General features: G+C 74.4%; 52 protein-coding genes and 2 pseudogenes (2 of these 54 only partly in view). 23 read left to right on the forward strand and 31 right to left on the reverse strand.

Annotation, left to right across the window (positions count from 1 at the left end):
• On the forward strand, positions 1–23 hold the 3' portion of the coding sequence (locus tag ABEA15_RS00485; RefSeq protein ID WP_345554958.1) for a class F sortase. Its footprint begins 181 nt before the window's first position; 23 of the gene's 204 nt are visible here — the last part of the coding sequence; the start codon falls outside the window, past its left edge; its stop codon occupies positions 21–23.
• A gap of 21 nt (positions 24–44) precedes the next feature.
• On the opposite strand, the gene ABEA15_RS00490 is transcribed toward ABEA15_RS00485, so the two are convergent.
• The 4 genes from ABEA15_RS00490 to ABEA15_RS00505 form a co-directional block, all read right to left on the reverse strand.
• Positions 45–773, reverse strand: coding sequence for a maleylpyruvate isomerase family mycothiol-dependent enzyme (locus ABEA15_RS00490; RefSeq protein ID WP_345554959.1), 729 nt, complete (start codon positions 771–773; stop codon positions 45–47).
• Between the two features lie 74 nt (positions 774–847).
• On the reverse strand, positions 848–1,597 hold the full coding sequence (locus tag ABEA15_RS00495) for a YqjF family protein (protein WP_345554960.1): 750 nt from the start codon (positions 1,595–1,597) through the stop codon (positions 848–850).
• A 94-nt stretch (positions 1,598–1,691) separates the two neighbouring features.
• Positions 1,692–1,964, reverse strand: coding sequence for a hypothetical protein (locus tag ABEA15_RS00500; RefSeq protein WP_345554961.1), 273 nt, complete (start codon positions 1,962–1,964; stop codon positions 1,692–1,694).
• A gap of 189 nt (positions 1,965–2,153) precedes the next feature.
• Positions 2,154–3,032 carry an NPP1 family protein gene (locus ABEA15_RS00505; RefSeq protein ID WP_345554962.1) on the reverse strand — a complete coding sequence of 293 codons (879 nt, stop codon included), beginning with the start codon at positions 3,030–3,032 and terminating at the stop codon, positions 2,154–2,156.
• Between the two features lie 559 nt (positions 3,033–3,591).
• Between ABEA15_RS00505 and fdhA the strand changes: the two genes are divergently transcribed.
• Both fdhA and ABEA15_RS00515 read left to right on the forward strand, forming a co-directional pair.
• On the forward strand, positions 3,592–4,812 hold the full coding sequence (fdhA, locus tag ABEA15_RS00510; protein WP_345554963.1) for a formaldehyde dehydrogenase, glutathione-independent: 1,221 nt from the start codon (positions 3,592–3,594) through the stop codon (positions 4,810–4,812).
• A 278-nt stretch (positions 4,813–5,090) separates the two neighbouring features.
• Complete coding sequence (locus ABEA15_RS00515) at positions 5,091–5,555, forward strand: pyridoxamine 5'-phosphate oxidase family protein (RefSeq protein ID WP_345554964.1); 465 nt, start codon at positions 5,091–5,093, stop codon at positions 5,553–5,555.
• A gap of 47 nt (positions 5,556–5,602) precedes the next feature.
• Here the strand turns inward: ABEA15_RS00515 and ABEA15_RS00520 are convergent, their stop codons facing one another.
• Complete coding sequence (locus ABEA15_RS00520) at positions 5,603–6,091, reverse strand: MaoC family dehydratase (RefSeq protein WP_344140226.1); 489 nt, start codon at positions 6,089–6,091, stop codon at positions 5,603–5,605.
• A 77-nt stretch (positions 6,092–6,168) separates the two neighbouring features.
• Positions 6,169–6,333 carry a hypothetical protein gene (locus ABEA15_RS00525; RefSeq protein WP_345555213.1) on the reverse strand — a complete coding sequence of 55 codons (165 nt, stop codon included), beginning with the start codon at positions 6,331–6,333 and terminating at the stop codon, positions 6,169–6,171.
• Positions 6,334–6,572: 239 nt separating this feature from the next.
• Here ABEA15_RS00525 and ABEA15_RS00530 point away from each other — a divergent pair, with 239 nt between their 5' ends.
• The gene (locus ABEA15_RS00530; RefSeq protein ID WP_344140222.1) at positions 6,573–7,160 is read left to right on the forward strand and encodes a DUF2752 domain-containing protein; all 588 of its coding nucleotides are present in this window, start codon (positions 6,573–6,575) and stop codon (positions 7,158–7,160) included.
• Positions 7,161–7,215: 55 nt separating this feature from the next.
• Here ABEA15_RS00530 and ABEA15_RS00535 read toward each other — a convergent pair whose 3' ends face one another.
• From ABEA15_RS00535 to ABEA15_RS00550, 4 genes are all read right to left on the reverse strand, one after another.
• Positions 7,216–7,671, reverse strand: coding sequence for a DUF4383 domain-containing protein (locus tag ABEA15_RS00535; RefSeq protein WP_344140220.1), 456 nt, complete (start codon positions 7,669–7,671; stop codon positions 7,216–7,218).
• 232 nt (positions 7,672–7,903) lie between these two features.
• Positions 7,904–9,409, reverse strand: coding sequence for a sodium/pantothenate symporter (gene panF / locus ABEA15_RS00540; RefSeq protein WP_345554965.1), 1,506 nt, complete (start codon positions 9,407–9,409; stop codon positions 7,904–7,906).
• A gap of 6 nt (positions 9,410–9,415) precedes the next feature.
• Positions 9,416–9,736: a DUF997 family protein gene (locus ABEA15_RS00545; protein WP_344140216.1), complete on the reverse strand. Its 321-nt coding sequence runs from the start codon at positions 9,734–9,736 to the stop codon at positions 9,416–9,418.
• Between the two features lie 5 nt (positions 9,737–9,741).
• Positions 9,742–10,917, reverse strand: a complete 1,176-nt coding sequence (locus ABEA15_RS00550; RefSeq protein ID WP_344140214.1) for a M20 family metallopeptidase — start codon at positions 10,915–10,917, stop codon at positions 9,742–9,744.
• A 72-nt stretch (positions 10,918–10,989) separates the two neighbouring features.
• Between ABEA15_RS00550 and ABEA15_RS00555 the strand changes: the two genes are divergently transcribed.
• From ABEA15_RS00555 to ABEA15_RS00575, 5 genes are all read left to right on the forward strand, one after another.
• A complete protein-coding gene (locus ABEA15_RS00555; protein ID WP_345554966.1) occupies positions 10,990–12,612 on the forward strand; it encodes a PucR family transcriptional regulator in 1,623 nt (540 codons plus the stop codon).
• A gap of 166 nt (positions 12,613–12,778) precedes the next feature.
• Entirely contained in the window at positions 12,779–14,143 is a 1,365-nt protein-coding gene (locus ABEA15_RS00560) for a M20/M25/M40 family metallo-hydrolase (protein ID WP_345554967.1), read from the forward strand.
• Positions 14,140–14,898 carry an SDR family NAD(P)-dependent oxidoreductase gene (locus ABEA15_RS00565; protein WP_345554968.1) on the forward strand — a complete coding sequence of 253 codons (759 nt, stop codon included), beginning with the start codon at positions 14,140–14,142 and terminating at the stop codon, positions 14,896–14,898. The genes ABEA15_RS00560 and ABEA15_RS00565 overlap by 4 nt, the downstream gene beginning before the upstream one ends.
• A 13-nt stretch (positions 14,899–14,911) precedes the next feature.
• On the forward strand, positions 14,912–15,772 hold the full coding sequence (locus ABEA15_RS00570) for a polysaccharide deacetylase family protein (RefSeq protein WP_344140206.1): 861 nt from the start codon (positions 14,912–14,914) through the stop codon (positions 15,770–15,772).
• Positions 15,773–15,996: 224 nt separating this feature from the next.
• Positions 15,997–16,719 (forward strand): polyamine aminopropyltransferase, encoded by a 723-nt coding sequence (locus ABEA15_RS00575; protein ID WP_344140204.1) that lies wholly within the window; start codon positions 15,997–15,999, stop codon positions 16,717–16,719.
• 12 nt (positions 16,720–16,731) lie between these two features.
• On the opposite strand, the gene ABEA15_RS00580 is transcribed toward ABEA15_RS00575, so the two are convergent.
• Together ABEA15_RS00580 and ABEA15_RS00585 are read right to left on the reverse strand one after the other, a co-directional pair.
• A complete protein-coding gene (locus ABEA15_RS00580) occupies positions 16,732–18,480 on the reverse strand; it encodes a gamma-glutamyltransferase family protein (RefSeq protein ID WP_425579348.1) in 1,749 nt (582 codons plus the stop codon).
• 687 nt (positions 18,481–19,167) lie between these two features.
• Positions 19,168–20,028 (reverse strand): aldo/keto reductase, encoded by an 861-nt coding sequence (locus tag ABEA15_RS00585; protein ID WP_344140200.1) that lies wholly within the window; start codon positions 20,026–20,028, stop codon positions 19,168–19,170.
• Positions 20,029–20,181: 153 nt separating this feature from the next.
• Here ABEA15_RS00585 and ABEA15_RS00590 point away from each other — a divergent pair, with 153 nt between their 5' ends.
• Complete coding sequence (locus ABEA15_RS00590) at positions 20,182–21,093, forward strand: LysR family transcriptional regulator (protein WP_344140198.1); 912 nt, start codon at positions 20,182–20,184, stop codon at positions 21,091–21,093.
• Between the two features lie 504 nt (positions 21,094–21,597).
• Positions 21,598–22,014 (forward strand): DoxX family protein, encoded by a 417-nt coding sequence (locus ABEA15_RS00595; RefSeq protein WP_345554970.1) that lies wholly within the window; start codon positions 21,598–21,600, stop codon positions 22,012–22,014.
• 637 nt (positions 22,015–22,651) lie between these two features.
• Here the strand turns inward: ABEA15_RS00595 and ABEA15_RS00600 are convergent.
• Together ABEA15_RS00600 and ABEA15_RS00605 are read right to left on the reverse strand one after the other, a co-directional pair.
• A complete protein-coding gene (locus ABEA15_RS00600) occupies positions 22,652–23,305 on the reverse strand; it encodes a response regulator (protein WP_345554971.1) in 654 nt (217 codons plus the stop codon).
• Entirely contained in the window at positions 23,302–24,795 is a 1,494-nt protein-coding gene (locus ABEA15_RS00605; RefSeq protein WP_345554972.1) for a sensor histidine kinase, read from the reverse strand. Before ABEA15_RS00605 ends, ABEA15_RS00600 begins: the two co-directional genes overlap by 4 nt.
• Before the next feature lie 207 nt (positions 24,796–25,002).
• Here ABEA15_RS00605 and ABEA15_RS00610 point away from each other — a divergent pair, with 207 nt between their 5' ends.
• Positions 25,003–26,541 (forward strand): serine hydrolase domain-containing protein, encoded by a 1,539-nt coding sequence (locus tag ABEA15_RS00610; protein WP_345554973.1) that lies wholly within the window; start codon positions 25,003–25,005, stop codon positions 26,539–26,541.
• Positions 26,542–26,646: 105 nt separating this feature from the next.
• On the opposite strand, the gene ABEA15_RS00615 is transcribed toward ABEA15_RS00610, so the two are convergent.
• Positions 26,647–27,327 carry a sulfotransferase family protein gene (locus tag ABEA15_RS00615; protein ID WP_345554974.1) on the reverse strand — a complete coding sequence of 227 codons (681 nt, stop codon included), beginning with the start codon at positions 27,325–27,327 and terminating at the stop codon, positions 26,647–26,649.
• 159 nt (positions 27,328–27,486) lie between these two features.
• Between ABEA15_RS00615 and ABEA15_RS00620 the strand changes: the two genes are divergently transcribed.
• Complete coding sequence (locus ABEA15_RS00620) at positions 27,487–28,122, forward strand: TetR/AcrR family transcriptional regulator (RefSeq protein WP_345554975.1); 636 nt, start codon at positions 27,487–27,489, stop codon at positions 28,120–28,122.
• A gap of 27 nt (positions 28,123–28,149) precedes the next feature.
• Here the strand turns inward: ABEA15_RS00620 and arsB are convergent, their stop codons facing one another.
• Positions 28,150–29,262, reverse strand: a complete 1,113-nt coding sequence (gene arsB / locus ABEA15_RS00625) for an ACR3 family arsenite efflux transporter (RefSeq protein ID WP_345554976.1) — start codon at positions 29,260–29,262, stop codon at positions 28,150–28,152.
• Between the two features lie 152 nt (positions 29,263–29,414).
• On the opposite strand from arsB, the gene ABEA15_RS00630 reads away from it, so the two are divergent.
• The gene (locus ABEA15_RS00630) at positions 29,415–29,828 is read left to right on the forward strand and encodes an arsenate reductase ArsC (RefSeq protein WP_344140179.1); all 414 of its coding nucleotides are present in this window, start codon (positions 29,415–29,417) and stop codon (positions 29,826–29,828) included.
• Positions 29,829–29,890: 62 nt separating this feature from the next.
• Here ABEA15_RS00630 and ABEA15_RS00635 read toward each other — a convergent pair whose 3' ends face one another.
• Positions 29,891–30,208, reverse strand: a complete 318-nt coding sequence (locus ABEA15_RS00635; protein ID WP_344140177.1) for an ArsR/SmtB family transcription factor — start codon at positions 30,206–30,208, stop codon at positions 29,891–29,893.
• A gap of 430 nt (positions 30,209–30,638) precedes the next feature.
• On the opposite strand from ABEA15_RS00635, the gene ABEA15_RS00640 reads away from it, so the two are divergent.
• Complete coding sequence (locus tag ABEA15_RS00640; RefSeq protein WP_345554977.1) at positions 30,639–31,001, forward strand: hypothetical protein; 363 nt, start codon at positions 30,639–30,641, stop codon at positions 30,999–31,001.
• Between the two features lie 49 nt (positions 31,002–31,050).
• Here the strand turns inward: ABEA15_RS00640 and ABEA15_RS00645 are convergent, their stop codons facing one another.
• The 4 genes and pseudogenes from ABEA15_RS00645 to ABEA15_RS00660 form a co-directional block, all read right to left on the reverse strand.
• A complete protein-coding gene (locus ABEA15_RS00645) occupies positions 31,051–32,016 on the reverse strand; it encodes a LysR family transcriptional regulator (protein WP_345554978.1) in 966 nt (321 codons plus the stop codon).
• Between the two features lie 785 nt (positions 32,017–32,801).
• A complete protein-coding gene (locus tag ABEA15_RS00650; RefSeq protein ID WP_345554979.1) occupies positions 32,802–33,977 on the reverse strand; it encodes a CaiB/BaiF CoA transferase family protein in 1,176 nt (391 codons plus the stop codon).
• Positions 33,978–34,047: 70 nt separating this feature from the next.
• Entirely contained in the window at positions 34,048–35,469 is a 1,422-nt protein-coding gene (locus ABEA15_RS00655; protein WP_345554980.1) for a GntP family permease, read from the reverse strand.
• 444 nt (positions 35,470–35,913) lie between these two features.
• A pseudogene (locus ABEA15_RS00660) lies at positions 35,914–36,149 on the reverse strand (30S ribosomal protein S14); the annotation flags it as partial.
• 176 nt (positions 36,150–36,325) lie between these two features.
• On the opposite strand from ABEA15_RS00660, the gene ABEA15_RS00665 reads away from it, so the two are divergent.
• The gene (locus tag ABEA15_RS00665) at positions 36,326–37,147 is read left to right on the forward strand and encodes an SAM-dependent methyltransferase (RefSeq protein ID WP_345554981.1); all 822 of its coding nucleotides are present in this window, start codon (positions 36,326–36,328) and stop codon (positions 37,145–37,147) included.
• A gap of 91 nt (positions 37,148–37,238) precedes the next feature.
• Here the strand turns inward: ABEA15_RS00665 and ABEA15_RS00670 are convergent, their stop codons facing one another.
• Entirely contained in the window at positions 37,239–38,684 is a 1,446-nt protein-coding gene (locus ABEA15_RS00670; RefSeq protein ID WP_345554982.1) for a sulfatase family protein, read from the reverse strand.
• Positions 38,685–38,754: 70 nt separating this feature from the next.
• Entirely contained in the window at positions 38,755–40,059 is a 1,305-nt protein-coding gene (locus ABEA15_RS00675) for an MFS transporter (RefSeq protein ID WP_345554983.1), read from the reverse strand.
• Between the two features lie 130 nt (positions 40,060–40,189).
• On the opposite strand from ABEA15_RS00675, the gene ABEA15_RS00680 reads away from it, so the two are divergent.
• Complete coding sequence (locus ABEA15_RS00680) at positions 40,190–41,182, forward strand: sugar-binding transcriptional regulator (RefSeq protein WP_345554984.1); 993 nt, start codon at positions 40,190–40,192, stop codon at positions 41,180–41,182.
• A 56-nt stretch (positions 41,183–41,238) separates the two neighbouring features.
• On the opposite strand, the gene ABEA15_RS00685 is transcribed toward ABEA15_RS00680, so the two are convergent.
• The 3 genes and pseudogenes from ABEA15_RS00685 to ABEA15_RS00690 all read right to left on the reverse strand — a co-directional run bounded on the left by ABEA15_RS00685 (position 41,239) and on the right by ABEA15_RS00690 (position 44,344).
• Entirely contained in the window at positions 41,239–42,732 is a 1,494-nt protein-coding gene (locus ABEA15_RS00685; RefSeq protein WP_345554985.1) for a SulP family inorganic anion transporter, read from the reverse strand.
• Between the two features lie 444 nt (positions 42,733–43,176).
• A pseudogene (locus ABEA15_RS25600) lies at positions 43,177–43,357 on the reverse strand (IS982 family transposase); the annotation flags it as partial.
• 87 nt (positions 43,358–43,444) lie between these two features.
• Entirely contained in the window at positions 43,445–44,344 is a 900-nt protein-coding gene (locus ABEA15_RS00690; RefSeq protein WP_345554986.1) for a siderophore-interacting protein, read from the reverse strand.
• Between the two features lie 176 nt (positions 44,345–44,520).
• Here ABEA15_RS00690 and ABEA15_RS00695 point away from each other — a divergent pair, with 176 nt between their 5' ends.
• A complete protein-coding gene (locus ABEA15_RS00695; protein WP_345554987.1) occupies positions 44,521–45,504 on the forward strand; it encodes an ABC transporter substrate-binding protein in 984 nt (327 codons plus the stop codon).
• Between the two features lie 68 nt (positions 45,505–45,572).
• On the opposite strand, the gene ABEA15_RS00700 is transcribed toward ABEA15_RS00695, so the two are convergent.
• Positions 45,573–45,956: a DoxX family protein gene (locus ABEA15_RS00700; protein ID WP_345554988.1), complete on the reverse strand. Its 384-nt coding sequence runs from the start codon at positions 45,954–45,956 to the stop codon at positions 45,573–45,575.
• Between the two features lie 153 nt (positions 45,957–46,109).
• Here ABEA15_RS00700 and ABEA15_RS00705 point away from each other — a divergent pair, with 153 nt between their 5' ends.
• Complete coding sequence (locus tag ABEA15_RS00705) at positions 46,110–47,033, forward strand: RNA polymerase sigma-70 factor (RefSeq protein ID WP_345554990.1); 924 nt, start codon at positions 46,110–46,112, stop codon at positions 47,031–47,033.
• A gap of 77 nt (positions 47,034–47,110) precedes the next feature.
• Here ABEA15_RS00705 and ABEA15_RS00710 read toward each other — a convergent pair whose 3' ends face one another.
• Both ABEA15_RS00710 and ABEA15_RS00715 read right to left on the reverse strand, forming a co-directional pair.
• Positions 47,111–47,695 (reverse strand): TetR/AcrR family transcriptional regulator, encoded by a 585-nt coding sequence (locus ABEA15_RS00710; protein WP_345554991.1) that lies wholly within the window; start codon positions 47,693–47,695, stop codon positions 47,111–47,113.
• A gap of 403 nt (positions 47,696–48,098) precedes the next feature.
• Entirely contained in the window at positions 48,099–49,106 is a 1,008-nt protein-coding gene (locus tag ABEA15_RS00715) for an Lrp/AsnC family transcriptional regulator (protein WP_345554992.1), read from the reverse strand.
• A gap of 130 nt (positions 49,107–49,236) precedes the next feature.
• Between ABEA15_RS00715 and ABEA15_RS00720 the strand changes: the two genes are divergently transcribed.
• The 4 genes from ABEA15_RS00720 (at position 49,237) to ABEA15_RS00735 (ending at position 54,398) form a co-directional block, all read left to right on the forward strand.
• Positions 49,237–50,559: a metal-dependent hydrolase family protein gene (locus ABEA15_RS00720; RefSeq protein ID WP_345554993.1), complete on the forward strand. Its 1,323-nt coding sequence runs from the start codon at positions 49,237–49,239 to the stop codon at positions 50,557–50,559.
• Positions 50,560–50,653: 94 nt separating this feature from the next.
• Positions 50,654–52,228: an FAD-dependent oxidoreductase gene (locus tag ABEA15_RS00725; protein WP_345554994.1), complete on the forward strand. Its 1,575-nt coding sequence runs from the start codon at positions 50,654–50,656 to the stop codon at positions 52,226–52,228.
• 92 nt (positions 52,229–52,320) lie between these two features.
• Positions 52,321–53,778, forward strand: coding sequence for an MFS transporter (locus ABEA15_RS00730; protein ID WP_344140143.1), 1,458 nt, complete (start codon positions 52,321–52,323; stop codon positions 53,776–53,778).
• A 218-nt stretch (positions 53,779–53,996) separates the two neighbouring features.
• The gene (locus tag ABEA15_RS00735; RefSeq protein WP_345554995.1) at positions 53,997–54,398 is read left to right on the forward strand and encodes a peptidase inhibitor family I36 protein; all 402 of its coding nucleotides are present in this window, start codon (positions 53,997–53,999) and stop codon (positions 54,396–54,398) included.
• Between the two features lie 82 nt (positions 54,399–54,480).
• On the opposite strand, the gene ABEA15_RS00740 is transcribed toward ABEA15_RS00735, so the two are convergent.
• The gene (locus ABEA15_RS00740) at positions 54,481–55,542 is read right to left on the reverse strand and encodes a type III polyketide synthase (protein WP_344140138.1); all 1,062 of its coding nucleotides are present in this window, start codon (positions 55,540–55,542) and stop codon (positions 54,481–54,483) included.
• A gap of 140 nt (positions 55,543–55,682) precedes the next feature.
• Positions 55,683–55,987, reverse strand: the end of a protein-coding gene (locus ABEA15_RS00745) for a PQQ-dependent sugar dehydrogenase (RefSeq protein WP_345554996.1). It continues 745 nt past the right edge of the window; only the last 305 of its 1,050 coding nucleotides appear in the window; its start codon lies beyond the right edge, outside the window; it ends in the stop codon at positions 55,683–55,685.

Consider the following 55,987-nt stretch of genomic DNA (forward strand, 5'->3'; position numbering starts at 1 on the left):
TATACGCCCGTCTCGTCGGCTGACTGCAGAGGTGGGGCGTGTGGTCAGTCGGCGGGGTCGGGGGGCCAGGGGGCCAGCAGGGGGAGCCGTGCGGCGGATGTGTCCAGGTCGCCGTCGGTGCTTCGGCCGGCCATCCACGCCGCGAGGTCGCGGAGGGTGCCCGCGACCTCGACCGGCGTGCCCGCGCCTGTGGTGCGGCTGAAGCCCGTGTCGGTCGCGCTGACGGTCAGGCGCAGTCCCGGCGGTGTCCGGGGGGCGAGGAAGTCCAGGGCATGCAGCGCGAACGGCAGCGGCCAGTGGCGGGGCCGGTAGCCGAGGTCGAGGTCGACCGCGTGGATCTCCGCCTCACGCCAGCGCGCCAGGGCGGTGTCCAGCACCGTGGCGTTGCGGAAGCGGACCGGGCGGTGCCAGTCGTCGGCGCTCAGCCCGGCCCACACCTCCTCCAGGTCCCGCTGGGCCGACTCGAGGTCGCCGCGGAGGAGCGGCAGTGGGCGGCGGGCGCCCTGTTCGACGGCGCGGTCGCGTCCCCGTTGACCGTCGTCGTACACGGCGACGAGCCGCCCCTGGAGCGCGTAGCGGGCCTGCCGTTCGAAGGCGCGTGCGTTGTCCGCCAGATGCTGGAGCACGTGCCCGCGGGACCACCCGGGCAGCTCCGTGGCCGCCGCTGCGGGGTCGTCGTCGCCCTTCCGCCGGTCGAGCAGCTGCAGTATGCGCGCGTGGGCCTGGGCTACTCGCCGGGTCAGCTCCGGGGGAGTCGTCGGTGATTCGGACACGGGGGCAGCCTACGTCTCGAGCGGTTCGCGCGGCACTCCGCCCGCGCGGCCGCAGGCGGGGGAGGATGCGGCGCCTATGCGCGGACGCGCTGGGGCGGGTGGAAGGCCGCGGTGGTACCGGGGGACCACAGGACCGAGGCCGGCGGCCCCGGCGGGTGGGGAATCCCGGCGGCGGGAAGGAGGTCGCCGCGGTAGGAGCGGAGCTCGGCGCGGTGGAGCGGCCAGGGCGGGTGGGAGACGGGGAGCCAGACGGTTCTTCCCAGGTGGGCGGTGTGCAGGCCCCAGCGGGCGGTGAGGAAGACCTCCAGGTCGGCGGGCTCGGGGATCCGGTCGCCGACGGCGACGTGCCAGCGGGCGGTCGCTGGCGGTCCTGGCAGGCGGCGGCGGACGGCGCCGGCCGCGCCTTCGGGGCCGGAGCGCAGCGACACGTCGGACCAGATGTAGGGAACCCCCGCCAGGGCGCGGGCGGCGAGGACGCTCGGCAGCGCGTCGGCGTCCATGGTCGCGAACACGACGCCGCGGCGCCCCTGCCGGTCGACGGAGTACAGCCGCACGTTGACCTCGTCGAACCCTCCGGTCGGCACCGTGCCCAGGGCACGCGGCGCGGCGACGCGGAACGCCACCAGACCGGCGTAGGTCCGCCCCGCCAGCGTGTCGGGGCGCGTGCCGAGCGGCAGGAGGTGGCGTACGGCGCCGGGATCGGCCTCCCAGTGGACGAACACCACGTCGCGCCAGTGCTGGGTCAGCAAAACGGGCACGGGCCGGGCCGACGCGCGGGCCGGAGGCGGCGCGTCGTCGGGATGTTCTCGCGGCCACTGCTGCACGTCCACCCTCCAGCGGACTGGGGCGCGTGCGGCGCCCGTCGGCCGGCCGCCTGCGCCGGCGGCCTCCGAAGCGGTGCGGCGCGGCGCCCCTCCGTCACCGCCGCGCCTCCGCCGGGACCTTCCGGGAGTGGCGGTCGAAGGTCCGGCGGCACTGCAGCATACCCACACCGACCGGCGAGTCGGCCGCGGTGCGGATGCGGAAGGCGGTGCGCAGCGACCCCGGAACGCCGGAGGCGGCGCCCACCGCGCGCGAACCCGTCGCGGGGTCCGGGGTGAGTAGGAAGCCCGGCGCCGTGAAGCCGGGTCCGCGCGAGTGGGCGCCCACGACGCCGGCGACCGAGGCCATGACGCGGGCGACCGAGGCCATGACGCGGGCGAGCGCCGGGGATGCCGGGGGGACGAGGAGCCCAAGCCAGCCTCGGTGTACCGCCCGTACCGCCCGTACTGTCCGCGCTGCCCGCACCCCACCGCACCGCCCGCACCCCCGAGAAAGCGGCGGGTCCCGCCCGGAACGGCGGGCGGGACCCTGGGGAGGCCGCAGACGAGGGCGGGCGGATCAGGCGTGGGGGTCGAACTCGATGCCGGAGGGCTCGGCCTTCTCCAGGTCGGCCTCGAAGTTGCCGTCCTTGAGTGCCAGCCGGGCGCTGCCGAAGTCGGCGGCCACGAGCTTCTCCCGGATGCCGGACGGGAAGTTGTTCCAGCTCACCAGGTCGGGGTACTGCCAGGTCCCGTCGTGGTTCTCCGGCGGGTCGTCGTGGTCGGCGGCGAAGCGGAAAGCGTGGGTGCTCGCGCCGTCCTTGTGGTAGACGATCTTGGCGTGGGTGCCCTCCCAGCGGATGTCGGAGGCGGCGCGGGTGTCGTAGTCGCCGTGGGCCGAGGCCGAGACGTAGCGGGCCTGGTCGTCCTTCACCCAGACGATCACGTGCTCCAGGTCGTGCCGGTGCCCGCAGCAGCCGTGCACGGTCTGGTCCTTCTCGAAGTAGAGCGCGTACATGTGGGCGCACCAGCCGCTGGGGTCGCACTTGGCGCGCGCGTAGGAGTTGGTGTTGTCCAGGTCCCAGCCGTCACGGCAGCTGCCGTTGAGCGCGCCGGAGGTCTTCAGTCCGGTGGCGACGGTGCCGTCGGCGCCGATGGCCGGGGTGGGGTAGCAGCCGTCGGTGTCGTAGTCGAAGGCGGGCTGCCACGTGCGGTCGGGCGCGGTCGCGTCGGCGGGGAGGGCTTCCGGCGGGTCGGCGAAGGCGGGGGAGGCGGGCAGCACGGCCAGCACCGCCGCGGCGGCGAGGGCGAGCCCGGCGCGCCGCCGCCCCGCGCGGGCGCGGCCGGGCGAGGGGGCGTGCGCGCCGGCCGCCTGCGGTGGCGCAGGGCGGCGGGTTTTTCGGACAGCCGAAGAAAAGGCGGAGAACACGCGTCCTCCGCCCATGGCGAGGATGTTCATTGAGCGGGGTATCCGATCTGCGCTGAGGGGTTCCGTCGCATTTCGTCGGGGCAGGGGCGGTAGTCGGGAATCGTCGACCGGAGTATCGAGGGACGTCGTCGGGGGCGGCCCCGGATTGCTGTTCGGCCGCGCTACGTCCGCCCGGCTGCGCGTCGCGCGGGCGAACGGCGCCGCGCGTAGGGAAACGGCGCCCGTGCGGAATCCGGTTCGCAATGGCGCGGCAAACGTAGCGGAGCCCCGACGGCTACTGCAAGGGGTCGCGCGGGTGCTCTGCGTGGCATTCTCCGAAGTGTCGGCGCGAATTCGCCGGCGTGCCGTTCTGTTCGCCGAAGCGGTGGGGAACAGCCGTGCCGCCGCGTGCGGCGTCCGCTCAGCTCAGGCCGTGTCCGCTCCGCCGGAGCCGGCGCGTCGGCTCCGGCCGACCGGCGTTTCGGGCACTCTCGGCGCTCGTTCGGTCGCCGAGCGGAGTCGGTGCGCTCCGCGTACATCGGCACAGCTCCACCCGGGTAGCACAGTTCACGACCGAAAACGTGATCCACATCATGCTCTTGGGGGAGCTATGGCTGAGAACAGGGGCGTCGCCTACGCGGGCCCCGGCCGCGTACAGCTCGTCGACATGGACTACCCCGAGTTCGTCCTCAAGGACGGCCCCGGCGTGAACCCGGCGAACGTGGGGCGGCCCGTGCCCCACGGCGCCATTCTCAAGGTCGTCGCCACCAACATCTGCGGCAGCGACCAGCACATGGTCCGCGGCCGCACGACCGCACCGGAAGGGCTGGTGCTGGGCCACGAGATCACCGGAGAGATCGTCGAGAAGGGGCCCGACGTCGAGTTCCTCGATGTCGGCGACCTCGTCTCGGTGCCCTTCAACATCGCCTGCGGCCGCTGCGCCAACTGCAAGGCGCGCCGCACCGGCATCTGCCTCAACGTCAACCCGGACCGGCCGGGCTCGGCCTACGGCTACGTCGACATGGGCGGCTGGGTCGGCGGCCAGGCCCGCTACGTCCTGGTGCCCTACGCCGACTGGAACGCGCTGCGCTTCCCGGACAAGCAGCAGGCCATGGACAAGATCCTCGACCTGACCATGCTCAGCGACATCTTCCCCACCGGCTACCACGGCTGCGTCACCGCGGGGGTGGGGGTGGGCTCCACGGTCTACATCGCCGGCGCCGGCCCGGTCGGGCTCGCCGCGGCGGCCTCGGCGCTGCTGCTCGGCGCCGCCGTCGTGATCGTCGGCGACCTGAACAAGGAGCGCCTGGAGCAGGCGCGCGCCATCGGGTGCGAGACCGTCGACGTCTCCGAGCAGGACCCGCGCGACCGGATCGAGCAGCTGCTGGGCGTTCCCGAGGTGGACGCCGGCGTCGACGCGGTGGGCTTCGAGGCCCGCGGTCACGGCGCGGACGCCGCACGCGAGGCGCCGGCGACGGTGCTCAACACGATGATGGAGGTCACCGCCGCCGGCGGGGCGCTCGGCATCCCCGGCCTGTACGTCACCGGCGACCCCGGTGCCGCGGACGAGGCCGCCCGGGAGGGCTCGCTGTCCATCCGCATCGGCCTGGGCTGGGCGAAGTCGCACGCGTTCTTCACCGGCCAGTGCCCGGTGATGAAGTACAACCGCCAGCTGATGCAGGCGATCCTGCACGACCGGGTGCAGATCGCCCGGGCGGTCAACGCCACGCCCATCCCGCTGGAGCAGGCCGACCGCGGCTATCAGGAGTTCGACAAGGGCGCCGCCCGCAAGTACGTCCTCGACCCGCACGGGCTGCTCGCCACCGGCTGAGCCTGATCCGGCGGCTGTCTCCCGCCGCGCGCCGACGGCGGGCGACGGGAGACCCGCGCCGCGGCGGCGGCGCAGGCCCCGCCGCGGCCCTGACGCGTGTTCCGGACGCGGGTCCGCCGATGATGCGCCGACCACCGGCGGCGGCGCGCGCCCGCGGGCGGCCCGCAGGGTGGCAAGCCTCATCGGAGGTGGAGAACCCGCCGCCCCGCGGTGTTTACTTCTGCGGCGGCCCCGTTCGCCCCGACCGCATCCCGATCCCGGCAAGGAGACCGTTCGCCATGACGACGCTCCCCGCGGCACCGCCGCGCCCGCGCTCCCAGCGCAAGCTCGACACGCTCGCCCGGCTGGAGTCCGACGTCGACGCCTGGGTGGCCACGGCCGGCGGCCCCGGCGGCACGCCCTACATGGTGCCGCTCTCCTTCCTGTGGGACGGCTCGGCGCTGCTGCTGGCCACCGCCGCGGCGAGCCCGACCGGGCGCAACCTGCGCCGTTCCGGGCGGGTCCGGATCGGCGTCGGCCCGACCCGCGACGTTGTGCTCGTCGAGGGCGAGGCCGAGGCCCTGGCGGCGGCGGAACTGACGCCGCAGACCCTCGACGCGTTCGCCGCCAAGACCGGTTTCGACCCCCGGGAGTCGGAGGGCAACCTCTACTTCCGCGTCCGGCCGCAGCTCGTCCAGGCCTGGCGCGAGGTCGACGAGCTGCCCGAGCGCGACCTGATGCGGGGCGGCCGCTGGCTGGTGTGACGGCGCATCGCGCGGGCTCCGCGGCGGCACCCCGCCGCGCCCGCTAGCTAGCGCGGCCGTGTGCGCAGCATGTTCAGGACGACGGCCGCGAAGACCTTGCTGCCGTGCTGGTTGAACAGCTCGACGCGGGTGCGCAGCAGGCCGCGGTCGGGCTTGGACGAGGACGGGCGGCTCTCCAGCACCTCGGCGCGCATGCTCAGCGTGTCGCCCGGCCGCACCGGCGCGGTCCAGCGCAGCTCGTCCACGCCCGGGCCGCCCAGGCTCGCCAGCGGCGAGAGGTAGGCGTCGACGTACAGGCGCATCATCAGCGCCGCGGTGTGCCATCCGCTGGCGATCAGGCCGCCGAAGGGGCCGTCCTCGGCGGCGGCCGGGTCGACGTGGAAGGGCTGCGGGTCGTAGCGGCTCGCGAACTCCACGACCTCGTCCTGGGCCACCGCGGTCCGGCCGCAGTCGACGACCTCGCCGACCGCGTAGTCCTCCAGGTAGCGCTCACGGAACGGTACGCCGGGCGCCTGGCCGTCGGTTCGCGTACTCACAGCCGGGTCTCCGCATCCTCTTCGGCAGGAACGTGCGCAACTCTAGCGCCCGGCGGCTCCCGCGCAGGCCGGCGCCCTCAGCGGGCCGCGGGCTCCTTGAATGTGGCGGAGGGAGGGCGCCCCGCGCCCTCGTCTTCGGCCCGCGGCCGGCGGGGCAGGCAGGCCGCGGTCGCCAGGGCCGCGAGCGCCGCGGCGGCGCCGATCGCCATCACGGTGCGGAACCCGTCCTGGGTGGGCACCATGGTTCCCCCGAGCGGCTGCCGGTCCGGGTGATCCGCGACCTGCTCGGCGTGCCCGGCAGCGACCGCGACCGGTGCTCGCGCTGGTCGGACGTGCTGCCCACCCTGACCCGCTGCCGCCGCGCGCCGCGGCGCGGCCGAAGGCCCCTAGCCGGGCCGCGGTCAAAACCGTGCGCGCGGAGGAGGCGTCGGAACCGGGCCGAGGTGGCGCGCCGGTGCCGGAAGCAAGAGACAATAGGGCGATGAGCGACAGCGAACGCGGCAACGGCGGCGTGCCCGCCTGGGCGCTGCCCGTCCGGATGCGGGTCGAGGCGCACGACGGCCACCGCTGGGTCCTGTACGTGGCGCTGGGCGGGCTCCTCGCGGGCGCGGCCATGGCGGTCTTCGGTCTGCCCCCGGTCGACCTGCACAGCCCGCTGCACTACATGGGCGTCATGATGCCCACCTGCGGCGCCACCCGCGCGGTGTGGGCCGCCATGAGCGGCGACCTGGCGATGTCCCTGCGCTACAACCCGCTGGGGATCGTGCTGGTGGCCGGTGCCTTCGCCACCCTGCTGCGCCTGGCCGCCGGGCTGGTGACCGGGCGCTGGGTCAACGTGCGCGTCGTCTCCTGGCCCTCCGCCGCCGTCGTCGCGACCGTGCTGGTGATCGCCCTGGAGGTGAACCAGCAGCTCAACCGGGACCTGCTGCAGACCTCCGCCGAGAACGCCACGCCGCTGGCCACGATGGCGGTCTACGCCGCCGGCGCGGTGCTGGCGGCGGTTGTCGCGGTGGTGAGCACGCGCTCCGGCCGCGCCGCCCGCCGCGCCGGGCGGGTGTCCGCGCGCTGAGCCGGCTCCCGGATCGGGCGGCGACGGCGGGCGCCCGAGAGCGCCCGCGCGGCCGTCACGGGACCTGCCCGCGCCCGCGCTTGACGACGAGCCCGAGCGCGACCATTCCGGTCCCCAGGAGCAGGTGCAGCCAGTTGTCGGGCGCGTTGACGGGCACGAAGTTGGCCGCGGACTCGGGGTCGACCACCATCCCGTAGACCCACAGCACCAGGTACACCGCGCCGCCGCCGATCAGGTACACCCGGGCCGCCGCCGGGAGGAGGGCCGCCGCCAGGCCGGCCGCCCCGAACACCAGGTGCACGACGTTGTGCAGCACGGACACCCGGAAGACGCCCAGCAGCATCGCGTGCGATCCGGGTCCCGCCCACTCCAGCGTGCCGTACTGGGCGGTCGCGAAGGGGACGAACCCCAGCACCCCCACCAGCAGGAAGACCGCTCCGACGATCCCGGCGACGACGCGGGCGGGGCCCCGCGTCGCGTCGGGCACCGTTTTCTGCGACGCCCGGCTCATGCTCGCCCTCCTTCACCTTCGCTGCGCCGGCGGGCCGCCCGGCCGCCGGGCGGCCCGCCCGCGGCGGTCGGCGCCCCGCTACCCGGCACCCCGCGGCCCAACCGGCGCGCAGCGGCCGGCCCCGAACGGAAATGCGGCGGCCGGGGCGCGAGAGGGAAGCCGCGCCCCGGCCGCCGCGTGAGGGGGCGTTCGGGTCTCGAGCGGGTCGGAAGGAGCCCCGACCGGGCCGGCCCTAGCGCAGCGGCCTGACGGGCTGGCCCAGCCGGTCGATCTCGGCCTGGGTGCCCCAGAACTTCACCAGCACCTCGCGCCGCGGGGGCGGGCCCAGGTAGCTGCCCAGCAGGAACAGCGCCAGGGCGACGGCCGAGGACGTCGCGATCGGGAACATGCCCAGGGCGAGTTCGGGAGCCCAGTTGTTGACGAGCGTGTACCAGACCATGCCGCCCGCCATCCCCAGGCCCGCGCCGAGGGCGTTGGCGCGCTTCCAGTACAGCCCCAGCACCAGCGGGAAGAAGAACGCCACCTCCAGTCCGCCGATGGCGTAGATGACCAGCAGCTCCAGGTAGTCCGGCGGATTCAGGGCCAGCACCAGCACGATCGCGGTGAGCCCCAGCGTGGTCGCCGAGGTGACCGCGGATATGCGGCCGTCGCTGATGCGCGGGTTGACGTAGGTCACATAGAGGTCGCGCACGATGGTGCCGCTGACCACCAGGATCATCGCGTCCACCGTCGACATCACCGCCGCCAGCGGCGCGGCGAACAGCACACCGGCGAGCCCCGCCGGCAGCACCTCAATGATCGTCGTCGGCAGCGCCAGGTCGCCGACCTCCATGTCCGGCTGGAAGTAGCGCGCGATCATGCCCATGGTCAGAAAGCCCAGGGTGATGACGGTCATCACCAGCGGGCCGACCTTCATCGCGGTGTGCACCGAACGGGAGTCGCGGTAGCTCATCGCCCGCACGGCCAGGTGCGGCAGCACGCCGAACATCAGGCCCAGCTGCAGCGAGTAGGAGGCGATCATCTGCGGCGTGAACCCGGCGGGACCGGGCAGCGTGAACAGCTCCGGTGCGGTGCTCATCACCTGCTCGTTGACCGGGCCCATGCCCCCGGCCGCGGTCAGCAGCGCCACCCACACGACCACCGCGCCCACCAGCATGATCACGCCCTGCAGCACGTCGCTCATCGCGTCGGCGAGGAAGCCCCCGAAGGCCGTGTAGAGCGCGATCAGCGCCGCCAGGCACACCAGCAGCACCCGGTAGTCGGCGCCGGTCGCCGCCTCCAGGAGCCTGGTGCCGCCGACGAACTGCGGCACCATGTAGGCGGTCAGGAACACGACGATGCCCAGCGAGCTGACGACCACCACGGCCGGGCTCTCGTAGCGGTGCCGCAGCATGTCCACGATCGACAGCGCGCCCAGCTTGCGCCCGACGATGGCGAACTTCTTGCCCAGCACCGCCAGCGCGATGAAGGCGGTGGGCACCTGGAAGACCGACACCAGGATCCAGCCGTAGCCCTGGCCGTAGACCAGGCCGGGGCCGCCGATGAACGTGCCGGCGCTGGCGCCGCTCGCCAGCAGCGTGAACATCAGCAGCAGCCAGCCCAGCGAGCGCCCGCCCATGTAGTAGTGCTCGGTCTTGTGGCCTTCGGCGACCGCCCGGCGCCGCTGGAAGCTCCACCAGGCGATCACCAGGAGCACAACGGCGTAGAGCAGGATCGGGATGATGACGCCCCAGCGCATGGTCGGCTACCTCTCGTCGGGCTCCCCGGCGTCGCCGCCGGCGGAGAGGGGGATGTCGGTGAAGAAGCGGTGCACGAGGATGAAGGCGACACCGGAGAAGAGCAGGCAGGTCACCGGTACCGACCAGAAGAACCAGGCGGGAAAGCCCAGGACGAAGGAGATCTCGTCGGCGGCCTTGCCGCCGCCCAGCAGCCAGGCCGTCGCGGTGACGGCGGCGGTGAACGCGACCCAGTAGGCCAGTGCGATGAAGAGCTCCCGTTTTGCGGTGCGGTAGCGCGGGTCCTCCTCGAAGTCGGAGTCGCCGGGCCGGGTCTCGGGTTGCGGCATGGTTCTCACATCCCTTCGGGCCCCGGCAGCGGGTGTGCGGCCAGGCCGTCCACCAGCGCCGTGACCAGTGGTATCCGGTGCAGGGTGGCGTCGACGTCCACCCATTCGTGTTCGGCGTGCGGCCCGCCCCCGACCGCGCCCAGGCCGTCGAGGACGGGGACTCCCAGCGCGGCCACGAGGTTGGCGTCGGAGATGCCGCCGACGGCGGCCGACTCCGGCGGCCGTGCGCCCAGCTCGCGGGCGTGCCGCGCCGCCCGCTCAAGCAGGGCGGCCGCCGCGCTCTCCTCCATCGGCGGGCGGTTGATCCCGCCCTCGACGCGCACCTCGACCCCGGTCGGCGCTTCGGCCAGGCGGCGGATGCTCTCGTCGGCGCTGCGCTGGTCGGCGGCGGTGCGGGCGCGCACGTCCAGGTGCAGCTCGGCGCGGTCGGGGACGGTGTTGACGGTCTGGCCCGCCCGCGCGAGCGTCGGGGTGACCGTCAGCCCGCGCTCGGGCGCGCCGAGCCGCCCCGACTCGGCGACCAGTTCGGCCATCCGCACGAGGGCGTTGCGCCCCTTGTGCGGTTCCAGACCGGCGTGGGCCGAGACCCCCCGGCAGTGCAGGGTGTAGATGGACCACCCCTTGCGGGCGCGCTTGAGCGCCCCGCCCTCGGCGGCCCCCTCCAACACGAGCACGGCCCCGCACGCCCGCGCCTCGGCCTCGATCAGCTCGCGGCTGGCGGCCGAGCCCACCTCCTCGTCGCCGGTCACCAGCAGCGTGACCGGCACGTGCGGCGCCAGCCGGGCCAAGGCGTGCAGGCCGACGAGCAGTCCTGCCTTCATGTCGAAGACGCCGGGGCCGCGGGCCCTGCCGTCCTCGACCGTGAACGGGCGCTCTGCCGCCGTGCCCAGCGGCCACACCGTGTCGCGGTGGCCCAGCAGCAGCACACGGCCGGGAGCCCGCGCGTCTCCGCGGCGCCAGACCAGCGCCGAGGGCCCGCCCGACAGCGCGAGGCGCTCCGGCGCTGCGCCGGTGACCGCCTCGCCGACTGCGGCCAGGCGGTCGCCGCACCGCTCGACCGCGGCGGTGTCGGCCGATGGCGACTCCTCGTCGACCAGCGAGCGCAGTGCCGCGGTGAACTCCTCGACCATGGACGTTGCCTCCTCGAAGACGCGTAGCCGACAGTTTCGGCGAGTGATCATCGCGCTGTAATGATCCGCTGGTATGAAGAACCGCACGGAACTTGTCGTCTGCGACAAGGAGGTGGGGGCCACGTGCACGGACCGATGCTGAACACGGTCGTCGACGCCATCGGGGCGAACCTGCTGTCGGTGTGGGCCGAACCGCCCGACCCCGCGGTGCGCTGCAACGGCGTCGTGATCCACGACTCCGCCGCGGAGTTCGCCGCCGAACCCGGCGACCTGCTGCTGGCCGTGGGCGTCGACGCCGCGGGCGCCCCCGATGTGCTGGAGGAGGCGGCCCGGCGCGGCGCGGCCGCGGTGGTCGTGCGCGGCTCCGCCGAAGCGCGCGAGCGGCTGGGCACACTCGCCCGGCACGCAGGTGTGGCGCTGCTCGCGCTGGAGTCGGGTACCGGCTGGGCGGAGTTCTCCGGCCAGCTGCGCGGCCTGCTCACCACCTCGGGCGCGGGCCTGGACGCAGAGGCCTCCGCCCCGCCCGTGCGCGAGCTCGCCGACTTCGCCAACGCGCTGTGCGAGTCGGTCGGGGGCTCGGTGATGATCTTCAACCCGCAGCAGGAGGTGCTCGCCTCCTCCCGGCTCGCCGACTCCGACGACGCGATGCGCCGGCAGGCGGCCCTCGACCAGCGCGGCCCCGCCTGGTACCGCTCCCGGCTGCGCGAGCAGGGCGTCTACCGGCGGCTGTGGCGCGACGGCGACGTCGTCGACATCCCCGCCGTCCCCGAGCACGGGATCAACCGCCGCATGGCCGTGGCGGTGCGCTCGGGCGACGAGATCCTCGGGTCGATCTGGGTGGCCGAGCGCGGCGGACCCCTGCCCGAGGACGCGCCCGTCGTGCTGCGCCGGGCCGCGGCGTCGGCCGGCCAGTACCTCTCGCGGATGGGCGTGCGCACCCAGACCCGCCGCCGCGCCGCCGAGTCGGCCGCCCGCAGGCTGCTGGACGGCACCGCCGAGGACGAGGCGCTGGAGTGGCTCGACGTCGACCGGGACCGGCCCGCGGCCGTCCTCAGCTGCGTCTTCGCCGACGGCCGGCCGCACGACACCCGCGCGTTCGCCGACCTGCTCAGCGTGCACCTGCCCGCTCTGGACCACCCGGCCGTCCCGGTGGCCTCGCGCGGACGCGTCGACGTGCTGCTGTGCGGGGTGGAGGGGCGCGGCGGCGCAGAGCTGGCCGGCGCCGTCCGCGAGGTCGTCGCGCGGGCGGCCGCCGCGGCCGGCTGCGCGGTGCTGGGCGCGCTGGGCACGGTCGTGGCCGACGCCGGGCGGGCCCCCGAGTCCCTCGCCGAGGCCGACCTGGTGCTGCGCGTGCTGCGCGGCCGGGGCGGCGCGCACACCTGCGTCGTGCATCCCGGCGAGGTGCGCGCCGCCGTCGGCGCACTCGTGCTGGCCGACCGGGTGGCCGAGGACGCGCGCTTCGCCGACGGGCCGGTGCCCGACCTGCTCGCCTACGACCGCCGGCACCACACCGACTACGCCGCCAGCCTGGCCGCCTACCTCGACGCGTTCGGCGACGTGATCGCGGCCTCCCGCGCGTTGCACGTCCATCCCAACACCCTGCGCTACCGGCTGCGCCGGATGGGTCAGATCTGCGGAATCGACCTCGACGATCCCGACGAGCGGCTGGTCGCGGCACTGTGCCTGCGCCGGTCGGGTTTGGACCTGCGCACAAGGGGGGCGGCCGAAGCTCAGAGCCGGGCATGAGGCCCGGGCCCGCCCTCCGCCGCCATACTGGCGCCGTGAGCAACCGACGCGAGCCCGGCGCGCCCAGGGCGCGTTCCGCGCAGGACCGCCGCGCCGCCCCGCCCCCGCGCGGAGCCGGACGCCGGCCCCGCCGCGGCCCCGCTGCGCGCACGGCCGCGGAGTGCGCGTGAGCACCGCCGCGGGCCTGAAGCGGGCGGCGTATGCGGCCGTGGAACGCCGCGCCGACGCGATCGCGTCCCTCAGCGACGAGCTGATGCGCACTCCCGAACCCGGCTACGCCGAGTACGCCACCGCGGCGCGCTTCGGCTCCTGGCTGGAGGACCTCGGGCTCACGCCGCGCACCGGGCTCGCCGGCACCGGGGTCGCGGCCGTGCTGCGCGGCCGCGACGACGGCCCGCGCATCGCGCTCGTCGGCGAGCTGGACGCCCTGGCCCTGCCCGAGCACCCGTTGGCCGACCCGGCGACCGGAGCGGCCCACGCCTGCGGCCACCACGCCCAGATCGCCGCTGTCGCCGGTGCCGCGCTCGGCCTGCGCGAGGTGATGGCCGAGCTGGACGGCTCGGTCGCGCTGATCGCCGCGCCCGCCGAGGAGCTGGGCGACGCCGACGCCCTCCTCGACGCCGCGGCCGGCGCCCCCGGCGGCGCGGACGGCCCCGATGGGGCGGAGCGGGCCGACCGCGCGGAGTTCCCCGTCGGCAAGGCCGAGCTGCTGCGCACGGGAGCGTTCGACGGCGTCGACATGGCCCTGCTCGCGCACACCGGGCGCGGCGGCGGTCCGCGCTTCTCCGTGGGCGACACGCTCAACGGGTCCTGCCTCGTGCGGGCCCGCTTCGGCGGCCGCTCCGCACACGCGGGGTCGACCCCCTGGCTGGGCGTCAACGCCCTCAAGGCCGCCACTCTGGCCGCCCACGCGATCGACGCCCAGCGCGAGGCCTTCCCCGAGGACGAGAGCGTGCGGGTCAACTACCTGGTCACCGGGGGAGGGAGCGCGCTGGGCTCGGTGCCCTCCTCCGCCGTGCTGCACGCGATGGTCCGCGCCGCCGGCGTCGACGCGCTGCGCCGCGCCGCCGAGACCGTGGCCCGCTGCGCGCGCGCCGGCGCGCTAGCCCTGGGCGCGCGGGTCGAGACCGACACGCTGCTCGCCTACCTGCCGCTGCATCCGGCCCCGGCGCTGGACGACGTCGTCGCCCGCAACGCCGGGCCCGTCGTGGGGGACGCGCCGACCGCCCGCGGCCGCCACTTGGGCGCCTGCACCGACATGGGCGACCTCGCCCACGTCATGCCGGTGTCCCACCCCTACTGCGGCGGCGCCGCCGGCGACCACCACAGCAGCGACTACCGCGTCGTCGACCACCGCGCCGCCGCCGTGGAGCCGGCGCTCTACCTCGCCGGCACCGTCGTCGACCTGCTCTGCGACGGAGCCGCGGAGGCCCGCCGGGTGCTGCGCGAAACACCGCCGCGCATGTCCGTACCGGAGTACCTGGACCTGCGCCGCAGCATCACCCGCCGCCGGACATGGGAGGAAACGTGAGCCGCACAGTGCTGGTCACCGGAGCGTCGGGAGGGATCGGAGCGGCCGTCGCCCGCCGGTTCCTGGCCGAGGGGGCCGCGGTCGTGCTCAGCGAGCGCGACGAGGAGCGGTGCGCGGCGGCGGCCGCGCGGCTCGCGGCGCCCGAGCGCGTCAGCACCGTCGCGGCCGACGTCGCCGACCCCGAAGCGGCCCGCGCCTGCGTCCGCACCGCCTGGGAGCGCGCCGGCGGGCTGGACGCGCTGGTGAACGCGGCCGGCGTCTACCCCAGCCGTCCCCTGCTGGAGATGACCGACGCCGAGTGGCGGGGCGTGCTCGCCGCCAACCTCGACGGACCCTTCGCCCTGTCGACCGAGTTCGCCCGGTCCCTGGTCGCGGCGGGACGTCCCGGCGACATCGTCAACATCACCTCCGGAGCGGGCGAGCGGGCGCGGCGGGGAGCGGCGCACTACTGCACGTCCAAGGCGGGGCTGACCATGCTCACCAAGGCGCTCGCCCTGGAGTTCGCCGAGCACCGCATCCGCGCCAACGCCGTCTCACCGGGGTTCATCGAGGTCGGCAGCGACGTCAACCCGCTCGCGCCCGACTACGTCCGCGCCGTGGAGGCCGGGCGGCCCTGGCCGCGGCCCGGCGTGCCCGACGACGTCGCCTCGGCCGTGGCCTACCTGTGCTCCGACGGCGCCGAGTGGATCACCGGCACGACCGTCACCGTCGACGGGGGAGTGGGGGCCGGCAACGCCGCGCTCCCGCAGGCCTGAGAGGAGGAGCGCGATGCCGCACGGATACGTCTGCCTCACCTTCGACTTCGACGCGCTGTCGGTCTGGGTCGACCGCGGCCAGCTCACGGCGACCCCGCGCTCGCGCGGGGAGTTCGCGGCGGTGGCGGTGCCCCGGCTGCTGGAGGTGCTGGCGCGGCGCGGGCTGGCGGCCACCTGGTTCGTTCCCGGCCACACCGCGCGCACCTATCCCGAGCTGTGCCGCCGTATCCGCGACGGCGGGCACGAGATCGCCCTGCACGGCTACGCCCACGAGAACGTCGCCGTCCTGGAGGAGGACGCCGAGCGGGCCGTGCTCGACCGCTCGGTCGAGGCGCTGCGGGAGGTCGCCGGCACCGAGCCCCGCGGGTTCCGGGCCCCGGCCTGGGACCTGTCGGAGAACACCGTGGCGCTGCTGAACGAGCGCGGGCTGCGCTACGACAGCTCCATGATGGGCCACGACTACGCGCCCTACCGGTGCCGCACCGGCGACCGGGTGGACGCCGAGGGCACGGTGTGGGGCGAGGAGACCCCGCTGGTGGAGGTGCCGGTCAGCTGGAGCCTCGACGACCTGCCGCACCTGGAGTTCCTCAGCTCGCCCGCGCGGACCCTGCCGGGCCTGGGCGACGCCGAGCGCATGTTCGCCGACTGGGAGCTGGACCTGCGCTACATGCTGCGCGAGACCGAGCAGGGGGTGCTCACCGTCACCTTCCACCCCCAGGTGATCGGCCGCGGCCACCGGCTGCTGCGTCTGGAGGAGTGGCTGGACCGCGTCGCGGGCCACGGCGTAGAGTTCGCCACCGTCGGCGCGGTCGCCGACCTGGCGGTCGGCGGCGCCCGGCTGGGCCGCCCCAAGGCGGCACCGCCGCGCGGTTGAGCCGGGTCCGCGCCCCCTGTGCCGGGCCGGGCGCTGCGCCGAGGACGCACATCCGCCGCCGGCGGAGCCGATGCGCCCCGACGGGGATAGTGTCGGGAGCCGCGGAGGCGTGCGCGTGCTCGCGGGAGGCGCCGTACCGCGGAGTGCCCGCTGCATTCGCCCGCTGATCCGCGGGGACCCGCGCCGGCGTGGCGCGGGCATGCGGAGCGTGAAGGGAGCGGGCCGTGGGCCGTCGTTTCGAGGAACTGGACTGGCGCCCGACACCGATGGGCGACCTCGTGCTGCGCCGCAGATGGGACCCCGTGTTCCGTGCCGACGTGCACGAGATCAAGCTCGGCGACGACTTCCTCATGTCGAGCCTGTTCACCGTCGCCGAGGAGGAGATGGCCCGGCTCGCCCTGGGCGAGCCGGAGGGGGGCCCGGTGGACGTGGCGGTCGGCGGCCTCGGTCTGGGGTTCACCGCCGAAGCGGTCCTCGACCAGCCGGAGGTGGCCTCGCTCGTGGTCGTCGAGGCGCTGGGCGAGGTGATCGAGTGGCACGAGCGCGGGCTGATCCCGGCGGGGGTCCGGCTGACGGGCGACCCCCGCTGCCGGTTCGTGCACGGCGACTTCTTCGCGATGAGCGGCTCGAAGGACGGTGTCGACCCCCAGGAGCCCGGGCGCCGCTTCCACGCGGTCCTCGTCGACATCGACCACTCGCCGAGCCACCTGCTCGACGAGAGCCACGCCGACTTCTACACGGTGGAGGGCCTGCGCCGCCTGTCCCTTCTGCTGCACCCCGGAGGCGTCTTCGCGCTGTGGTCCAACGACCCGCCCGAGGCGCGGTTCTCCGCCCTCCTCGGCGAGGTCTTCGCCGAGGTGCGCGCCGAGGTCGTCGCCTTCCCCAACCCGCTGCAGGAGCGCGACGCGGCCAACACGGTCTATCTCGCGACCACCCATTCGACCTGAACGGGCACCGCCTCAGCGGCCCGCCGCGTAGCCCTGCATGCCGCGCGGGTTGGCCGCCGCGGAGACGACCCCCGTCTCCGGGTCGCGTGCGACGGCGCACAGCCGGCCCTCCGACCACGCCTCGCCCACGGTCACGTCGTGCCCGCGCCGGCGCAGCTCGGCGACCGCCGCCTCGGCCATGCGGGACTCGACGGTGATCGAGCCCGGCCGCCACGCGCGCGGGTAGAAGGAGCCCGGGAAGCTCTCGGTGTGCCAGTTGGGCGCGTCGATCGCCCCCTGCAGGTCGAACCCGCCGCGCACCGCTCGGCGCAGCGCCACCGCCAGGAAGAAGTGCAGGCTCCACTGGTCCTGCTGGTCGCCGCCCGGGGTGCCGAAGGCCATCACCGGCTCGCCGCCGCGCAGCGCGAGGGAGGGCGTGAGCGTGGTGCGCGGCCTGCGGCCGGGGGTCAGCGAGTTGGGCAGCCCCGGCTCCAGCCAGGTCATCTGCAGCCGCGTGCCCAGGGGGAACCCGAGCGCGGGCACCACCGGGTTGGAGTGCAGCCAGCCCCCGCTGGGGGTGGCCGCGACCATGTTGCCGTGCCGGTCGACGACGTCGACGTGGCAGGTGTCGCCGCGGGTCACGCCGTCCCGGGCCACGGTCGGCTCTCCCGCGCCCGCCGCCGGCGCCGCGTCGCCGGTGCGGGACAGCGCGTTGCGGCTCAGCCGCGGCGTGCGGCCGCCGGGAGAGCCCGGGCGCAGCTCGTGGGAGGCCGTCTCGCCGACGAGGGAGCGGCGCGCGCGGTTGTAGTCCTCGGAGAGGAGGTCGGCGAGGGGGACGTCGGCGGCGTCGCCGTACCAGGCCTCCCGGTCGGCCATGGCCAGCTTGGTGCCCTCGGTCAGAGTGTGCACGTACTCGGGTGTGCCGTAGCCGAGGGCGTCGGGGTCCTGCGGCAGGAGGGCGAGCTGCTGGAGGAAGACCGGGCCCTGGCTCCACGGGCCTGCCTTGCACACGCGCCAGCCGTTCCAGTCGTAGCCGACCGGCTCCTCGTAGGAGGCGGCGAACGAGGCCAGGTCCTCACCGGTCAGCACGCCGGCGTGGCGCTCGCCGGAGGAGTCCATGGCGGGCCGGGCGGCGAAGGCGGCCAGCTCCTCGGCGACGAAGCCCTCCCGCCAGACGCGGCGGGCGGCCTCAACGGTGTTCTCGCGGTCCCCTCCCGCGGCCCGCGCCTCACCGAGGAGCCGCCGCCAGGTGGCCGCGAGCGCGGGGTTGCGCAGCAGGGCGCCCGGCCGCGGCGTGCGGCCGCCGGCCAGGTACAGCTCCGCGGAGCTCGGCCATTCCGACTCGAACAGCTCCCGCACCGTCTCGACGGTCTCGCCGACGCGTTCGACGGCGGGATGGCCGCGCTCGGCGTAGCCGATGGCGTAGGAGAGCACGTCGGCGAGCGGCTTGGTGCCGTAGTCGCGCAGCAGCAGCATCCAGGCGTCGAAGGCGCCGGGAACGGCCGCGGCGAGTGGGCCGGTGCCGGGCACCAGGTCCAGCCCCAGCCCGGTGTAGTGGTCCACCGTGGCCCCGGCGGGGGCCGGGCCCTGACCGCACAGCACCAGCGGGCGGCCGCCGGCCGGCGCGAGGACGATCGGCACCTCGCCGGCGGGGCCGTTCAGGTGCGGCTCGACGACCTGGAGCACGAATCCGGCGGCGACCGCGGCGTCGAACGCGTTGCCGCCGTCCTCGAGGACGGCCATGGCGGTGCCGGAGGCCAGCCAGTGCGTGGAGGCCGCCATGCCGTAGGTGCCCTGCAGGGTCGGTCTGGTGGTGAACACGAAGCGGGGCCTCCTCGGCGTGTCCGGACGCCGGCCGGACCGGGGGAGCGGGGGTCGGGGACGGGCGGGCCGGAGCCCGCGTGATCCGATGGTAGGACCTGCGGGCCCCGGATGGACAGCCGCCCGCGCAACGCGCCCGCGGCGCGGCCGCTCTTGCCTCCTATGCGGGTCCGACCCCGGCCACGCGGGCCTCGGGCGGCTCCATCCGCGGCGAGCGCCCCCCTCCCGGCGCGGCACCGAGCAGCTCGAACGGGCGCGGTTCCCGGCGGCGTTCGCATCCGGGTCCCACCCGCCCTCGCGGGCCTGCTGCGACCGCACGATCGCCCATTCCACGGCCGCCGGCGGGGCCGATCGAGGGTCGCCGCGCACCGCGTCCGCTTCGACCCTCCCACCGACAGCTCTGCCGCGGCCGCGGTCCTGGACCGCCGAGAACCACGAGGCGGCCGACGAGGTCGCAGCAGCGCCGCGGAGGAGCACGGTTCGCGCCCTGCTGTCCCCGGCGCGGCGGCGCTGGGACGCTCTGTCCGCGATGCTGCGCGACGGGGCGTTCTACCGGCCGCCGGTGGCCCTGGCAGCTCGACGAACCCCTAGAGGCACCTTCGTCCCGCGCGCCCGCACGGCGCCGACCGCACGCGCCCGGCCGGGCCCTCAGGCGCGGTCGAGGCGGGCGATCTCCTCCTCACTCAGCCGCAGGTCGGCGCCGAGCGCGCTGTCGTGCACGGTCTCCGGCCGCGAGGAGCCCGGGATGGGCACCACGACCGGCGACTTCGCCAGCATCCAGGCCAGGCACACCCGCTGCGGGCTGACGCCGCGGTCCTCGGCCACCGCCGCGAACGCCGAGTAGTGGGAACCCAGGTCGGCGGCCTCCCGGATGCCGCCCAGCGGGCTCCAGGGCAGGAACGCGACGCCGAGCTCCTCGCACAGCCGCAGCTCGGGCTCGCTGGAGCGGAACTTCGGCGAGAACTGGTTCTGCACCGAGGCCAGGCGCCCGCCGAGCACCTTGTGCGCGGTGCGGATCTCGCCGGGGTCAGCGTTGGAGATCCCCGCCATCAGGATCTTGCCCTCGTCGAGAAGCTCGGCCAGCGCCCCGACCGACTCGGCGTAGTCCACGCCGGGGTCGGGACGGTGGAACTGGTAGAGGCCGATGGCCTCGACACCGAGCCGGCGCAGGGACGCCTCGCACGCCCGCTTCAGGTACTCGGGGCGGCCGTCCAGGGTCCAGGTGCCGTCTCCGGGCCGCAGGTGCCCGCCCTTGGTGGCGACGAGCACACCGTCTGCGGCCGGGCCGGCGGCTGCGAGCGCCTCGGCGATGAGGGACTCGTTGTGGCCGACCTCGCCCGCCTCGCGGTGGTAGGCGTCGGCGGTGTCGATGAGGGTGATGCCCTCGTCCAGGGCCGCATGGACGGTCGCGGTCGCGCGGGCGCGGTCGGGCCGCCCCTCGATCGACATCGGCATGGCGCCGAGCCCGATGGCGCTGACCGTGCGTCCTCCGATACTGCGGTTGTGCATGTTCCGGATCTCCCGAAAGGTGGCTGGCGTATGCGGTGCGCCCCGGAGGCCGGCCGTTGCTCCGCCCTCCGCGGCGCTCCCAGCTTCGCGCCGACCCCACTAAGCTGTCCAAGAAAACAAAGCGATGGAACTGTTCGATTGCGGTGATCAATCGTGGAGCTGCGCCAGCTGGAGTACTTCGTGGCGGTGGCCGAGGAGCGCCACTTCACCCGAGCGGCGCAGCGGGTGCTCGTGGCCCAGTCCGGGCTGTCGGCGTCGATCCGCTCCCTCGAACGCGAACTGGGCGCCCGCCTCTTCGTGCGCAGCACCCGCCGGGTGGAGCTGACCGACGCCGGCCGCGCCCTGCTGCCCGAGGCGCGGCACGTGCTCGCGAAGGTCTCCGGCGCCCACGACGCGGTCGCCGCCGTCCAGGGCCTGCTGCGCGGCACCCTGACCGTGGGCAGCCTGCAGTGCCTGGCGGACCCCGACGTGCCGGCGCTGCTGGGGCGCTTCCACGGCAAGCACGCCGGCGTCGAGATCCGGCTCCAGCAGGACGGCGCCGCGGCGCTGCTGGAGGGCGTCCGCCGCGGCGCGGTCGACATCGCCTTCACCTCCACCGGCGCGGGCTCCACCGAGGACCTGGAGGCGCTGCCCATCGGCGCGGAGCCGATGGTGCTCGCCTGCGCGCCCACCCATGCGCTGGCCGAGCGCGGCCGCGTCGGGCTGGGCGAGCTCGACGGCGCGACGTTCGTCGACTTCGGCCCCGGGTGGGGCATCCGCGAGGAGGTCGACGCCATGCTCGCGGGGGCCGACGCGCGCCGCCGCGTCGCGGTGGAGGTCAACGACGTCCACTCGCTGCTCGCGTTCGCCGCCCAGGGGCTGGGCATCGCCCTGGTGCCCGAGCACTTCTCGGCCAAGACCTCCGAGGCGTGCTTCGTCCCGATCGAGAACGCGCCGCTGTGGCGCACCGCGGCCGTCACCGCGGTCGGCAGCGCCGCCGGCACCGCCGCCCGCGCGCTGCTCGCCATGGTCGAGGAGGATCTCGCGTCGGGGCGCGCCGAGCCGGCACCGGCCTGCCGCGGCTGAGCGGACCCCGGCCGTTTTCCCGGGCGAGCCGCCCCGGTGGGCGAGCGCGCGGGAGGCGGCGGGCCCGAGCGGGCCGCGTTGACGCCTTCGCTGCATGCGGGATCGGGATCGGCCGGCCGTGTGCCCAAACGTGGGGAGAAGCCGAATGCGGTTCGATGCCCCGATGCCGGGTCGGGCACCGGTGCTTCCCACGGATTCCCCGAGAGTTCGGAATCCGGCGGCTCGGCTCCCGGTTCGCGACGGGTCCCCTCCGGAGCAGGGAGGGGACGGCGCGGCGCCCGCCTCCGTCTGCGCCGGGTCCGCCCCCTCCCGCGGTGGCCGCGTCTCGCGCCCCGGTTCGCCGCCGCAGCCCGGCTTCCGCGCGATAGGGTGGCCGCACCGACGGTTCGGCGCCGCGGGATCCGGCCCCGATCGCGGCGACCGCCTGACGGCGGCACCGCCCGCGATCGCCGCCGAGGGAACGCGGCGCGCCTTTCCCCTGCGGGGGAGACAGGGGGCGGTTGCGTGAGTCCGAGCGAGGCCGGCAGCGGTTCGCGGCGGCGCGGCCGCACTCTGAACATCGTGCTGTGGGCGGTGCAGATCCTGCTCGCCGCCTTCTTCCTCTTCCAGGGCGCCACGAAGCTGGCGGGCAGCGAGGACGCGGTCCGCCTGTTCACCGACATCGGCATGGGGCAGTGGCTGCGGTACGTCACCGGTGCCTGCGAGGTCGCCGGCGCCGTGGGCCTGCTGATACCGCGGCTGTGCGGGCTGGCCGCGCTGGGGCTGCTGGGGGTGATGGTCGGAGCGACGGCCAGTAACCTGCTCACCCCCGGCTACCAGTCCTTCGCGGTGCAGACCGTCGTGCTGGGCGCCGTCTTCGCCCTGGTGGCCTGGGGCCGCTGGCCGCGGACGCGCGAGCTGGCCGCGCCGCTGCGGAGGTGAAGGCCGCCCCGAGAGAAGGCGGTGCGCCGGCTCGGCCCGCGAGCGCCGGTGGACCTCGTCGGCGACCGGGCGGCCCGGTGCCGTCGGCAGGCGCAGTTCGCCCGCGAAGAAGGCGGTGCTGCGCCGGACCGGTCCGCCCTCGGGCGCTTCGAACACCGGGCGGCGGCGCAGGGGCGCGCGCCGGCCCCTGAGTCGGCCGGCGCCCCGTTGACACCGGGACCTCCGCGCCGTCAGCGGTGCGGACCTCGTAGCGGGCCCCCGAGGTGCACCCCGCCGTCGGTGCGCACGAGGTTCCCGTCCGCGCCGCCGTCCCCCGCACCCGCGGCCTGATCGGCGCGATCGACTGGACCGGCCCCACGGCCCGGGACCGCACCCTCCGCACCCTCCGCATCCTCGCCTGCCGCTTTCCCGCCGCTGTGGGGCGCGTTTCTCCTGTTCCCTGCAGGCGTCGGTGCTCATGGTGCCGATCCGCGGCGTCGGCGGCAGCGTCATCGTCGCCGTGCTCGGCGTCCACTCGATCCTGGAGGGGTTCGCCATCACCGTCGGCGGCGGTGCCTGAAGCACCGGCCGCCGCGGCCGCCCTGTCCCCGTCCCCCGGGCCGGGACGGCCGCCGACCCGGTCGGCGCGCGCCGCCGCTCACGTCCGCCGCAGGCCCGCCTCGTGCGCCAGGACGGCGGCCTGCACCCGGTTCCGCAGCCCCAGGCGGGAGAGGATCGCGCTGACGTGCGCCTTGACGGTGTCCTCGGCCAGGTGCAGCTCCCGCGCGATCTCGGCGTTGGAGGCGCCCGCCGCGAGCAGGGCGAGCACGTCCCGCTCACGGCGGCTCAGCACGCCGACGCGCTCGCGGGCCTCGGCCGCAGGAGGCTCCGGCCGGTTCCGCAGACGGGCGACCACGCGCCGGGCGACCTGGGGGGACAGGAACGCGCCGCCGTCGGCCACCGCGCGGACCCCGGCCATCAGCTCCTGCGGCTCGGCGGTCTTGAGCAGGAACCCGCTCGCACCCCCGTCCAGCGCGCGGGTGATGTAGTCGTCCTGGCCGAACGTCGTCAGGATGGCGACCGCCGTACGCGGCGACGCGCGCAGGATCCGCGGCACCGCGCTCAGCCCGTCGCTCTCGGGCATCTGGATGTCGACGAGCGCGACGTCGGGGCGGTGCAGCCCGGTCAGCTCGACGGCCCGGCTCCCCGTACCCGCCTCGGCGACCACCTCGATATCGGGGTCCGCGGAGAGGATGGTGGCGATGCCCGCCCGGATCAGGGCCTCGTCGTCGGCGAGCACGACCCGGATCACCGGGCTCCCCCCTCTGCTCCGTCGCCGTCACCGACGGGCACCGCCGACTTGGCGACCAGCTGGCCCTCGGCGAAGCACAGCTGGTAGGCGGTGGTAGCCGCGCCGGGCAGGGTGACCTCCGAGCGGTAGTAGCGACACCGGGCGCCGTCGGCGGGCGCACTGCTGCGCTCGGACGGCGGGTCGAGCATTCGCATCGCCGGAAGGACCTCCTCGACCCGCCGCTGCTCCTGCCCGACGCGCAGGCGGGCGAACTCCGCCGGCTCCAGGACCGAGCCGGCGGACACGTAGCCGTAGTATCCCAGCCACGCCGCCGCCAGCACGCCGAGCAGCGCCGTCGGGGCCAGTACCGCCGCGCCCAGCGCGCGCCGCTGGGAGGCGGAGTAGCGCGACGCCAGGTCGGCGGAGCTTCCTCCGCCCGCGCGGCGGTCCCCGGCCGCGGCCGCGGGCACGTGCGCGACCACCTCGAATCCGCCGTCGCCGCGGTCGCCGTATTCGACCGTGCCGCCCAGCGGGTGCAGCCGCCGCGCCAACCCGGCCAGCCCGCTGCCGCCGGAGGCCCCGTCCGCGCTCGGAGCGCCGCGCGGCGCTCCGCTGCGCACCCGCACCGTGCACCCGCCCTCAGCGCCTTCCTCGGCGTCGATGCGCACCGCGGCGCCCGGGGCGTGCTTGGCCGCGTTGGTCAGTGCCTCCTGGACCACCCGGCTCAGCGCACGCTGCTCCGGACCGAGGCGGCGGTCGAGCAGCCCGGCACCGCGCACCTCGACGTCCATGCCCGCGTCGCGGGCGCGGTCGACCAGCTCCCCGGCGCTCTGGCTCAGCGGGTCCCCCGCCAGCGGGTCGCCGGTCTCCCGCAGGATCCCGATGATCTCCTGCAGCCGCTCGACGGCCGCGGCGGCGCCGGACCGCACCTCGCCGGCCGCGCGCCGCAGGTCCCGCTCTCCGTAGTCCGGCGCCACTTGCATCGCACCGGCGCGTACCACGACCAGGCTCAGCTCGTGGCCCAGGGAGTCGTGCATCTCCTGGGCGATGCGGGCGCGCTCGCGCAGCCGCTCGCGCTCGGCCACCAGGTCCCGCTCGCGCTCCAGCAGTTCGGCGCGGCGCCAGCCGAACGAGGCCGCTTCGGCGCGGCGCCGCAGGTAGCGGCCCAGCAGCCAGGGCAGCACCGCGACGAGTACGGCGGAGGCCGCCGTGGCGAAGGCCTCCGTCACTGTTGCCCGGCCCAGCAGCGCGGCGGCCGGCCGGAGCACGGGTAGCGCAGCCGCCAAGAGTACCAGGGCGAGCCGGTCTCGCGCGGAGAGGCGGCCGCAGAGGAAGGCCAGGACGCCAACGGCCGGGGCGGCGACCGACACCGGGCCGCCTCCGGCGAGTGCGGCGCCGGTGTCCGCGGCCGCGCACAGCACGAGGGCCGCCCACAGAGCGGTCTCCCGCGGGCCCGCGCCGGCGGTGCGCGCAGCGGGGAAGGGGGCTGGTGTGTCGTCGAGCGGCTGCACGGTGCCAACCGTACAGAACAGCCGCGCCGGTATCTTCGCCCGTCAGTGGGGGGTTCGAGGGGACAGGGCGCCACGGAGGCGGGGGTGGTGCGGCTCCGGATGCCACGAAGGTGCGGGCGGGATCGGGCACCTTCGCACGATGCGCGGCCGGCCGCCTGCTGCCTAGCGTTTCCGGGCACGCATCCGGACCACGTGGGAGGAAAGTCCATGCTGTTCACACGAGCCCGCCGCCCGAGGCCGCCGCGCCGGCGGGCACCGGCTGGAGCGCGCCGCCGCGCAGTCGGCGCGGCCGCCGGGTGCGCCCTGGCCGCGCTCGCGGCGCCCGGTCCGGCCGCGCTCGCGCAGGAGGGCGGCACGAGTGCCGCGCGGCTGGACGCCTTCGCCGAGCGCTACGTGGAGCGCACCGGCCTGCCGGGGGCCGCCGTCGCCGTCACCAAGGGGGACGAGGCGGTGCTCACCGCCGGCTACGGTCGCGCCTCCGACGGCGCGCCGCTGACCGCCGACTCGCCGATGCGGATCGCCTCGCTGAGCAAGTCGTTCACCGCACTGGCCGTGATGCAGCTCGTCGAGGCGGGCGAGGTGGAGCTGGACCGGCCGGTGCGGCGCTACCTGCCGGAGTTTCGGATCGCCGATCCGCGCGGCGCGCGGATCACCGTCCGCCACCTCCTCGACCAGAGCTCGGGGATGTCCGACCAGACGCTGCCCGACGCCTCGCGCCCCCGTCGGCCCGACTCCCTGAAGGAGGCCGTCGCGCGGCTGCGCGCTGCCGGGCTCTCCGCCGATCCCGGCAGCGAGTGGAACTACCACAACCCCAATTACCACGTCGCCGCGCGGCTGGTGGAGGAGGTCAGCGGGCGCCCGTTCGGCGCCTACATGAGCCGGAAGGTGCTCGCTCCCGCGGGGATGGACGACACCGTCGCGCTGGAGACGGCGGGGGCGCCGAGCCCGGGACTGGAGGACGGGTTCGTCCGTGCCTACGGGGCGGACATCGCCGTGCCCGAACCCGACCACTTCAGTGCCGGGTCCGGCGGGATGGTGTCCACAGCCGAGGACATGGCGCGCTGGCTTGTCCTGCAGCAGCGCGGCGGGCTCTCGGCCGCGGGCGAGCGCGTGGTGTCCGCTGAGAGCGTCGCCGAGATGCACACACCCTCCTCTCGCGACGGCCGCTACGCGCTGGGCTGGATGCGGCGCGAACCCGAGGAGGGCGACCGCGCCCGCCTGCCGCAGATCTGGCACGGCGGCGCCCTGTCCACCTACTCCTCCTACCAGTTCCTGGTGCCCGAAACCGGCTACGGCGTCGCGGTGCTGCTCAACACCGGGATCGCGCTGACCGAGGAGGACGCGTGGGGCCTCGCCGAGGGCCTGCTGGCGCTGGCCGAGGGCCGCACGCCCCCGGAAGGCGGGTCGTCGCTGTGGAAGGTCGACGCCGTATTCGGCGCTCTCACGGTGGCCACGGCAGCGCTGGGCGTCCGCGGACTGCTGCGCAGCGGCGCCTGGGCGCAGCGCCGCCGGCGGCGCCCGCTGTGGCGGGCCGCCGCCCGGCTGCTCGTCTACCTCGTCCCGGCGGCCCTGCTGGCCGCCTTCCAGCCCGCCGTCGACTTTCTGCTGGGCGGGCGGGACGGCACCTGGCTGCAGCGCTTCTACGCGATCCCGGCCGAGTTGTCCTTCCTCGCATTCGCCGCTTTCACCTGCCTGGCGATCGCCGCCGCACGCGTCACCGCCCTCGTGCGGTCGAGGCGCTGGTAGGGGCTCGAATCCCGCCGCCGACCGCGGTCGGCGGCGGGGACCGCCAACCGTCGAGGTCGCGGCGGCAGCCGCCCGTAGCGGAGCGCTTCGGGCGCTTGGCGCGCCTCAGGTGTCGAAGGGGCTGACCACCGTCTGCGACTCCTGCATGGCGGCGAACATGCGCTGCATCGTCTCGGTGTCGTTGAGGTGGGGGAACGGCTCGTCCGGAGCGTCGACGCCGAGGAAGTCGCACAGCGGCCCCCAGCCGTCGCGGGCGGAGAACACCAGGAGGCGGTCGGCCGGCGCCGCCGCGCGGACCTGCTCGGTGTGGGTGTTGAACACCTCCACCGCCTCGTCCTCGGTCAAGGTGAGGCTCGGTGCCCAGCCCAGCTCCAGCCGCTCCTGGGCCGCCTCCGTCAACGCCGGCAGGAAGTCGGCCATGCCCCGCATCGGCTCGGGGAGGCCCTCCGCGTCGAGCCGGGACGGGTCGGGGAAGGCGTTGCGGACGCTCTCGTGCCAGCGTCTCGGGTCGCGCACGGTGAGGATGATCTTCGCGTCCGGGTACGTCCGGCTCAGCTCCTGCCAGTAGATCGAGGCGGGGAAGTCCACTGCCGCCTTGTACCCCTCGAACACGCCGTCCCAGTCGGTCGGCCCGTCCTGCAGGACGGGCTTCCACCTTTCGATGTGCTCGGGGTGGCTCATCAGCTCGAACATGTGGTAGCAGGGGCCGAACCCGAGGCGCTCCAAGGCGGCCTTGAGCGAACTGGTGCCCGTGCGCGGCAGCCCGGCTCCGATGACCTTCAGCAATTGCGTTCCTTTCCCTGCCGTCTCGGGGAATCGGCGGATTCTCGATTCCGCCCGCCGCTAACCGTAGGATAGGCCTACGGAAATCCGTAGAGTCAGCCTACGGTTAGGCTGCGGTCACGGCAAGGCGTCGTGGGGCACGGCACCGAGTGGAGGTGAGCGGTGAGAATCGACGCGCGGCGCAACCGCGAGGAGCTGCTGCGTGCGGCGCGGGAGGTGTTCATCGAGCGGGGCGCCGACGCCGCGCTGGATGCGGTCGCTCAGCGGGCGGGTGTCAGCATCGCGACGCTGTACCGCAACTTCCCCGACCGGTCGGCGCTGGTGCGCGCCATCGTGCTGGACGGGGTGGACTCCATGTGCCGGGCGGCGCGCCGCGCCCGGGACGCCATCGCCGACGACCCCGCCGGAGCCTGGCGCACCTTCGTCGAGACGGCGGCGGCGCTGCGGGCCGGCGTCCTGATGCCGATGCTGCTGCCCATGTTCCCCGACCTGGGCACCGACCCGGAGCTGAGCCGGGCCCGCGATGAGGTCGCCGCGGCCGTCGGCGACCTGGTCGCCGCGGCGCAGCGGCACGGCCAGGTCCGCTCCGACGTCGCGGCCGACGAGATCATGCTGATGATCATGGCCCTCGCGCGCCCGCTGCCTGCGCTGGCCGAGGAGCACGTCCCGGAGTTCATCGAGCGCGCCCTCGCCGTCGCCGTCGCCGGCCTGCGCCCGGGCAGCGGCCCCGCGCTCCCCGGGCGGCCGGTGGCGATGCGGGTCCTCGGCGGGGAGCGTGCGGACCGGGCCGGGGAGTGACCGGAAGCTGCGGCGGCCGTGTTCCGGTCAGGCGCGGTCGGCGTCCGCTGCGACGGGCTCGGGCGCGGGTGCGGGGAAGAACCGCCGTGCCCACAGGGAGACGTAGACGAGCCCGACCAGGGCGGGCACCTCGACCAGCGGGCCGACGACGCCCGCCAGCGCCTGGCCGGAGGTGATGCCGAAGACCCCCACGGCCACGGCGATGGCCAGTTCGAAGTTGTTGCCGGCGGCGGTGAAGGCCAGGGTGGCCGAACGCGCGTAGGGCAGCCGCACCGCCCGTCCCAGCAGCATGGACAGCCCCCACATCAGCACGAAGTAGACGAGCAGCGGCAGGGCGATGCGCGCCACGTCCACCGGGCTGGAGGTGATGGCCTCGCCCTGCAGGGCGAACAGCACGACGATGGTGAACAGGAGGCCGTACAGGGCGAAGGGGCCGATGCGGGGCAGGAACCGCTGCTCGTACCAGGTCCGCCCCTTGGTGCGCTCGCCGAGGGTGCGGGTGAGGTAGCCGGCGGCCAGCGGGATGCCGAGGAAGACCAGCACCATCATGGCGATCTCCCAGGCGGAGACGTCGATGCCGCTGGTGTCCAGCCCCAGCCATCCCGGCAGCGCCTCCAGGTAGAACCAGCCGAGCAGGCCGAAGGCCAGCACCTGGAACACCGAGTTGAGGGCGACCAGGACGGCCGCGGCCTCGCGGTCGCCGCACGCCAGGTCGTTCCAGATCACGACCATCGCGATGCAGCGGGCCAGGCCGACGATGATCAGCCCGGTGCGGAACGCGGGCAGGTCGGCCAAGAAGATCCAGGCCAGCGCGAACATCACCGCCGGACCCACCAGCCAGTTGAGCACCAGCGACCAGGCCACCAGCCGGGTGTCGCGGGTGACGGTGCCCAGGCGGTCGTAGCGGACCTTGGCGAGAACGGGGTACATCATCACCAGCAGGCCGACGGCGATCGGCACGGAGACGCCGCCCGCCTCGACCGCCTCCAGTGCGCCCTGCAGCCCGGGGACCCAGCGCCCCAGCAGGAGGCCGGCGGCCATGGCCAGCCCGATCCACACCGGCAGGTAGCGGTCCAGGGTCGACAGCCGGCGGGCTTCGGCCGTACCGGGCGGCGCGGCTCCCGTGTCCGGTCGGGTCATGCTGACTCTCCTCCTGGGCGGCGCTGTGTCGGCGGGAGCCACATTACATCGAAGCAAGCTGATATCAACTTCAGCTGATAAGTTCGGAGGGCGGCGGCCGCTCGCGGGCCCCGCCGCATGCCGCTGCAGTTCGGTCCGGAAAGGCGGGTCCCGTGTCAGGCAAACCGAGTGTGCTCTTCGTCTGCGTGCACAACGCCGGTCGCTCGCAGATGGCGGCCGGACTCCTCGGCCACCTCGCAAAGGGGCGGGTCGAGGTCCGCTCCGCCGGGTCCGAGCCCGCCGAGTCGGTCAACCCGGTCGCGGTAGAGGCCATGGCCGAACTCGGCATCGACATCACCGCCGAGCAGCCCAAGGTGCTGACCGCCGACGCGGTGGAGGCCAGCGACGTCGTGGTCACCATGGGCTGCGGCGACACCTGCCCGATCTTCCCCGGCAAGCGCTATTTGGACTGGGAGTTGGACGACCCCGCCGGCCGGCCCCTGGAGGAGGTCCGCCCGGTCCGCGACGAGATCCGCCGCCGGATCGAGGCGCTGCTGGCCGAGCTGGGCGTGCCCGCTCGGGGGTGACGGCGGGCAGGCGGGAGGTCGCGCTCAGGCGGACGCTCGCGCGCGCGGATCGCTCGGGGACCTCAGCACGGGCGGTAGCGGTCCCGGGCGCCGGCCGCCTGGGCGGCCAGCTCGCGCAGGCCGTCGGCGGCCTCGGCCACCGCCTCGGGGCGCAGGCGGTAGTAGGTGTAGCGCCCGCGGGGCTCGGTCTCGACGAGCCCGGCCCGGCGCAGCAGCCGGAGGTGGTGGCTGACGGTCGTCTGCCGGGCGCCGGTCTGCTCGATCAGATGGCACGTGCACATCTGCTCGGTGGCGAGCAGCCGCACGATCCGGGCCCGCAGCGGGTCGCCGAACAGGCCGACGGCGGCCTCGGCGACCGCGTCCTCCGGTGACATCAGCATGTTTCGATATCACCACGGCCGACCGGGACCGTCAATCTCGGGCCGGATCCGGTGTGCCCGGCCACGTCGGTGGGGGAGAGCTCGCCGAAGGCGGTCTCGGCCGCGTCCACGCCCTGATGCAGCAGGCTGCGCACCCGGTCCTGGCACCGGGCCGGGGCCGGGACGGCGCCTTCGACGCAGGGGACGAGAACCGAAGGGGCCGTGGACAACCCCCGCCGGCGAAACGGCGGTGGGCCGGCATCCGGATGAGGGCCCCTCACGGGGGCCGACGGGCGACGGCCGACCGGTCGCGCAAGAAATCTACGCCGTAAAGGCGCGCGGTCTCGTTCAACCCGAGGTCGTTCGCCCCCCGGTCCGAGCCCGCCCGGCACCCCGGACCTGAGTACGGCCACTCACGCCCCCGGGCCCGGCGATGCGCTGGAATCGGGGCATGACTCCTGCGCAGCTCCCTTCCCCGCAGCAGGCCCACGGCGACCGGCACAGTCCGCACTGGTGGATCGCGCCCGTGGTCCTGACCCTGCTGGCCGTTCCCGGGTCCTTTCTGCTCCTCTTCCTCATGGTCTTCGGGATCATGGCGTTCGACCCGTGCTCTCCGGGCGGCTGCCCGCGCGCCGAGCAGCACTACAACGCCGCCGCGATCACCGCCCTCTGCAGCCTGGTCCCGGTGATCGCGGTCTGGTGCTTTCCGCACCGCCGCGCCTACACCTGGCTGCGGCTCGGTATGATCGCGGCCTACGCCGTGGTCTTCACCGCCGTTGCCGTCGCGATGATGACGATCCCGATCGGCGAGTGAGCGCAGCCCGCCGGAGAAGCCGCGCCGGTCCCGGCCGCACGGCGCGGCTTCAGCGGTGGGACGGCCCGGGGCCGGGGGCGGGCCGGATGCCCGGCCAGGTGCCCTCGCGGGCGAGCCGGGCGGTCACCTCCACGATGCCGTGGCGGACGGCGGCCACGGCGTGCGGCGGCTCGTAGTGGTCCTGGGCCGTGCACACCGCGACGTAGCGGCCGACGACCGGATCCACGATCCTGCGGACCACGAGGCCGGGTGAGCGCCCCAGCGCATCGGCGCTGGAGACCGGCAGCACGGCGCAGGCCTCGCCGCCTTCGGCGATACGCACCATCGTCCCCAGCGACTCCACGTCCGCGGCGATCGTCGGCGCCGTCCCGAGCTCGGCGAAGACCCGGTCGACGAGCACCCGCAGGTTGCTGCGCCTGCCCGGGACCACCAGCGGCACGTCGCGCAGCTCCGCCAGCGGGATCTCGGCCGTCTCGGCGCCCGGCTCCGCCGGTGCGCACCCCGCCCGGCCGACCAGGTGCAGGTCTTCGGAGTACAGCACCGTCTCGCCGGGGCGCGGCGCGTCGTCGTCGCGGAAGAGGACGGCGATGTCGAGCCGGCCGGCCCTCAGCAGCTCCTGTATGTAGCCGCTCATCGACTCGAACAGTTGAAGGTGGATGCCGGGGTAGTGCCGCCGCGCCCAGGAGAACAGCGCGGGCGCCAGGTGGACGGCGGCGGTGGTCGGCAGCCCGACGGCCACCGGGCCGCGGATGCTGTGCGGGTCGTCGGCGACGTCCTCGGCGAGCCGGTCGAACCGGCGCACGAGCTGCTGGGCGTCGCGGTAGAGGCTCCGGCCCGCGGGCGTGGGCACCACCCCGCGGGGCCCGCGCTCGACCAGCCGCACCCCCAGCTCGCTCTCCATCTGGGTGATGCGCTGGCTGACGGCGGGCTGGGAGACGAACAGCGCCGCCGCGGCGCCGGTGAAGCTCCCGCTGTCGATGACGGTGATGAAGTCCCGCAGATGGGCGATGTCCACCGGCTGCTCCCTGCCCTTCCGTCTCCGCGCGCCGACCGCGCCCCCGATCCGCGCGTTCGGCGTACGCCGGGATGCGGCGGGCGCGCTCCACGACCGGCCGGTCGATCATCTCACCGGCCTGCTGGGCGGCCCCCTCGGCCGCCCCGCCGAGGACACCGCGGGCCCACTCCAGCTCGGCCGGGCCGGGTGCGAAGGCCGTGTTCCACGTGCGGGCTCCGGGCGGGACGGATGCACAGCTTGCCGCCGACAACCCCGCCGGCGCGCGGGCGGCCGCGCGCCCGGCGGCCCCGGGCCGCGCACAGCGGTGGTGACGCCGCCGACCGGAGGAGGCGGGGAGCGCGCCGCCGAACAGGCAGCCGCACGGTCTCGGGCGCGGCGGCGATCCCCTTCAGGCAGACCAGGCCCCGGGCGGACTCGGCGAGCGGCAGGACCGGCGCCCGCGTCTCCCCGGCCGCGGCGCGTACGTCGGCGGCGGAGGCGGTCTCGGGCAGGACCAACGGCCGCCGGTCCGAGTGCGCGGCACGGTGCGGCGTCCTCGGCGACGTCGGCGGTGGAGCGCGCGTTGACGCGCACCGCGACGGCCGGCCGTCGCGGTGCGCGGCCGGTCCCCCGCAACGCAGCGCCGGGCGGGCGGCGGCCTCGCCGCCCTCGGCCGCGCTGTCCTCCGGGTCGACGACGGCGGCGCCGGCTAGCCGCCCACGGCCGCGGCGAAGGGGTCCGGGCGCGAGGCGGGGGCGAACGGCCGGGTCACCGCCTCGGCGCGAGGCCTCCGGTCGCCGCCGCGGTCACACGATCCCTGCGGATCGCAGGTCGGCGATCTCGCCGGCCGGCAGCCCCAGCTCGGTGAGGACGGCGTCGGTGTGCTCGCCCAGACCGGGCACGGGGTCCATGCGGGGCTCGGGGTCGACGGGACCGGGTGGCGCCAAGGCCGGCACCCGGCCCGCCGGAGTGTCCACTCCGTGCCAGCGCCCGCGCGCGGCCAGCTGCGGGTGCTCCCACACCTCGGCGAGGCCGTTGACGCGGGCGTGGGCCACCGGGATCGCGGCGAGCCGCTCGACGGCCTCCTCTCCGGTCAGTTCGGCGAAGCGCGCGGAGATCAGAGGGCCCAGCGTGCCGCGGTTCCCGCTGCGGGCGGAGTTGGTGGCGTAGGCGGGGTCGTCCGCGAGGTCGGGCCGCTCCAAGAAGCCCGCGCAGAACGCCCGCCACTCGCGCTCGTTCTGGATGCTCATCATGACGACCTGATCGTCGCGGGACTCGAACGGGCCGTAGGGGTAGATCGTGGCGTGCGACGCGCCGGCGCGCGGCGGCGGTGCGCCGCCGCCGTAGGTGTAGTAGAGCGGGAAGCCCATCCACTCGGCGGTGGCCTCCAGCATCGACACGTCCAGGTGGGCGCCCGTCCCCGTGTGCTCGCGCTCCAGCAGGGCGGCCAGGACCGAGCTGTAGGCGTACATGCCGGCGGCGATGTCGGAGACGGAGATGCCCACCTTGGCCGCGTCCTCGCCGCTGCCGGTGACCGCGAGCAGCCCGGCCTCGCTCTGCACCATGAGGTCGTAGGCCTTCATCGTCTCGTAGGGCCCCGGCGAGCCGTAGCCGGAGATGTCGCAGACGACGAGCCGCGGGTGCTCGGCCCGCAGGCGCTCGGCGCCGAGGCCGGCGCGGTCGGCGGCCCCGGGCGCCAGGTTCTGGATGAACACGTCGGCGGTGGCGAGCAGGCGGCGCAGCACCGCCATGCCGCGGGGGTCCTTGAAGTCGAGCGTCAGGGACTCCTTGCTGCGGTTGGTCCACACGAAGTGGGAGCTCATGCCGTTCACCCGCGAGTCGTAGCCGCGTGCGAAGTCGCCCGCTCCCGGCCGCTCGACCTTGATGACGCGCGCGCCGAGGTCGGCCAGTTGGCGGCTGGCGTAGGGAGCGGCGATGGCCTGCTCCAAGGACACGACGGTCACTCCGCGAAGCGGCTGCATGGTCCCTCCTCCGTGTGGTGGGCGGTGGACGCGGTCTGCGGGGGTGGGCGAAAGGGCCTGCGTCGGCCGTTCAGACGACGAGGCCGATCGCGCACACGATGACCAGGGAGACCACCGACGCCAGGGCGGTCACGAAGGTCAGCGCCTTGAGCGTGCCCCGGGTGGTGACACCCAGCAGCGACTGGAACATCCAGAAGAAGTTGCTGTTGACCTGCAGCGCGAACAGGGCGCCGGAGCCGATGGCCAGTCCCAGCACCTGCGGGGGAAGGTCCAGGCTGCCCATGATCGGGGCCAGGATCCCCGCCGCGGTGATGGCGGCGACCGAGATCGATCCGATGGCGAGGTGCAGGACGGCGGCGATCGCCCAGGCCAGGAGCACGGCGACGAGTGCCGGAGTGCCCGACTCGGCGGAGAAGAGGCCGGCGAGGACGCCCTCCAGGCCCGTCTCGCCGATCACGGCGCCCAGCGAGCCGCCGACACCCGTGACGAGCAGGATCTGACCGGTGGTGTTCAGGCCGTCCTGCAGCGCGGAGTTGGTGCGCTCGCCGCCGAGGGTCAGCCGCGCGAGCAGGTAGGCGCCGAGCAGCCCGATGAAGAGGGCGAAGGCGGGGTCGCCGAAGAAGGAGATCGCGGGCGAGGCCATGCCGGCGGCTTCGGCGACGGCGCCGGCGGCGATCATGACCAGCGGCACCAGGATGGGCAGCAGGGAGACCGGCAGGGGAGGGGTGCGCGGCGACTCGGCCGGGGCCTCCGCGGCGTCGTCCTCGTCTCCGGCGCTCCCGCCACCGCCGCCGCCTCCGCTCGCGCCGGCGACCGCGGCCGCCTCGCGCTCGTCGGCCGCCGCAGCGGCGACCTCGTCCTTCTCGGTGCTCCAGAAGCCCAGCCGCAGCAGCCGCCCGTAGAGGAACGTGGTGATGACGGCGGTGGGCAGGCCGACGCCCAGCCCGTACAGCAGCATGGTGCCCAGCGGCAGGTTCAGCAGGCCCGCGATCGACACGGTGCCCAGTCCGGGCACCACGAAGACGTAGCCGACCAGGATGCCCGCGGTCAGCGCGCCGCCCATCATCGCGATGCCGTGGCGGCCCAGGCGGGGGGCGGCGGAGCGCGCCAGCGGCGCGGCGAGTACCAGTTGCACGTCGACGTAGATCGACGGGAAGACCGTGCTCAGTACGGCGCTGAGCGCGTAGGGCAGGCGTGTGGGGCCCAGCGCCCGCAGCAGCAGCTCCACGAGCTTCTGCAGTGCGCCCATGGAGAACAGCAGCGACCCCAGCAGAACGCCGAAGCCGATCAGCAGCCCGACCTCGGTCATGATGTCGCCGAAGCCTCCGGCGACGGTGGTCATCGTGTCCTCGAAGCCGAGGCCGGCGGCCAGCCCCAGGTAGATCGAACCGATGACCAGCGCGATCACCGGTTCGACGCCTGCCGCGAGAATCAGCAGCACCACCCCGAGGATCGCAATCGCGGTGTGCAGCACGATCAAGGTGTCAGTCATCGACTCGTTTCCGTTTCGGTCCCTGGAGAGGGGGTTCCAGAATCCGGTCGCGAACGCACCCGGCGGTCCCGCGCGGGGCGCGGGACCGCCGGATATACGCGGCTCCCGCTCCGGCTCCGACGGGGGCGGCGGGGGTCGACCGCAGACAGTCGGAGCCGGCGGGCGCGCAGGCGGGCGCGCAACACCGCACCCCCGCCCTGTGGGCCGCGACACAGACCCGGCCATGCAACACGAGCTGGGCGAATTGCGGTAGACGTCGGATTGCGAGGCCCGCATAAGCCGTGCTTATACCTCGCCGACGGGGCGCGCCCCTTCTTGCAGGTGGCCTCGGTGCAGCCGGTGCCCGCAGGGGAGCGGAGCCGGATGGCCGGCCGTGCTCGCGGCCATGGGCTCCTGGCCGAGGCCGCCCGGGCGGTCGGCGCCGACCGGGCGGCGCCGACCGCCCGACGCGGCCACTCCGGGAGGTTCGCCGCGGTGGGCCATGGCGCGGAAGCGGATCCGGGAGAGCCCGAACCGGCCCAGGCGGCCTCGGGGGCGCCGTCCACCGCGTCCCGGGTGCGGGTGCGGGTGCGGGTTGCGCCGGCGTCGCGGGCGGGTCCCTTCGCGCCGTTCAACGGCGCGCGCAACGGGCGGGCAAGCCGCTGACCGCGCCGATCGGCCCTCCGGTCGGCCGGGGGCAGCGCCGGCGGCCGGAAGCGGTCGCCGCGAGGGGGCCCGGGATGGGCCCGGCGGTTGCCGCCTGCTCATAGGATGAGGGCCCGAATACGCCGTGTGGCGGATATTTCGGACCCCGACCCCCGCCCCCCGACATCGGGGCACGCCCGCCTCACGCGCCTGCCACCCCCGGGAAGGACCGATGAACGCCGACACCCCCTCGCCAGAACCCGAGCACGGCTCGGCCCCCACCTCCATCGACACCTCAGTCCCGCACTCCGCCCGGGTCTGGAACTACTGGCTGGGCGGCAAGGACAACTACGCCGCCGACCGCGAGGCCGGCGACCAGTTCCTCCAGCGCTTCCCCCAGGTGCCCGCCTTCGCCCGCCAGGGCCGCGGCTTCCTCATGCGCGCGGTCACCTACCTCGCCCGCGAGGCCGGCATCCGCCAGTTCCTCGACCTGGGGACGGGTATGCCCACCGCCAACAACACACACGAGGTCGCCCAGGCCCACGCGCCCGAGTCGACCGTCGTCTACGTCGACAACGACCCGCTGGTGCTGGCACACGCCAACGCCCTGCTCGTCGGGACGACCGAGGGCACGACCGACTACATCCACGCCGACATCCGCGACCCCGAATCCATCGTCGCCGCGGTCCGCGGGCGCCTCGACTTCGACCGGCCGATCGCCCTGGTGCTGATGGGCGTCCTGGGCCACATCGACGCCGACGAGGTGCCGCGGATCATCCGCACCCTCGTCGAGGCCCTGCCCAGCGGCAGCTACCTCGCGCTGTGGGACGGCACCGACACCGACCCGGGTGTGCTGGCCGCGCTGGAGGAGTACAACGCCAACGCGCCGCTGCCCTACCGGCACCGCAGCCCGGAGTGGATCGCGTCGCTCTTCGACGGCCTGGAGATCGTGGAGCCGGGCCTGGTGCCCTGCCCGCGGTGGCGCCCCGACCCCACGGAGGTGGGGACCGACTCCGACGCGCCGTCCCTGGCCGGGGTCGGCCGCAAGCCCTGACGCGCCGGGCGCGCGGCCGGAGCGGGGCGCGGCGGCCCCCGCCCTTCGTCCGTGCGCGCCGGCCCGCTCCGCGCCGCCTACCGCCGGCTCCTCACCGGTGATCGCGGTGCATGTCCGCGGTGTGCAGGGCGCTGTGCGCCCGCCAGCGGGCCACCTCGCGGCGCAGCCGCCGCTTGGCCGCCGCCGGCTCCGCGGAGGGCGAGTCCCACAGGTCGACCGCCTCGCCGGGGTCGACGGCGAGGTCGAAGAGCTGCCCCTCCTCGGAGTCGACGAACTCCACGAGCTTCCAGCGTGCGTCGCGCACCATCGTCATCAGCTCGGTGCCCTTGAGGATGTGGTCCCGCGCGTGCTCGGAGAAGACGAGTTCGCGCCCGGACCACTCCTCTCCCCGCAGCGCCGGGAGCAGCGACCGCGCCTCCATCCACGCGGGCGGGGCGATCCCGGCCAGCTCCAGGACCGTGGGTCCCAGGTCCATCATCGAGGTGAGGCCGTCGACCCGCCGGCCGGCCTGCACCCGGCCCGGCCCCCACACGACCGCGGGCACCCGCACGCTGCCCTCGTACATGGTCCACTTCTGGCTGTGGCCGTGGTCGCCGAGGCAGTCGCCGTGGTCGGAGGTGAAGACGATGACGGTGTCCTCCAGTACCCCGCGCCGTTCGAGCGCGTCGAGGAGCAGGCCGAGCTGCTCGTCGATCATGGTCACGTTCGCGTGGTAGTGCCGCCGCTGGCGGAGCGACTGCTCGGCCGTGGGCTCGGGCAGATGCACGACCGCGTCGTGGTCGACCTCCTGGTGCTCGCGCCGGAGGCGCCCGAGCGCCTCCGGCTGGGCGGCGAGGTCCTCGTCGCTTCGCAGGGGGCGCGGCATGTCGCGGTCGCGGTAGGCGTCGAGGTGGCGCGGCACCGGGTCGTAGGGCGGGTGCGGTCCGGGGAACCCGATTTGCAGGAAGAACGGCTCGTCGCCGGGGTAGGTGTCCAGCCACCACACGGCGTTGCCGCCGACGAAGACGTCGGGGTGCATGTCCTCGTCGAGCTCCCATTCGAAGGCGCCCAGGCGCTCGCGGTAGTCGGCCCGTTCGCGGTAGGTGGTGCGGGTCGGCTTGGTCTCGCCGCGGATCCAGAAGGCCTTGTCGAGCTGGTCGTGGAAGAACGGAACGCTGGGGTGGTCGCGGTCCTTGTTCTCCACGACGGTGCGCTCGTGGAAGCCCAGCGGTGTCTCCCAGGGGTGGGTGTGCATCTTGCCGACGTTGACGCAGCGGTAGCCCGAGTCGGCGACGGTCTCCACCCACGAGTGCCGCCAATGCTCCTCGTTGCGCAGGACGCCCAGCGAGTGCGGGTAGACGCCGGTGAACAGGCTCGCCCGCGAGGGCGAGCAGGAGGGCGCGGTGACATAGGTGGCGGTGAACGCCGTCCCCTCCCGTACCAGGCGGTCGAGGTTGGGGGTGTCGACGTGGCCGTGGCCGAGCGCGGCGACGGTGTCGAACCGCTGCTGGTCGGTGATCACGAAGACGATGTTGGGACGGGTCTCGTCGCTGCTCATGCGTTTCCGGGCCTTTCGGTTGCGCGTGGGCGGCCGCCGCGGCGGCCGTGCGTGCGGTGCGGGTGCGGGGTCATCGGGCGGCGGTGGCGACCAGTCCGCTGCGGTGGGTCTCGGCCGCGAGGCCGACGCAGACGAGGCTCAGCAGGCACATCGCGCCCATGTAGACCGCGACGGGCCAGTAGGACTGGCCGAACGCCGCCGCCAGCGCGGTCGCGATCGCGGGCGTGGGGGCTCCGCCGATGAGCGCGGAGGACTGGTAGACCACGCCGAGCCCGGTGTAGCGCGTGCGGGTGCCGAACATCTCGGCGAACAGCGTGCCCTGGATGGCGAACATGCAGCCGGTGCCCACGGCCAGCGCGACGACGATGGTGGCCCAGACGATCAGCGTGTTGCCGGTCGCCAGCAGCGGGAAGTAGGCGACCGCGGTGACCAGGCAGACGGCGATGCCGAACATGTAGACCGGTCGCCGGCCGATCCGGTCTGATATGTGGCCGATGACGGGGATCGTGGCGATCTCCACCGCCGCGGCGATGGTGAAGCCGTTCAGCATCATCGCCCCGCTCAGGCCGAGATGGGTGGTCGCGTAGGCGATGCCGAACACGTTGATTACGTTGAAGGTCACCGCGTCGGCCATCCGGGCGCCGACCGCCAGCAGCGTGTTCTTCGGGTGCTCGCGCAGCAGCGACAGCACCGGCAGGGGGCGGGGGCGGTCGGCCTCGCCGCGGAAGACCTCGGTCTCGGACAGGTTCCGGCGGATGTAGTAGGCGACGGCGAGGAACAGGCCGCCGAGCAGGAACGGAACCCGCCAGCCCCAGCTGTGCAGGTCGGGCTCGGGTAGCAGCTGCACCAGCGAGAAGACGCCGGTGGCCACCAGCAGACCGCACGGGGTGCCCATCTGGTGGACGCTGCCCATGACGCCGCGCCGGCCGGTGGGCGCGTTCTCCAGCGCGACGAGTGCGCCGCCGCCGAACTCGCCGCCGATGCCGAGGCCCTGCAGGAGGCGCAGGACCATCAGCAGCAGCGGCGCGGCAGTGCCGATGGCGGCGTGCGTGGGGAGCAGGCCGATCACGAACGTGCAGCCGCCCATCAGCAGGATCGTGATCAGCAGCATGCGGCGCCGGCCGATCCGGTCGCCGAAGTGGCCGAACAGCACGGCGCCGATCGGGCGCATCACGAACCCGGCGGCGAACACGCCGAAGGACTCCAGGATGCCGGCCGTCTCGGAGGAGTCGGGGAAGAAGAGCTGCGGGAAGACCAGCGACGCGGCGATGCCGAACAGGTAGAAGTCGTACCACTCCAGGAACGAGCCCGAAGCGGAGGCGACGAGGGCGCGGACGGTGGTGTTCGCCTTGGCGGGGGGTTTGGTCTGACTCATGTACAACACTCCTAGGCTCAAATGAGCGGATTTGTGCGCTCACATGAGATATGATGTAGAGCACATGCTCATGGACGCCGTCGGCCGTGTCAAGATTTGGCGGAGGGAACACGTGCGACGGAGTGAGGGAGTGAAAGCCGTGGCGACCGGGGGCAGCGACCTCTCCGAGACCGAGTCGAGGGCGCTGGAATCCGGCGACGACGTCGCGGTCCAGATCGCCATCGCCCGCCGCTACTACCACCGCGACGAGTCCAAGGTGGCCATCGCGAAGGCGTTCGGGCTCAGCCGCTTCCAGGTCGCGCGCCTGCTGCAGGACGCCCGCCGCGACGGGCTCGTGCGGATCGAGATCGGCGCGCCCGGAAGCCGCGACCGCGAGCTGGCCGCGGCCCTGCAGGAGCGCCTGGGGCTGGCCAAGGCCGTGGTGGTCGCCTCGGCGCCGTCCTCGCCGCACATGGCCGTGGAGTACGTCGGCCGCGCCCTGGCCGAGGAGGTGGCCGCGGCGGTGAAGGCCGGAGACGCGCTGGGGGTCGCCTGGAGCAGCACCACCGTCGCCATGGCCGACGCCTTGGCGCAGCTGCGGCCGTGCTCGGTGGTCCAGCTCGCCGGCGCCATCTACCCGCCGGCGGGGGTGCCGGGCTCGGTCGAGATCACCCGCCGGCTGGCGCAGGTGGCCCGCGGCGACGCCCACACCATCTACGCGCCGCTGGTCGTCGCCGACGCCGAGACGGCCGGCGGTCTGCTCCGCCAGCCCGAGATCGACGACGTGCTCAAGCGGGCGCGATCGCTGGACCTCGCCGTGATGTCGGTGGGCGCCTGGCACCCCTCGGCGTCGGCCGTCTACGACCTGCTCTCACCGCAGGAGCAGGAGGAGATCGCGGCAGCCGGGGCCTGCGGCGAGATCTCCGGGCGCCTTTTCGACACCGCGGGCCGCATCGTCGCCGCCTCGCTGAGCGAGCGGGTCATCGGTGTCACGGCCGAGGAGCTGCAGGCCGTGCCGCACCGCATCGTCTCCAGCCACGGCGCCTTCCGCGCAGAGGCCACCCGCGCCGCGGTCCGGGCCGGGCTCGTGCACACGCTGGTCGTCGACAGCGAGCTCGCGGCGGCCCTGCTCGAAACCGCCTGAGGGAGGCCGCCCCGGCGCCGGCCGGGACCACCGGCCGGCGGACGCGGGGCGGGGGCTCAGTGTGCGGCGCTGAGGTTGCCGGAGAGGTCCTTGTGCAGTTCCTCGCTGGGGATGTTCAGCCCGGTGATCTCGGCGGTGATGCCGTGCTTGGCGAACTTGTCGACAGCGTGGTCCAGGGCCGCCACCGCCGAGGAGTCCCACATGTGCGCGCGGGACAGGTCGACGACGACCCGGTCCACCCCCTCCTCGGTGTAGTCGAACTCGGCGGTCAGCTCGTTGCTGGAGGCGAAGAAGAGGTCGCCGCGCACGGAGTAGACCCGCACCCCGCCCTCGGGGTCGAGCACGCTGGTCACCCCGGAGAGGTGGGCCACGCCGCGGGCGAACAGCGCCGTGGAGGCCAGTACGCCCACGATCACGCCGATGGCGAGGTTGTGCGTGGCCACCACCACCGCGACGGTGACCACCATGATCGCGGTCTCGGTCCAGGGCATGCGCCGCAGGGTGGCGGGGGCGATGCTGTGCCAGTCCATGGTGGCGATCGACACGAAGATCATCACGGCGACCAGGGCCGCCATGGGGATGACGGCGACGACGTCGCCCAGCGCCACCACCAGGACGAGCAGGAAGGCTCCGGCCAGGAACGTGGACAACCGGGTGCGGGCGCCCGAGCGCACGTTGATCATGGTCTGGCCGATCATCGCGCAGGAGGCCATACCGCCGAAGAAGCCGGTGATGATGTTGGCCCAGCCCTGGCCGCGGGCCTCGCGGCCCTTGGCCGAGCGGGTCTCGGTGATGTCGTCGACCAGCTTGGCGGTCATCAGCGACTCCATCAGCCCCACCAGCGCCAGCGTCGCGGAGTAGGGCGCGATGACCTTCAGCGTCTCCCAGGTGAGCGGGACATCGGGCAGCAGCGGCACCGGCATGCTCTCGGGCAGCTTCCCCATGTCGCCGACCGTGGGCACCGCGAGGCCGGAGGCCACGGTCACGCCGGTGAGCACGATGATGGCCACCAGCGGCGCCGGCACCGCCGTGGTCAGCCGCGGCAGCACGAAGATGATCGCCAGCCCGGCCGCGATGAGCGCGTAGACCGGCCAGCCCTCGCCCGCGAAGTGCGGCACCTGAGCCAGGAAGATGAGGATGGCCAGGGCGTTGACGAACCCGGTCATGACGCTGGGCGGCACGAACCGCATCAGTTTGGCCACGCCCGCCAGGCCCAGGACCACCTGGAAGAGCCCGGCCAGGATGGTGGCGGCCAGGAGGTGGTCGACGCCGTGCTCGCGTGCCAGCGGCGCCACGACCAGCGCCATGGCCCCGGTGGCCGCCGAGATCATGGCCGGGCGCCCGCCGAGGAAGGCGATGGAGACCGCCATGGTGAAGGACGCGAACAGCCCGATGCGGGGGTCGACGCCGGCGATGATCGAGAAGGAGATCGCCTCGGGGATCAGGGCCAGGGCGACGACGAGGCCGGCCAGGACCTCGGTGCGCAGTCGCGAGACGGACAGGGACGGGAGCGGAAGGCGCGGGCGGGGTCGGGTCTGCTGGGCGGTCATGAAGCCAATCTCGTCGTGGGTCGCGTCCGCGGCGCGGCCGGCCGCGGGCGCTGTGCCTGCGGCCCGGACACGCCGCGGCGCGCGGCGGGCGGATACCTGGGATGGGAACGCGGCGCCTCGGTGCCTTCGCGCGGCCGTACGGGCGCGCGAGACGACCGCGGGAGCGGCGCCGTCGCCGCGGTCCGCGGTCCAGGGTGTCGAGGCGAAGAGGGGCGCGAGCCGCGGAGGGCTCGGCGCGCCACAAGCCTACAGTTACGTGAGTGTCATGATCACTCGCCGCGTACGAGAGCCTGCCCACATCCCCGCCGGTCGGCTGGCGCGCCGGAGGCCGCCGCCGGCGGTCGGCGCGGGGAAACGGGGGAGCGGGGGCCGAGTGAGCGGGGCGGTGGCCGGACGGCTGGATCGTCGATGGGAGTTGTCGGGCGCCCGGGGCCGAGGGACACAAGCGATCAGGGACCGCTTGACCGGGGGCGCCGATCAGGCGGTTGTGCGGGATCGCCGCGTTGAGCGCGCAGATGCGCCGGCACACCCGCGCCCACAGGCCCGCAGTGGTGCGGGCGGCGTGGCGTTGCAGCCCGAGCCGGCTCTTCGGCGTCCGGATGACGGCCTCGATGCGCCGGCGCAGCCGGGGCGTCCAGGTTCGCGTTCAGAGCTCGAGCATGGGCGCCCTTCGCCACGTCCGCAGCCGGTTCGGCAAGCCTCCGCCAACGATCTAGTAGTCGAGTTCGACGGTGTCGCGGGTGTCGGGGTCCGCCGGGTCGGCGCCGGCGGCCACCTCCTGCTGGTAGCGCCGCAGGCCCACCCCGTCCAGCCGCGTGCCGTCCAGGCCCGACTTCCAGTAGGCGGCGGAGTGCAGGTCGGTGCGCCCGACACCGAGCTCACCGAGGAGGAGGCGCCGCACCTCGCGCATGACCCCCGCTTCGGCGGCGAGCCAGGCCTGGACGCGCCCGCCGGTCCGCCCGCCGTCGCGTACGGCCCGCTCCAGCGGCGATCCGGAGCCGGTGGGCGAGCCGCCCGCCACCCAGTGCACGGTGACGTTCGCGCGCGGCCGCAGCAGGTCCCGGTCGGAGGCGTGTCCGGCCGCGAGGTAGACCGAGGCCGGTACCCGCGGCGGCAGCGACTCGGTGATCGCCGCGATCGCGGGCAGGGCGCTCGCGTCGCCGATCAGCAGGTGGTGGTCGACGCCGGTGCCGGCGTGGAACTCGCGGCGCATCCCGGCCAGGCCGATCGTGTCGCCGACGGCGGCGCTGTCCAGCCACCGCCGGGTGAACCCGTCGTGGCGCAGGACGTCGAAGGTGATCCGCCGGCTGCCGGGGTCGAAGCGGCGGACGGTGAACGCGCGGAACACCGGCGGCCGGGCGTCCGGCGGCCAGTACGGCAGCCCGTCCCCGCCCCGCTCCGGGAACTCCACGCCGCCGCGGCCCTCCGGAGGGAGCAGGAGCTTGAAGGCGTCGGCCGGCAGCGCGTCGCGGTAGCCGGCCAGCTCGTCGCCGACGACCGCGACCCGGGTGAAGCCGTCGGAGACCGCGGCGACCGACTCGACCCGCACCCGGCAGTTGAACGGTTGTCCCTGCTTGCTGAGCCGCCGGATCTCCTCCCGCACCGAGGTCATGACACGCCCTCCAAGTCGCTTAGGTTAGATTAACCTAAATGAACCCCAATGCGGTCTTCAAGGGAGTGTCGGACGCGGGCGGGGGCGGCGCCGGTGGGGTGTGCGGACTGAACGGCCCAGGCCACGGCGGGGGGTCGGCGGTTTACAGGGCGATCGGCTGAGGTTAGCCTCACCTCATGAAAATCGTCCCCCGTAGCCTCGTCCGCCCGATCGCGCTCGCGGCCGCCCTCGTGCTCGGTGCCGCCGCGTGCGGCGCCCCTGACTCCGAGCCCTCCGCCGACGGGCCCTCCCTGCCCGAACCGGTCGAGGTGGAGCACCGGTTCGACACCACCACCGTCGAAGCGGTGCCCAAGCGCGTCGTCACCCTCGACCTGCAGTGGACCGACGTCATGCTCTCCATGGGCGTCGAACCGGTCGGTTATCCGGCCGACACGGCGATGCCCGAATCGGGCGTCCCCTGGCAGGATTTCTCCGGGGACGCCGAGTCGCTGTCGGTCGCGGACGGGCTTCCGATCGAGCGGATCGCCGCGCTCGAACCGGACCTGATCGTCGGCACTTACACGATCCCCGACCGCAAGAGCTACCGGCTGCTCTCGCGCATCGCCCCCACGATCGCCTCACTCGACGAGCGCCAGGTCATGCCCTGGGCGGACCTGGTCGGCATCGCCGGCAAGGTCCTCGACGAGCCCGCGGCGGCCGACGAGGTCGTCGCGTCGGTCCAGGACGAGGTCGAGGCGGCCGCGGCGGACATGCCGCAGCTGAAGGGCCGGACGTTCGCACTCGCCCAGTACGTCGTCGGCGACAAGCTGTACATCGTCGCCGACGAGCAGGACGGGTCGAGCACGTTCTTCCACGACCTGGGCATGCGGATGTACCCGCAGGTCAAGCGCAGGGGAGAGGAGACCGGCGACGCGCGGATCGGCGTGAGCACCGAGCGCTCCGACCTGCTGCGCGCCGACTTCGTGGCCTTCCTCGTCAACGGCGGCGACGAGGGCGAACTGGGCGACATCCCCGGGTTCGACGAGCTTCCCGGTACGGTCGCCGTCCTGGACTACCCCACGATCGTCGCGCTCAACACCCCGACGCCGCTGTCGATCCCGCACGCGTTGGAGGCACTGCGCCCGCACCTGGCGGACGTGGCGGGCGGGGCGGACGCGTAGCCGGACCGGGGCGGCGTCCGCGGGCCGCCCCGCCCCGGCCCGCCCCGGTCCGGACCGCTCCGAACGCGTCAGCCGATGAAGGCCTCCGGTCCGAACCGGCCCCACGCCACGAAGGCCGCCAGGGCGAGGTAGGCCAGGTTCACCAGGATCTGCCCGTTCTCGCCGCGGCGCGCGTGCACGACGATCGCGCCGAGCATGACCAGCACGAGGCCGACGGCGGCCAGCGGTACCAGGACCGGCATGACGCCGAGTGCGGCGGGCAGGATCAGACCCGCCGCCGCGAGGAGCTCCAGAGCGCCGATCGCCTTGATGGCGCGGGGGCTCCAGTCCTCGGCCCACCGGCCGGTCTTGATCGCGGTGATCTTCTCCTTGGGAACGACGATCTTGCCCGCACCGCCGGCCCCGAAGGCGAGGGCCAGCAGTCCGGCGACGATCCACAGCGCGAAATCCATCAGGTCTCCTGGACAGGGGATGGGGCGTATCCGTTCGCGCATAGGACGCCCGCGACCCGATACTTGTGACACCGCCCCGATGCGGTGTCACAGAACCGCGGGGGCCGGCGTCTCGTGGGCGGACACGCTCACGAGAAGCGACAGGAGCACGGCATGAACCGCTCAGGCCCGGACCGCGGGACGGACAGGGACGACGGCGCGGACCCCGCGACGGCGGCGTTCGTGGCCCACCGCAACCTGCTCTTCACCGTCGCCTACGAAATGCTCGGCTCGGCCGCCGACGCCGAGGACGTCCTCCAGGAGACCTGGCTGCGGTGGGTCGGCGTCGACCTCGCCGAAGTGCGCGACCGGCGCGCGTACCTGGTGAGAATCACCACCCGGCAGGCGCTCACCCGGCTGCGCACCCTCGGCAGGCGCAGGGAGACCTACGTCGGCCCCTGGCTGCCCGAACCGCTGCTGACCGCGCCCGACGTGGCCGAGGACGTCGAGTTGGCCGAGAGCATATCGACGGCGATGCTGCTGGTGCTGGAGACGCTGACGCCGACCGAGCGGGCGGTGTTCGTGCTGCGCGAGGTGTTCGACTTCGGCTACGGCGAGATCGCGCAGGCCCTTGGAAAGAGCGGGCCCGCGGTACGCCAGATCGCCCACCGGGCCCGTTCCCACGTCGCCGCGCGCCGCCCCCGCGGCGCCGCATCGCCGGAGGAGACGCGAACCGTGACCGCGGCCTTCCAGCGCGCCGTCGAGACCGGCGACCTCCAGGGGCTGGTCGACCTGCTCGCGCCGGACGTCGTCGCCCTGGCCGACGGCGGCGGGGTCAAGCAGGCGCTGCCGCGGCCGATCACGGGAGCCGACCAGGTCGCCCGCGTGCTGAAGGTCGGCCTGGACCGGGTCGGCGCCGCGTTGACGGTCGCCCCCGTCCACGTCAACGGCCGGCCGGCCCTCGCGCTCCTGCTGGACGGCAGGATCGACAGCGTCATGAGCCTGCGGGTCGAGGACAACCGGATCACCGCGATCTACACCGTCCGCAATCCGGAGAAGCTGTCCCGCATCGAGCGGGAGACCGCGGTGAGCCGCTGAGGAAGGGGCGCGCCGCCGGGCCGGAGCGCCCAAGGCGCCCGAGCCCGCCGGGAGCCGGGAGGCCGCCGCCGGCCGGCTCAGCCGCTGAGTGCGCCGCTCACCAGCGCGTGGAGCCGCTCCGCGACCCGGTCGAGGGGCAGTGTGCTGCGCTTCGCGCGGCACATGACCACGGCGCCCTCCACGGCGGCGACGACGAGCGCCGCGGTCTGGTCGCTCTGCTCGGGCGGGGCGCCGTGCTCGCGCAGCGAGGCGGACAGCAGTTCCTCCCACGAGTCGAAGGCCTCGGCGGCGGCCGCCAGGGGAGCGGGCGCCTCATTGGACGGGGGCTCCTCGACGGAGACGGCGAGTACCGGGCAGCCGGCGCGGAAGCCGGATTCGAGGAGGACCGTGCGCCACAGCGCGAGGAACGCCTCCAGACCGGCGACCGGGCCCGCGCGCAGTTCCCAGCCCAGCCGGCGGGCCACCCGCTCCCCGGCGTAGCGCACGGCTTCGGCGGCCAGTTGCTCCTTGCCGTCCGGGAAGTAGTGGTAGGTCGAGCCGAGCGGCGCCTCGGCGTGCTTGGCCGTCTCGCGGATGCTCGTGGCGTTGAGCCCGCGCCGGCTGATCATGTCGGCCGCGCCGGCCACGATCCGCCTGCGCGCCTGCGGGCCGCTCCCGCTCATCTGTGCGCCTCCTCGGTGTCTGCAACGCTCGTCATGGTCGAGCGTTGACGCTGCTCATGTCGACTGCCCCAGCGAATGTGAGGAGCGGACACGCCGATGGTCCGACTGACCGCTGCGGAAGCTCCCTTTCCGGACCGGGGGTGGTCGCGTCCGCGGCGCAGCAGCGGCCGGCGGCTCTCCCGGCGCGGCGGCCCCGAGCGGCGCGGCGCGCCGGTGCGGCGGAACAGCGGTTCCCGCACGGTGTCGGCGTCGTGCGCGGGCCCGTCGTGGGCGGATGCGCGGGCGTCGGTGCGGTGTCGGCGGGGCATGGGGGGGCTTCCGGACGGCGAGGCAGTGATTATGACGACTGTTATAAACCTACCGCCCCGGGCACCCGGATGCGGCTCCGGGCGGACCGCACCGGTCAGGGGTCGTCGGCCAGCAGCGGCACGGAGCGCACCGACCTCCCCTCGGCGTCCAGGATGCGGCCGAGCAGCTTGACCGGCCGCAGGACGATCGACCTGTCCTCGATCCGCAGCGCGGGCAGCACCCGCCGCATCCGCCGTTCGAGGTCGTGGGCCTCCGCGGCCGAGTGCAGCCACGCGTCGACTACGACGTTGTAGGGGCCGGCGACGAGGCTGCAGGCCCGGACCCCCGGCAGCGTGCGGATCCGCCCTTCGGCGTTCTCCAGTTCGTCGACGTCCAGCGAGCCGAAGTAGACGGCGGCGACCGGACGCCCGGACAGGTGCCGGGAGGCATCGCACCGCAGGATGACCAGTCCCGTCTCCTCCAGCCGCGCCAGGCGGCGCCGCACGGCGACGGGTCCCAGGCCGACCTGTTCGGCGAGCCGCTCGAAGCGCATCCGGCCGTCGGCGCTCAGCGCTCGGACGATGCGGCGGTCGGGCTCCTGCAGGGCGGCGCCCGAGTCCGGCCGGCTGCCGGCGCGGGTGTGCAGCCGGGTGCGCTGCTCCGAGTCCAGGGCGCCCTCGCGCCAGCGGCTGCCCTCCAGGGCCGACCGCGTCATGAGGTGGCTGCGCATGTCCGTCAGGCCCGGGACCCGTCCCACCCGGTCGAGCAGGTAGTCCGACAGCGCGCCGAGGTCGGGGGCCTGCGCCAGCACGAGCACGTCGCGCGCGCCGGCCGTCAGCTTGACGGTGGCCGCCTCGACGTCGCCGGCCAGGACGCCGGCCACCTCGCCCGACCGCCCCGGCGCGCAGCTGATCTCCACCAGGGCGCAGGTCGGCGTCGCACCGCCGGCCGGGTGGGCGGTGACCCACGCCGCCCCTGCGGACTGCATCCGCGACCAGCGCCGGCCGACAGTCGCCGGGTCGATCCCCAGCACCGGCGCCAGCTCCCGCCAGCTCGCGCGCGGAGCCGACCGCACGGCGTCCACCACGGCGACGTCGAGTTCGTCGAAGTCCGGTTCTCCCATGTTCGGCGACAGCACCTTTCATGCACAGACAGCGCGATTTCGACGAGAACATGCAACTTCGGCGTTCTCATGCGAGATCACCGTAGCGTCACGACGGTCAGAACGAGATCGCTGCGGAACAGGACCTGTCATGGAGATCGACAGCAGTGCGGCGCTGCGCGTGCACAACGTCCGGCTCGTCGACGGACTCGGTTCGGCGGTCGTGGCCGACGCCGTGCTCGACGCCGGCGCCGACGGCCGGATCGCCTACGCCGGCCCCGCGAGCGGGGCGCCCGCCCCCTCCCCGGACGTCCGCTCCGTCGACGGCCGGGGAGGGACCCTGCTGCCCGGGTTCTTCGACTGCCACGTGCACCTGGGCATGCCCTCGGACCGGTCGATCGTGGACGAGGCGCTCATGACGAGCCCCGCCCTGCGCACGCTGCAGACGGCCGAGCGGCTGCGCCGCACCCTGGACGCCGGGATCACGTCGGCGCGCGATCTGGGCGCGCTTCCCGCCGGGTTCCGCGACGCGGTCGGCAGCGGACTCGTCGCCGGCCCGCGCCTGCAGACGTCCGTGGGCATCATCAGCCACACCGGCGGACACGCCGACACCACCCTGCCCGGCGGGGTCGACCTCGGCTTCGACTTCTGCGCACTGGCCGACGACGCGGACGAGGTGCGCCTGGCCGCGCGCCGGCTGCTGCGCGCCGGCGCCGACCTGGTCAAGATCTGCACCAGCGGCGGCATGAGCAGCGCGGGCGACGACCCCGACGACGAGGACCTGCTCGAGGAGGAGGTCGCCGCGGCCGTGGACGAGGCGCGCCGGCACCGCGGGCGCGCGGTCGCCGCACACGCCCAGGGCGGGGCGGGCGTCCTCGCCGCGATCCGCGGCGGCGCCGCCTCCGTCGAGCACGGCTTCGGCATCGACGAGCAGGGCTGCGACCTGCTCGGCGAGCGCGGGGCGGTCCTCGTGCCGACCCTGGCCACCGTCTTCGAGCCGCTGGACGCGGCCACGGGCCCGCCGTGGCGCTACGAGAAGAAGATGCGGTGGAACGAGCGCACCAAGGAGAACATCGCCGCGGCGATCGGGCGGAAGGTGACCGTCGCCATGGGCACCGACGCCGGGATCTCCGCCCACGGCAGGAACCTCGCCGAGCTGGCCCACCTGGTGGAGCTGGGCATGGCCCCGATGGAGGCGATCCGCGCCGCGACCTCCACCAGCGCGCGCCTGCTGGGGGTCGAGGACCGGCTGGGCGCCCTGCGGCCGGGCATGCTCGCCGACGTCGTCGTCTGCGCGGGCGACCCGCTGCGCGACATCGGCGTCCTGGCCGAGCCGGACAACATCGTCCTGGTCGCCCAGCAGGGAGTCGTCCGCAAGTCCGCACTTCCGCCACCCGGGACCGGCTCCACCGGCCGTGAGGGCGCACCCCCTCCGGCACCGGCCGCCGCTCCCGGCGCCGGCGATTCCCGATGACCCCCTCGCCCCCGAGCGGGCGCCCGGCCGCGCCCTCCCGGGCCGGCTGCCGCTCCCGCACCCGCCGCCGTGCACCGAAAGCCGGAAGGACACCATGACCGACGCATCCGACACCGACGTCCTCATCATCGGAGCCGGGCCCACCGGCCTGACCCTGGCCTGCGACCTCGCCCGCCGCGGCGTCGACCACCGCGTCGTCGAGCGGGACCCCGAGCCAAACCGCGCCACCCGGGCCAAGACCGTCCAGCCCCGGTCCCTCGAAGTGCTCGACGACCTCGGCGCCGTCGACCACGTCCTGCGGCACGGGGTCGCCCGGCTGCCCATGCGGTTCCACGAACCCTCCGGAGCGGTCGTGGACAAGCCGTCGATCTCGGTCCGGGCCGACGACGCGTTCCGCACGCCCTACCCCGACGCGCTGTGGATCGGCCAGTTCGACGTCGAGCACGCATTGCGGCACCGGCTCGCGGAGCTCGGCACAAGCGTCGAGTTCGGCCGCGAGGCCGTCGGACTCGACCAGGACGGCGACGGTGCCACCGTCACCCTGGCAGCCCCCGACGGCGAGCGGACCGTCCGCGCCCGCTTCGTCGTGGCCGCCGACGGCGGCAGGAGCGGCACCCGCAGGCTCGTCGGCCTCCCCCTGGTCGGCAGGACCGGCGAACGGCAGCGCTGGTACCTCGGCGACGTCACCGGCCCCGACCTCGACCGCGACCGCATGCACATCTGGCCCTCCGAACACGGCATGCTGGGCCTCACCCCGCTCGGCGCCCGCCTGTGGCAGTTCCAGAGCCCCATCCTGCCCGGCCAGGAGGCGCACACCCCCTCCCTGGAGCTCTACCAGCGGCTGTTCGACGAACGCGCCGGAGCGGGAGCCGTGGCGCTGGACAACGCGAGCTGGCTGTCGGTCTACCAGGTCAACGCCCGCATGGTGGAGCGGTACCGCCAGGGCCGCGTCCTGCTCGCCGGCGACGCCGCCCACGTGCACTCCGCCGCCGGGGGCCAGGGCATGAACACCGGCATCCAGGACGCCTACAACCTCGGCTGGAAGATCACCAGCGTCCTCGACGGCGCGCGCACTGCCCTGCTGGACACCTACGGCGCCGAACGCATGCCGGTCGCCCGCACCGTGCTGGAGATGAGCGCGGACAAGATGACGCGGACCCTGGAACAAGTCGATCGGGGCAGTGCGGACGGCCTGAGCTCGGCCCTGGCCGGGATCGGTGAAGGCGGCCGGAACAGCGGACTGGGGATCCACTACCGAGCGAGCCCGCTCGTCTACCGCGAAGGCGAGCAGCCCGCCTCCGGACCGGCGCCCGGCGACCGGGCTCCCAACGCGAGAGGGCTGGAGGGCGCAGACTTCAGCGGCGACCTCTTCGACCTCCTGCGCGGGCCGCACTGGTCCCTGATCGCCTACGAGCACACCCGGCCGGTGATCTTCGACAACGCCAAACCGACCCACATGCACGTGCACCGCATCGGGCCGGGGCCGGACAGCGCCATCGTCGACGCCGAGGGCGACTTCCAGCGCGCCTACCGGCCCCGCCGCGGCGAGCTCATCCTCATCAGGACCGACGGCCACATCATCGCCCGAATCCCCGCGAGCCGGGAGGCGGCCCTCATCGAGCACCTGGCTCCGTTCCGGTCGAGCGGCAACCGAGTCCGGCCCTACTAGGCCGCGCCCGCGGCACTCCCCCAGGGGAGCCGCCGCCTGTCCGCGGCGTACCAGACACCACGAGACGCACCCAGACACCACGAAAGGGCCCCATGCACGACAGCAGCACCACCGGCACCGAACCGGCCGGCGGCGGTCGGCACACGCGCTGGAACGCGCTGCTCGCCGTCCAGGCGGCCGTGCTGGTCACGGTGAACTTCATGGCCGACACGGCCATCGGCGCGCCGCTGGTCGTCCTCTCCCGGATGCTCGACCACTTCGACACCGACCAGGCGGCCTGGCTCAACGCCAGCGCCATGCTGGCGGGGGCGATGTGGGCGCCGCTGCTCGGCAAGAGCGCCGACGTCCACGGGAAGCGGAAGGTGCTGGGGGTGACACTGCTCATCAGCTGCGCCGGCGCCCTCGCGTGCGCGGCCGCGCCCAACATCTGGGTGTTCATCGTCGGGCGCATGCTGCACGGCGCGGCCGTGGCGGCCATGTTCCTCACGGTGGCGCTCGTCCGCGACATCTGCGCCTCCCGCATCGGCATGGTCGTCGTCGGCGTCGTGACCTCCGGTTCCGCGGTCCTCAGCATCGCCGACTCCTTCTTCGTCGAGGCGCTGGCCGCGCAGTTCGGGTTCCGGAGCCTGTTCCTGCTGTCGGCGGGCCTCGCCCTGGGCACGGCGGTCTGCGTGCGCTTCCTCATCCCCGAGTCCCGGATCAGGACGCCGGGCCGGATCGACTTCTCCGGGGCCCTGCTGCTCGGCGGCGGCCTGGTGATGGCGCTCAGCTACATCAGCCTGGGATCGCAGCTCGGCTGGTTCGCCCCCGGCCCACTCGCCCTGCTCGGCGGAGGTACGGCAGCACTGGCCCGGTGGTTCCTGGTTTCGAGCCGCAAGCCCGAACCCGTGATCGACGTCAGGAACCTCGGCGGGCCCCTCGTGCTCACGCTGCTGGTGGTCGTCCTGGGGACGGGCGCATACCAGAGCATGCTGCAGCTCGTCTCCATCGTCGCCGACGTGCCGGCCGCTCTGGGGCTCGGGTACGGGCTCGCCGACCAGGGGTCGCTGGCAATGGTGCTCGCCGTGCCGGCGGTCGGGATCATGGTCGGCGGACCCGTGGCCGGAGCGCTCGCGACACGCATCGGACCCGCCCCGGCACTGGCCGCCGGCGTGGCGCTCGGAACGGTGGGGACCGTGGGGATGTTCCTCGGCGCCTCCGTGTTCGCCGCGGCGGTGTTCTTCGTCTTCTTGCTGGGTCTGGCGGCGGGCGCGCTGGTGACCTCCGGCTTCAACATGGCGGGAGCCCTGGCACCCGCCGACCGCCAGGGCGGGGTGTCCAGCCTGGTCATGGTCATGGTGGCGATCGGCTCGGTGGTGCTGAACTTCGTGGGCGCGGCGGTGCTCGAGTCCACCGACGTGGTCGTCGGCGGGTCCACGGAGAACTCGGCCGCGGGGGTGTCGGCCTACATCGCCGTCGCGCTCGGCGCGTTCGCTGCAGCCGGGGTGCTGGCCGTCGTGGTGGTGCGGCGGCGGGCCGCGGCACGCGCCGAGGACGGGGCCAGCGCGTGAGCCTCCCGCCCGCCGGCCGACGGTGCCGGCCGCCGATGAGCAGGGGCGGAAAACGCCGCGGGTACGGGTGCGAATAGCGGAGTCGGCGGAACAGATTATGCCGAAGAATCGGAATCGTCCCGATTCGGCGCAACCATTGTCCAACTAGTGCCCAACCTCGGACTCCTAGCGTTTTCTCTGCCGGATCAAGTCGAACACCTCGAAGGGAAGGTGTCATCTTGCTTGGCAGAAAAACACGGGTTCTCGGTGCGGCGGGATTCATGGTGGCGGCCGGCGTGGTTTCGGCGCCGAGCGCGTTCGCCTCCACCCCGGATACAGCGCCCGTCTCGCCGATGACGGCGGCGCCCGGAGAGGTGCGCATGTGGGAGGACCCCGACTTCACCGGGTCGCTGTACGTCCAGACCACGCGCGGTCAGTGTCCGCCCGAGGGGTGCGACATCGACGGGTGGGACGGCGACAACGAGATTTCGTCCGTTATCAACGAGACCGGTTGCACCATCCGCCTCTGGGACCTGGACGGGTTCGCCGGCGGATATGTGGACCTCGGCCCCGGCCGCTGGGGCAATCTGGAGCGGCAGGGCTTCGACAACAAGGCGGAGAGCTACACGTACTACTGCTGAGGTGAATGTGCGGTGCGGGACGGGTGATATGCCGTCACCCGTCCCGTCCGCCCGTTCCGGCTCGGGGCGCGCCGGCTGCAGCTCACCAGCGCAGCAGGACCAGGTCGGCGGAGAACCCGGGCCCGAGGGCCATCAGCAGGCCGGGCTCGCCCTCGGGCGGGCGGCGGTCGGCGATCGTCTCCTCCAGCACGTCGAGCACCGACACCGACGACAGGTTGCCCAGCCGCCTGAGCGAGCGCCAGGTGAGGTCCAGCTCGCCGTGGTGGAGGCCGAGAACGTCGCTGATCCTCTCGATGACCTTGGGGCCGCCGGGGTGGCACACCCACGAGGACACCTCCTTCGGCGAGAGGCCGTGGTCGCCGAGGAACGAGGCGACGTCGTCGGCGAGGACGGCCTCCACCTGGTCCGCCAGATCGGCGGCCAGGATCGTGCGGAAACCGTGCTCGCCGATGTCCCAGCCCATCAGGCGTTCCGTGTCGGGGTAGAGCTTGCTGCGGGAGGCCACGACCCGGGGGCCGTCCCAGGCCCTGTCCCCGCGCTCGGCCGCCTGCTCCCCCAGCGCCACCACGGCCGCGGCCCCGTCGCCGAACAGTCCGCTGGCCACCAGGTTGGCGGTGGAGGTGTCGTCGCGCTGCAAGGTCAGCGAGCAGAGTTCGACGCACACGAGCACCGCCGCCTGCTCCGGCCGGCCGCGCAGGTAGTCGTGCAGCTGCCCCAGGCCGGCGGCGCCTCCGGAGCAGCCCAGCCCGAACACGGGGACGCGTCTGACGTCGGGGCGCAGCCCGACGCGCTGGGCCAGGCGGACGTCGAGGGTCGGGGTGGCCACGCCGGTGGAGGAGCACACGATGATCTGGTCCACCTCGTCCGCGTCCGTCCGGGCCCGCGCGAGGGCCTCCCGCATCGCGCGTTCGCCGAGGTCGAGCGCGTTGTCGATGAAGGCGTCGTTGGCGGTGCCGAAGTCGTCCAGGTCGCGGTAGGCCTCGACCGGCCACACCAGCGGCCGCCCGGCGACCCGGGTGGCGGCGTGGAACCGGCGCAGAAGGCGCTCGTCGGCCTGTGTCCACCGCGCGACCGCGTCGGTGATCTCCTCTTGGCTGTAGTAGTGCTCCGGCAGCACGGTTCGTACGGCCGCGACACGCATCATCGCTCCCAGGTCTGTTCGGGGCCCTCGACGTCGCCCCGCCGCGCCACCGGGCCCGCTACCCCGAATACCCCTGCGCTAAGGGGGGGCATATCGGCGCTCGGCCGCGTCGGCGCGGAACGGTCCGTGTCGCGCACCCGTTGTCAGCCCCGGTCCACCTCGACGCGGAGGATCCGGTCGTCGCCCGGACGCGGGTCGGTACCGCCCCAGGTGGCGCGGTCGGTGTTCGACGTGATGAGCCAGAGGGCGCCGTCCGGGGCGGCTTCGACGGTGCGGATGCGGCCGTGGTCGCCGGCGAGGTGGTCGATCGGTTCGGCGGTCGCGGCGCCGCCCTCGACGGGAAGCTGCCAGAGCCGCCGGCCGCCCAGGGCGCCGATCCACAGCGATCCCTCGGCGAAGGCGACGCCGGAGGGGCTGGCGTCGTCGGGGCGGAGGGTGGCGATCGGAG

The organism is Streptomonospora halophila (assembly GCF_039542725.1).
GTDB lineage: Bacteria > Actinomycetota > Actinomycetes > Streptosporangiales > Streptosporangiaceae > Streptomonospora > Streptomonospora halophila.

Coding starts and splice junctions, on each gene's coding strand:
- ABEA15_RS00500 (WP_345554961.1), bottom strand. CDS start 1,964: ATGGCCTCGGTCGCCCGCGTCATGGCCTCGGTCGCCGGCGTCGTGGGC.
- ABEA15_RS00505 (WP_345554962.1), bottom strand. CDS start 3,032: ATGAACATCCTCGCCATGGGCGGAGGACGCGTGTTCTCCGCCTTTTCT.
- fdhA (WP_345554963.1), top strand. CDS start 3,592: ATGGCTGAGAACAGGGGCGTCGCCTACGCGGGCCCCGGCCGCGTACAG.
- ABEA15_RS00515 (WP_345554964.1), top strand. CDS start 5,091: ATGACGACGCTCCCCGCGGCACCGCCGCGCCCGCGCTCCCAGCGCAAG.
- ABEA15_RS00525 (WP_345555213.1), bottom strand. CDS start 6,333: ATGGTGCCCACCCAGGACGGGTTCCGCACCGTGATGGCGATCGGCGCC.
- ABEA15_RS00530 (WP_344140222.1), top strand. CDS start 6,573: ATGAGCGACAGCGAACGCGGCAACGGCGGCGTGCCCGCCTGGGCGCTG.
- ABEA15_RS00535 (WP_344140220.1), bottom strand. CDS start 7,671: ATGAGCCGGGCGTCGCAGAAAACGGTGCCCGACGCGACGCGGGGCCCC.
- panF (WP_345554965.1), bottom strand. CDS start 9,409: ATGCGCTGGGGCGTCATCATCCCGATCCTGCTCTACGCCGTTGTGCTC.
- ABEA15_RS00545 (WP_344140216.1), bottom strand. CDS start 9,736: ATGCCGCAACCCGAGACCCGGCCCGGCGACTCCGACTTCGAGGAGGAC.
- ABEA15_RS00550 (WP_344140214.1), bottom strand. CDS start 10,917: ATGATCACTCGCCGAAACTGTCGGCTACGCGTCTTCGAGGAGGCAACG.
- ABEA15_RS00570 (WP_344140206.1), top strand. CDS start 14,912: ATGCCGCACGGATACGTCTGCCTCACCTTCGACTTCGACGCGCTGTCG.
- ABEA15_RS00580 (WP_425579348.1), bottom strand. CDS start 18,480: ATGGCGGCCTCCACGCACTGGCTGGCCTCCGGCACCGCCATGGCCGTC.
- ABEA15_RS00585 (WP_344140200.1), bottom strand. CDS start 20,028: ATGCACAACCGCAGTATCGGAGGACGCACGGTCAGCGCCATCGGGCTC.
- ABEA15_RS00610 (WP_345554973.1), top strand. CDS start 25,003: ATGCTGTTCACACGAGCCCGCCGCCCGAGGCCGCCGCGCCGGCGGGCA.
- arsB (WP_345554976.1), bottom strand. CDS start 29,262: ATGACCCGACCGGACACGGGAGCCGCGCCGCCCGGTACGGCCGAAGCC.
- ABEA15_RS00635 (WP_344140177.1), bottom strand. CDS start 30,208: ATGCTGATGTCACCGGAGGACGCGGTCGCCGAGGCCGCCGTCGGCCTG.
- ABEA15_RS00640 (WP_345554977.1), top strand. CDS start 30,639: ATGACTCCTGCGCAGCTCCCTTCCCCGCAGCAGGCCCACGGCGACCGG.
- ABEA15_RS00650 (WP_345554979.1), bottom strand. CDS start 33,977: ATGCAGCCGCTTCGCGGAGTGACCGTCGTGTCCTTGGAGCAGGCCATC.
- ABEA15_RS00655 (WP_345554980.1), bottom strand. CDS start 35,469: ATGACTGACACCTTGATCGTGCTGCACACCGCGATTGCGATCCTCGGG.
- ABEA15_RS00665 (WP_345554981.1), top strand. CDS start 36,326: ATGAACGCCGACACCCCCTCGCCAGAACCCGAGCACGGCTCGGCCCCC.
- ABEA15_RS00670 (WP_345554982.1), bottom strand. CDS start 38,684: ATGAGCAGCGACGAGACCCGTCCCAACATCGTCTTCGTGATCACCGAC.
- ABEA15_RS00675 (WP_345554983.1), bottom strand. CDS start 40,059: ATGAGTCAGACCAAACCCCCCGCCAAGGCGAACACCACCGTCCGCGCC.
- ABEA15_RS00685 (WP_345554985.1), bottom strand. CDS start 42,732: ATGACCGCCCAGCAGACCCGACCCCGCCCGCGCCTTCCGCTCCCGTCC.
- ABEA15_RS00690 (WP_345554986.1), bottom strand. CDS start 44,344: ATGACCTCGGTGCGGGAGGAGATCCGGCGGCTCAGCAAGCAGGGACAA.
- ABEA15_RS00695 (WP_345554987.1), top strand. CDS start 44,521: ATGAAAATCGTCCCCCGTAGCCTCGTCCGCCCGATCGCGCTCGCGGCC.
- ABEA15_RS00700 (WP_345554988.1), bottom strand. CDS start 45,956: ATGGATTTCGCGCTGTGGATCGTCGCCGGACTGCTGGCCCTCGCCTTC.
- ABEA15_RS00705 (WP_345554990.1), top strand. CDS start 46,110: ATGAACCGCTCAGGCCCGGACCGCGGGACGGACAGGGACGACGGCGCG.
- ABEA15_RS00710 (WP_345554991.1), bottom strand. CDS start 47,695: ATGAGCGGGAGCGGCCCGCAGGCGCGCAGGCGGATCGTGGCCGGCGCG.
- ABEA15_RS00715 (WP_345554992.1), bottom strand. CDS start 49,106: ATGGGAGAACCGGACTTCGACGAACTCGACGTCGCCGTGGTGGACGCC.
- ABEA15_RS00720 (WP_345554993.1), top strand. CDS start 49,237: ATGGAGATCGACAGCAGTGCGGCGCTGCGCGTGCACAACGTCCGGCTC.
- ABEA15_RS00725 (WP_345554994.1), top strand. CDS start 50,654: ATGACCGACGCATCCGACACCGACGTCCTCATCATCGGAGCCGGGCCC.
- ABEA15_RS00730 (WP_344140143.1), top strand. CDS start 52,321: ATGCACGACAGCAGCACCACCGGCACCGAACCGGCCGGCGGCGGTCGG.
- ABEA15_RS00740 (WP_344140138.1), bottom strand. CDS start 55,542: ATGATGCGTGTCGCGGCCGTACGAACCGTGCTGCCGGAGCACTACTAC.